Annotated in this window: 54 protein-coding genes (1 of these 54 running past the window's edge); 35 read left to right on the top strand and 19 right to left on the bottom strand. The window is 72.6% G+C overall.

What is annotated here, in order from left to right; all coding sequences use genetic code 11:
• From BMY88_RS03240 to BMY88_RS03230, 3 genes are all read left to right on the top strand, one after another.
• A protein-coding gene (locus tag BMY88_RS03240; protein ID WP_091940169.1) for an ArsR/SmtB family transcription factor crosses the window boundary here: on the top strand, positions 1 to 216 show its 3' portion. 123 nt of this gene lie to the left of the window's left edge; only the last 216 of its 339 coding nucleotides appear in the window; its start codon lies beyond the left edge, outside the window; it ends in the stop codon at positions 214 to 216.
• A gap of 1 nt (position 217) precedes the next feature.
• Entirely contained in the window at positions 218 to 2,668 is a 2,451-nt protein-coding gene (locus BMY88_RS03235; protein WP_091940167.1) for a CaiB/BaiF CoA-transferase family protein, read from the top strand.
• A 222-nt stretch (positions 2,669 to 2,890) separates the two neighbouring features.
• Positions 2,891 to 4,126 carry an ABC transporter substrate-binding protein gene (locus BMY88_RS03230; RefSeq protein ID WP_091940165.1) on the top strand — a complete coding sequence of 412 codons (1,236 nt, stop codon included), beginning with the start codon at positions 2,891 to 2,893 and terminating at the stop codon, positions 4,124 to 4,126.
• A gap of 52 nt (positions 4,127 to 4,178) precedes the next feature.
• Here BMY88_RS03230 and BMY88_RS03225 read toward each other — a convergent pair whose 3' ends face one another.
• On the bottom strand, positions 4,179 to 4,715 hold the full coding sequence (locus tag BMY88_RS03225) for a TetR/AcrR family transcriptional regulator (RefSeq protein WP_170860941.1): 537 nt from the start codon (positions 4,713 to 4,715) through the stop codon (positions 4,179 to 4,181).
• A 273-nt stretch (positions 4,716 to 4,988) separates the two neighbouring features.
• On the opposite strand from BMY88_RS03225, the gene BMY88_RS03220 reads away from it, so the two are divergent.
• The 3 genes from BMY88_RS03220 to BMY88_RS03210 all read left to right on the top strand — a co-directional run bounded on the left by BMY88_RS03220 (position 4,989) and on the right by BMY88_RS03210 (position 8,408).
• Positions 4,989 to 6,014 carry a dihydrodipicolinate synthase family protein gene (locus tag BMY88_RS03220; protein WP_091940161.1) on the top strand — a complete coding sequence of 342 codons (1,026 nt, stop codon included), beginning with the start codon at positions 4,989 to 4,991 and terminating at the stop codon, positions 6,012 to 6,014.
• 9 nt (positions 6,015 to 6,023) lie between these two features.
• Complete coding sequence (locus BMY88_RS03215; protein WP_091940158.1) at positions 6,024 to 6,815, top strand: SDR family NAD(P)-dependent oxidoreductase; 792 nt, start codon at positions 6,024 to 6,026, stop codon at positions 6,813 to 6,815.
• Positions 6,816 to 6,914: 99 nt separating this feature from the next.
• Positions 6,915 to 8,408 (top strand): CoA-acylating methylmalonate-semialdehyde dehydrogenase, encoded by a 1,494-nt coding sequence (locus BMY88_RS03210; RefSeq protein WP_091940156.1) that lies wholly within the window; start codon positions 6,915 to 6,917, stop codon positions 8,406 to 8,408.
• A gap of 21 nt (positions 8,409 to 8,429) precedes the next feature.
• Here BMY88_RS03210 and BMY88_RS03205 read toward each other — a convergent pair whose 3' ends face one another.
• On the bottom strand, positions 8,430 to 8,738 hold the full coding sequence (locus BMY88_RS03205; RefSeq protein WP_091940154.1) for a DUF1330 domain-containing protein: 309 nt from the start codon (positions 8,736 to 8,738) through the stop codon (positions 8,430 to 8,432).
• 22 nt (positions 8,739 to 8,760) lie between these two features.
• Complete coding sequence (locus BMY88_RS03200) at positions 8,761 to 8,997, bottom strand: (2Fe-2S)-binding protein (protein WP_091940152.1); 237 nt, start codon at positions 8,995 to 8,997, stop codon at positions 8,761 to 8,763.
• Between the two features lie 280 nt (positions 8,998 to 9,277).
• On the opposite strand from BMY88_RS03200, the gene BMY88_RS03195 reads away from it, so the two are divergent.
• Positions 9,278 to 10,036, top strand: coding sequence for a FadR/GntR family transcriptional regulator (locus BMY88_RS03195; RefSeq protein WP_091940150.1), 759 nt, complete (start codon positions 9,278 to 9,280; stop codon positions 10,034 to 10,036).
• Between the two features lie 66 nt (positions 10,037 to 10,102).
• On the opposite strand, the gene BMY88_RS03190 is transcribed toward BMY88_RS03195, so the two are convergent.
• From BMY88_RS03190 to BMY88_RS03180, 3 genes are read right to left on the bottom strand one after another with little or no spacing between them, the layout of a single operon-like run.
• Positions 10,103 to 10,891 carry a crotonase/enoyl-CoA hydratase family protein gene (locus BMY88_RS03190; RefSeq protein WP_091940148.1) on the bottom strand — a complete coding sequence of 263 codons (789 nt, stop codon included), beginning with the start codon at positions 10,889 to 10,891 and terminating at the stop codon, positions 10,103 to 10,105.
• Positions 10,888 to 11,652 (bottom strand): SDR family NAD(P)-dependent oxidoreductase, encoded by a 765-nt coding sequence (locus BMY88_RS03185; RefSeq protein WP_091940146.1) that lies wholly within the window; start codon positions 11,650 to 11,652, stop codon positions 10,888 to 10,890. The genes BMY88_RS03190 and BMY88_RS03185 overlap by 4 nt, the downstream gene beginning before the upstream one ends.
• Before the next feature lie 2 nt (positions 11,653 to 11,654).
• Complete coding sequence (locus BMY88_RS03180; RefSeq protein ID WP_091940144.1) at positions 11,655 to 12,848, bottom strand: thiolase family protein; 1,194 nt, start codon at positions 12,846 to 12,848, stop codon at positions 11,655 to 11,657.
• A gap of 164 nt (positions 12,849 to 13,012) precedes the next feature.
• Between BMY88_RS03180 and BMY88_RS03175 the strand changes: the two genes are divergently transcribed.
• Genes BMY88_RS03175 through BMY88_RS03165 form a run of 3 tightly spaced genes read left to right on the top strand, consistent with a single transcriptional unit; the run spans position 13,013 to position 16,099 of the window.
• Positions 13,013 to 14,143, top strand: a complete 1,131-nt coding sequence (locus BMY88_RS03175) for an acyl-CoA dehydrogenase family protein (protein ID WP_091940142.1) — start codon at positions 13,013 to 13,015, stop codon at positions 14,141 to 14,143.
• Between the two features lie 28 nt (positions 14,144 to 14,171).
• Positions 14,172 to 15,221: an LLM class flavin-dependent oxidoreductase gene (locus BMY88_RS03170; RefSeq protein ID WP_091940140.1), complete on the top strand. Its 1,050-nt coding sequence runs from the start codon at positions 14,172 to 14,174 to the stop codon at positions 15,219 to 15,221.
• 50 nt (positions 15,222 to 15,271) lie between these two features.
• On the top strand, positions 15,272 to 16,099 hold the full coding sequence (locus BMY88_RS03165; RefSeq protein ID WP_091940138.1) for a mycofactocin-coupled SDR family oxidoreductase: 828 nt from the start codon (positions 15,272 to 15,274) through the stop codon (positions 16,097 to 16,099).
• A gap of 78 nt (positions 16,100 to 16,177) precedes the next feature.
• Here BMY88_RS03165 and BMY88_RS03160 read toward each other — a convergent pair whose 3' ends face one another.
• A complete protein-coding gene (locus BMY88_RS03160; protein ID WP_091940136.1) occupies positions 16,178 to 17,848 on the bottom strand; it encodes a flavin-containing monooxygenase in 1,671 nt (556 codons plus the stop codon).
• Positions 17,849 to 17,915: 67 nt separating this feature from the next.
• On the bottom strand, positions 17,916 to 18,857 hold the full coding sequence (locus BMY88_RS03155; protein ID WP_091940133.1) for an alpha/beta hydrolase: 942 nt from the start codon (positions 18,855 to 18,857) through the stop codon (positions 17,916 to 17,918).
• Between the two features lie 244 nt (positions 18,858 to 19,101).
• Here BMY88_RS03155 and BMY88_RS03150 point away from each other — a divergent pair, with 244 nt between their 5' ends.
• The 18 genes from BMY88_RS03150 to BMY88_RS03065 all read left to right on the top strand — a co-directional run bounded on the left by BMY88_RS03150 (position 19,102) and on the right by BMY88_RS03065 (position 37,521).
• Complete coding sequence (locus BMY88_RS03150; protein ID WP_091940131.1) at positions 19,102 to 20,223, top strand: NDMA-dependent alcohol dehydrogenase; 1,122 nt, start codon at positions 19,102 to 19,104, stop codon at positions 20,221 to 20,223.
• Between the two features lie 8 nt (positions 20,224 to 20,231).
• Positions 20,232 to 20,675: a nuclear transport factor 2 family protein gene (locus BMY88_RS03145; RefSeq protein WP_091940129.1), complete on the top strand. Its 444-nt coding sequence runs from the start codon at positions 20,232 to 20,234 to the stop codon at positions 20,673 to 20,675.
• Between the two features lie 30 nt (positions 20,676 to 20,705).
• The gene (locus BMY88_RS03140) at positions 20,706 to 22,175 is read left to right on the top strand and encodes an aldehyde dehydrogenase (protein ID WP_091940127.1); all 1,470 of its coding nucleotides are present in this window, start codon (positions 20,706 to 20,708) and stop codon (positions 22,173 to 22,175) included.
• Positions 22,176 to 22,411: 236 nt separating this feature from the next.
• Positions 22,412 to 23,620 (top strand): ABC transporter substrate-binding protein, encoded by a 1,209-nt coding sequence (locus tag BMY88_RS03135; protein WP_091940125.1) that lies wholly within the window; start codon positions 22,412 to 22,414, stop codon positions 23,618 to 23,620.
• A 68-nt stretch (positions 23,621 to 23,688) separates the two neighbouring features.
• Positions 23,689 to 24,579: a branched-chain amino acid ABC transporter permease gene (locus BMY88_RS03130; protein WP_091940123.1), complete on the top strand. Its 891-nt coding sequence runs from the start codon at positions 23,689 to 23,691 to the stop codon at positions 24,577 to 24,579.
• Positions 24,576 to 25,532: a branched-chain amino acid ABC transporter permease gene (locus BMY88_RS03125; protein WP_091940121.1), complete on the top strand. Its 957-nt coding sequence runs from the start codon at positions 24,576 to 24,578 to the stop codon at positions 25,530 to 25,532. Before BMY88_RS03130 ends, BMY88_RS03125 begins: the two co-directional genes overlap by 4 nt.
• The gene (locus BMY88_RS03120) at positions 25,529 to 26,335 is read left to right on the top strand and encodes an ABC transporter ATP-binding protein (RefSeq protein WP_091940119.1); all 807 of its coding nucleotides are present in this window, start codon (positions 25,529 to 25,531) and stop codon (positions 26,333 to 26,335) included. Before BMY88_RS03125 ends, BMY88_RS03120 begins: the two co-directional genes overlap by 4 nt.
• Positions 26,319 to 27,035 (top strand): ABC transporter ATP-binding protein, encoded by a 717-nt coding sequence (locus BMY88_RS03115; protein WP_091940117.1) that lies wholly within the window; start codon positions 26,319 to 26,321, stop codon positions 27,033 to 27,035. The genes BMY88_RS03120 and BMY88_RS03115 overlap by 17 nt, the downstream gene beginning before the upstream one ends.
• Before the next feature lie 209 nt (positions 27,036 to 27,244).
• Positions 27,245 to 28,897 carry an AMP-binding protein gene (locus BMY88_RS03110; RefSeq protein ID WP_091940115.1) on the top strand — a complete coding sequence of 551 codons (1,653 nt, stop codon included), beginning with the start codon at positions 27,245 to 27,247 and terminating at the stop codon, positions 28,895 to 28,897.
• A gap of 10 nt (positions 28,898 to 28,907) precedes the next feature.
• Entirely contained in the window at positions 28,908 to 30,074 is a 1,167-nt protein-coding gene (locus BMY88_RS03105; protein ID WP_091940113.1) for an acyl-CoA dehydrogenase family protein, read from the top strand.
• Positions 30,075 to 30,089: 15 nt separating this feature from the next.
• Positions 30,090 to 31,046, top strand: a complete 957-nt coding sequence (locus BMY88_RS03100; RefSeq protein WP_091940111.1) for an HpcH/HpaI aldolase/citrate lyase family protein — start codon at positions 30,090 to 30,092, stop codon at positions 31,044 to 31,046.
• Positions 31,047 to 31,048: 2 nt separating this feature from the next.
• Positions 31,049 to 31,591 carry a MaoC family dehydratase gene (locus tag BMY88_RS03095; RefSeq protein ID WP_091940109.1) on the top strand — a complete coding sequence of 181 codons (543 nt, stop codon included), beginning with the start codon at positions 31,049 to 31,051 and terminating at the stop codon, positions 31,589 to 31,591.
• Positions 31,592 to 31,593: 2 nt separating this feature from the next.
• On the top strand, positions 31,594 to 33,060 hold the full coding sequence (locus tag BMY88_RS03090; RefSeq protein WP_091940107.1) for an aldehyde dehydrogenase family protein: 1,467 nt from the start codon (positions 31,594 to 31,596) through the stop codon (positions 33,058 to 33,060).
• 56 nt (positions 33,061 to 33,116) lie between these two features.
• Positions 33,117 to 34,346 (top strand): CaiB/BaiF CoA transferase family protein, encoded by a 1,230-nt coding sequence (locus tag BMY88_RS03085; RefSeq protein WP_091940809.1) that lies wholly within the window; start codon positions 33,117 to 33,119, stop codon positions 34,344 to 34,346.
• On the top strand, positions 34,343 to 35,128 hold the full coding sequence (locus BMY88_RS03080) for an SDR family NAD(P)-dependent oxidoreductase (protein ID WP_091940105.1): 786 nt from the start codon (positions 34,343 to 34,345) through the stop codon (positions 35,126 to 35,128). Before BMY88_RS03085 ends, BMY88_RS03080 begins: the two co-directional genes overlap by 4 nt.
• A 16-nt stretch (positions 35,129 to 35,144) precedes the next feature.
• The gene (locus BMY88_RS03075) at positions 35,145 to 35,990 is read left to right on the top strand and encodes an amidohydrolase family protein (RefSeq protein ID WP_211435464.1); all 846 of its coding nucleotides are present in this window, start codon (positions 35,145 to 35,147) and stop codon (positions 35,988 to 35,990) included.
• Positions 35,987 to 36,769, top strand: coding sequence for an enoyl-CoA hydratase/isomerase family protein (locus BMY88_RS03070; RefSeq protein WP_091940101.1), 783 nt, complete (start codon positions 35,987 to 35,989; stop codon positions 36,767 to 36,769). Before BMY88_RS03075 ends, BMY88_RS03070 begins: the two co-directional genes overlap by 4 nt.
• On the top strand, positions 36,766 to 37,521 hold the full coding sequence (locus tag BMY88_RS03065) for an enoyl-CoA hydratase/isomerase family protein (protein WP_091940099.1): 756 nt from the start codon (positions 36,766 to 36,768) through the stop codon (positions 37,519 to 37,521). The genes BMY88_RS03070 and BMY88_RS03065 overlap by 4 nt, the downstream gene beginning before the upstream one ends.
• Before the next feature lie 68 nt (positions 37,522 to 37,589).
• Here the strand turns inward: BMY88_RS03065 and BMY88_RS03060 are convergent, their stop codons facing one another.
• The 5 genes from BMY88_RS03060 to BMY88_RS03040 are packed head-to-tail and all read right to left on the bottom strand — an operon-like array spanning position 37,590 to position 41,048.
• Positions 37,590 to 38,186 (bottom strand): nuclear transport factor 2 family protein, encoded by a 597-nt coding sequence (locus BMY88_RS03060; RefSeq protein WP_211435463.1) that lies wholly within the window; start codon positions 38,184 to 38,186, stop codon positions 37,590 to 37,592.
• Positions 38,183 to 38,605 (bottom strand): acyl-CoA thioesterase, encoded by a 423-nt coding sequence (locus tag BMY88_RS03055; RefSeq protein ID WP_091940097.1) that lies wholly within the window; start codon positions 38,603 to 38,605, stop codon positions 38,183 to 38,185. The genes BMY88_RS03060 and BMY88_RS03055 overlap by 4 nt, the downstream gene beginning before the upstream one ends.
• On the bottom strand, positions 38,602 to 39,015 hold the full coding sequence (locus tag BMY88_RS03050; RefSeq protein WP_091940095.1) for a MaoC family dehydratase: 414 nt from the start codon (positions 39,013 to 39,015) through the stop codon (positions 38,602 to 38,604). The genes BMY88_RS03055 and BMY88_RS03050 overlap by 4 nt, the downstream gene beginning before the upstream one ends.
• Positions 39,012 to 39,494, bottom strand: a complete 483-nt coding sequence (locus BMY88_RS03045) for a hypothetical protein (RefSeq protein ID WP_091940093.1) — start codon at positions 39,492 to 39,494, stop codon at positions 39,012 to 39,014. The genes BMY88_RS03050 and BMY88_RS03045 overlap by 4 nt, the downstream gene beginning before the upstream one ends.
• Entirely contained in the window at positions 39,495 to 41,048 is a 1,554-nt protein-coding gene (locus BMY88_RS03040; RefSeq protein ID WP_091940091.1) for an AMP-binding protein, read from the bottom strand. It abuts the gene before it with no gap.
• 333 nt (positions 41,049 to 41,381) lie between these two features.
• On the opposite strand from BMY88_RS03040, the gene BMY88_RS03035 reads away from it, so the two are divergent.
• The 4 genes from BMY88_RS03035 to BMY88_RS03020 all read left to right on the top strand — a co-directional run bounded on the left by BMY88_RS03035 (position 41,382) and on the right by BMY88_RS03020 (position 46,087).
• Entirely contained in the window at positions 41,382 to 42,557 is a 1,176-nt protein-coding gene (locus BMY88_RS03035) for a sugar ABC transporter substrate-binding protein (RefSeq protein WP_139220385.1), read from the top strand.
• A 221-nt stretch (positions 42,558 to 42,778) separates the two neighbouring features.
• Positions 42,779 to 43,690, top strand: a complete 912-nt coding sequence (locus tag BMY88_RS03030) for an ABC transporter permease (protein ID WP_170860940.1) — start codon at positions 42,779 to 42,781, stop codon at positions 43,688 to 43,690.
• The gene (locus tag BMY88_RS03025; RefSeq protein ID WP_091940085.1) at positions 43,687 to 45,222 is read left to right on the top strand and encodes a sugar ABC transporter ATP-binding protein; all 1,536 of its coding nucleotides are present in this window, start codon (positions 43,687 to 43,689) and stop codon (positions 45,220 to 45,222) included. The genes BMY88_RS03030 and BMY88_RS03025 overlap by 4 nt, the downstream gene beginning before the upstream one ends.
• A gap of 40 nt (positions 45,223 to 45,262) precedes the next feature.
• Positions 45,263 to 46,087 carry a mycofactocin-coupled SDR family oxidoreductase gene (locus BMY88_RS03020; RefSeq protein WP_091940083.1) on the top strand — a complete coding sequence of 275 codons (825 nt, stop codon included), beginning with the start codon at positions 45,263 to 45,265 and terminating at the stop codon, positions 46,085 to 46,087.
• 58 nt (positions 46,088 to 46,145) lie between these two features.
• Here the strand turns inward: BMY88_RS03020 and BMY88_RS03015 are convergent, their stop codons facing one another.
• The 5 genes from BMY88_RS03015 to BMY88_RS02995 form a co-directional block, all read right to left on the bottom strand.
• Complete coding sequence (locus BMY88_RS03015) at positions 46,146 to 46,556, bottom strand: nuclear transport factor 2 family protein (RefSeq protein ID WP_091940081.1); 411 nt, start codon at positions 46,554 to 46,556, stop codon at positions 46,146 to 46,148.
• 142 nt (positions 46,557 to 46,698) lie between these two features.
• Positions 46,699 to 47,964 carry a cytochrome P450 gene (locus tag BMY88_RS03010; RefSeq protein WP_091940078.1) on the bottom strand — a complete coding sequence of 422 codons (1,266 nt, stop codon included), beginning with the start codon at positions 47,962 to 47,964 and terminating at the stop codon, positions 46,699 to 46,701.
• A 134-nt stretch (positions 47,965 to 48,098) separates the two neighbouring features.
• Positions 48,099 to 48,938 carry a mycofactocin-coupled SDR family oxidoreductase gene (locus tag BMY88_RS03005; RefSeq protein WP_091940076.1) on the bottom strand — a complete coding sequence of 280 codons (840 nt, stop codon included), beginning with the start codon at positions 48,936 to 48,938 and terminating at the stop codon, positions 48,099 to 48,101.
• A gap of 98 nt (positions 48,939 to 49,036) precedes the next feature.
• Positions 49,037 to 49,858, bottom strand: coding sequence for a mycofactocin-coupled SDR family oxidoreductase (locus BMY88_RS03000; RefSeq protein WP_091940074.1), 822 nt, complete (start codon positions 49,856 to 49,858; stop codon positions 49,037 to 49,039).
• A gap of 2 nt (positions 49,859 to 49,860) precedes the next feature.
• On the bottom strand, positions 49,861 to 51,138 hold the full coding sequence (locus BMY88_RS02995) for a cytochrome P450 (RefSeq protein ID WP_091940072.1): 1,278 nt from the start codon (positions 51,136 to 51,138) through the stop codon (positions 49,861 to 49,863).
• A gap of 108 nt (positions 51,139 to 51,246) precedes the next feature.
• On the opposite strand from BMY88_RS02995, the gene BMY88_RS02990 reads away from it, so the two are divergent.
• A complete protein-coding gene (locus BMY88_RS02990) occupies positions 51,247 to 51,441 on the top strand; it encodes a ferredoxin (protein ID WP_091940070.1) in 195 nt (64 codons plus the stop codon).
• Here BMY88_RS02990 and BMY88_RS02985 read toward each other — a convergent pair.
• Positions 51,431 to 52,705: an MFS transporter gene (locus BMY88_RS02985; protein WP_091940068.1), complete on the bottom strand. Its 1,275-nt coding sequence runs from the start codon at positions 52,703 to 52,705 to the stop codon at positions 51,431 to 51,433. The two genes, BMY88_RS02990 and BMY88_RS02985, sit on opposite strands and share 11 nt — an antisense overlap.
• A gap of 85 nt (positions 52,706 to 52,790) precedes the next feature.
• Between BMY88_RS02985 and BMY88_RS02980 the strand changes: the two genes are divergently transcribed.
• Together BMY88_RS02980 and BMY88_RS02975 are read left to right on the top strand one after the other, a co-directional pair.
• The gene (locus tag BMY88_RS02980) at positions 52,791 to 54,707 is read left to right on the top strand and encodes a 2-oxoacid:acceptor oxidoreductase subunit alpha (protein WP_091940066.1); all 1,917 of its coding nucleotides are present in this window, start codon (positions 52,791 to 52,793) and stop codon (positions 54,705 to 54,707) included.
• Positions 54,704 to 55,816, top strand: coding sequence for a 2-oxoacid:ferredoxin oxidoreductase subunit beta (locus BMY88_RS02975; RefSeq protein WP_091940064.1), 1,113 nt, complete (start codon positions 54,704 to 54,706; stop codon positions 55,814 to 55,816). Before BMY88_RS02980 ends, BMY88_RS02975 begins: the two co-directional genes overlap by 4 nt.
• Positions 55,817 to 55,931: the final 115 nt, after the last annotated feature.

Genomic DNA, 55,931 nt, shown 5'->3' with positions numbered 1-55,931 from the left:
CTGTGCCGGCGCGGCGAGACGCGGCGCAGCGAGCTCGAGCGGGTCCTGGGGGTGTCCAAGACGATGCTGACCTACCACGTCCGGGCGCTGGTCCAGGCCGGCCTGATCGAGGCCTCCGGCAGCGCCCGCCGCCTCACCTACGCCGTCCGCGAGGACGCGATCGCACAGCTACGCGGATGGCTGGGCGATCCGCGCTCGGCCGGTCAGGAGGAGTGACGTGCGGCAGGCACTGAGTGACATCGCGGTCGTCCAGCTGGGCAGCGGCGTCGCCGCCGACTGGTGCGGCAAGGTCTTCGCCGACCTCGGCGCCGACGTCGTCAAGGTCGAGCCGCCCGGCGGTGACCCGCGGCGCGCGCAGCGGGGCGCCTTCGCGAACCTGAACACGAACAAGCGCAGCGTGGTCCTGGAGCCCACCCCCGCGGCGGCGGGCGAGTTGCTGGAGCTGCTCGGGTCGGCCGACCTCGTCGTGGAGGCGCCCGGCTCGGGTGGGCTGGCCGACCGGGGGCTGGACCGCGGTGAGGTGCAGGCGTCCCGCCCGGCGCTGTCGGTCGTCGCCATCACCGGATTCGGGGCGACCGGGCCCTACGCCGGCTACGCCTGGAGCGACCTGGTCGCGCAGACGTTCGCGGGCACGCTGGTCCAGGACCGGCGCGGCCACGTGCGGCTGCCCATGTCGGTCACCCAGTGCGCCGTCGGGCACACGGCCGCCTTCAGCGGGCTGGCGGCGGTGCTGCGCAGCCGCGCGACCGGGGCGGGCGCCTTCGTCGACTGCGCCGCGTCGGAGGCCCTCGCCACCAACCCCACGCGGATCGGCCGCTACCTGGGCTGGGAGTACGGCGAGCGCAAGCCCCTCGAGGAGATGGTGGCCGACAGCAGCTCCACGGTCCTGCCGGTCGGGCCGCACCCCTGCGCGGACGGGTTCGTCGCCATGATGATGATCCCGCCGCAGCTCCCGGAGATGCTGGCGGTGCTGGACAGCGACGAGCTCCGCGAGTTCTTCGCGCGGCCGGACGCCTTCGTCCGCCCCGAGGCCAAGGAGGTCCTCGACGGCGCCCTGTACCCCTGGCTGCTGACGCACACCCGTCAGGAGATCACCGACGCGGCGCAGGCGGCGGGCTGGCCGGTGACCCCGGTCCACGTGCCGGAGGAGGTGCTCGCCGCCGACCACCTGCACCAGCGGGGCTTCTGGCAGCACGCCGACGACCCGGAGCTCGGTCCGGTCCTGCTGCCGGGGGCGCCCTACCGCTTCACGGAGGGCGGCTGGCGGCTGCGCCGGCCGGCGCCGCGGGTCGGTCAGGCCGACCCGCCGGGCCCGGTGGTCGAGGAGCGGGTCCCGCCCCGCCCCACCCCGCCGGTCGCCGCGGCCGAGGTGGACGTGCCGCCGCTGCGCGGCCTGCGCGTGCTGGACCTGACGACGGTCTGGTCGGGCCCGCTGCTCACGATGCACCTGGCCGACCTCGGGGCCGAGGTGATCCGGGTGGAGAGCCCCCGGGTGTTCCCGCCGACCACCCGCGGCTACCTGCCGCGGCCCAACCAGCAGATGCTGCTCAGCACCATCCTCGGCGGCTACGGCCCCGTGGCGCCGGAGCGGCCCGACCGGCCATACAACCGGCACTCCCTCTACAACTCGATCAACCGCGGCAAGCGGTCGTGCACCCTCGACCTGCGCGGGCCCGAGCAGAAGGAGCTCTTCTTGCGGTTGATCGCGCGCTCGGACGTCTTCGTGGAGAACCTCAAGTCCTCGACGCTGCACCAGCTCGGGATCCACGAGACGGAGCTGCTCGCCGCCAACCCCCGGCTGATCGTGCTGCGCATCCCCCCGGCCGGGCTGAGCGGGGACTGGGCGCACTACACCGGCTTCGGCGGCCAGTTCGACGGCCTCACCGGCTTCGCCTCGCTGTGCGGCCACCGCGGGACCGAGCTGTACGAGACGCCGACGACCCAGCACATGGACAGCGTCACCGGCCCCGCGGGCGTGTTCGCGCTGCTGGCCGCGCTGCACTACCGGGCAGCGACCGGCCGGGGACAGGTCCTGGAGCTGGCGCAGAGCGAGAACGTGCTGGCCCAGCTCGGCGACGTCTTCGTCGACCTCCAGCTGGGTCACCAGCCGCAGCGGCACGGCAACCGGGACCCGAACCTGGCGCCGCAGGGCGTGTACCGCTGCGCCGACGGGCGTCCGCTCGCGGTCACCGTGACCGACGACCGGGCCTGGGCGGCGCTGACGGCGGTGATCGGGCGGCCCGACCTCGCCGCCGACGCGGCCCTTTCCGACGTCGCGGGGCGCACCGCCGACCACGACCGGCTGGACGAGGCGATCGCCGTGTGGGCCGCGACGACCCCGGCGACGGCGGCGTTCACCGCGCTGCAGACGTCGGGGGTCGCGGCCGCGCCGCTGCTCACCGAGGCGGAGCTGGCGGCCGATCCGCAGGTGCTGGCGCGCGAGTTCATCCGCCCGCTGGACAGCACCGACGTCGGCCGGTTCGACCACCTGGCCCACGCCTACCGGGGGATCCCGCTGGCCTGGGAGCGGGGGGCGCCCGTGCTGGGGGAGGACAACGAGTACGTGTTCCGGGAGCTCCTGGAACTCGGCGCGGAGGACTACCGGCGGCTGGTGGACCAGGGGGTCGTCACCGAGGACTACCTGGACCGCGACGGTCGCCCGTACTGACCTGCCGGCGCGGTCCCGTCTCCCCGCGGAAGGTCACGGTTGGAGAACGCGCAGCGCTGTATCGCTAGAACGCTCTTACAAATTCTCGTGATCGACGTCACAATCACGGCGCATGCGGGCCGGTCCGCCGGATCGGCCGAGGTGTGCGGCAGGCGGTCAACCCGTCGAGTCGTACCACCGCCCCACGATGACGAAGGAGTCGTCTTGCGAACCAGGAACGCAGTGGCCACGGCAGCCGCCTGCATGCTCGTGCTCGGGATGTCGGCATGCGGATCGGACGACGAGGAGGGCGGCGGCTCGGGCGGGGGTGGCGGCAGCGGCGGTGGCGGAGGGGGCAACACCCTCACCGTCGGCCTGCTGACCTCCTACAGCGGACCGGCTGCCGTGTCCAAGGGCGGGAAGTCCGAGGTCAGCTTCCAGGCGCGGGTCGACGCCTACCGGGCCGACGGCGGCGAGTGCGCCGACACGGAGTTCGAGATCGTCACGGGCGACGACACGTCGACGCCGCAGGGGGCGCTCACGGCGTTCCAGCAGCTGGCCACGCAGGAGGAGCCCTACGTCATCCTCGACGACAGCCAGCTCTTCTTCGCCGCCGCCGGCTACGCGACGACGCAGGCCGCCGACATCCCGGTCCTCGGGGTGGCGACCGACGGCGCGCCCGAGTGGCAGGCCACCGACAACAACATGTTCCCGGTCTTCCCCGTGCCCCTCCCCGGCACCGTCTTCACGACCGCCGGTGACTTCTTCGCCAGCCAGGGGGCCACGAAGATCGCCGGCATCGCGTTCGCCACGCCCAGCTCGCAGCAGAGCCTCGAGGACGTGCTGGCCTCCGCCGAGGCCGCGGGCATCGAGCGCGGCTACGTCAACAACAGCATGCCGCTGGGCAGCGAGGACGTCAGCGCGATCGTGCTGGGGATCATGGACTCCGGCGCGGACGCGGTGTACCTGCCCATCAACTCCAACAGCATCGTGGCGATCGCCCAGGGCCTCCAGCAGGCCGACTACCCGATGAAGGCCATCCTCGCGGCGACCGGGTACGGCGCGTCCCTGCTGGAGTCCCCGCCGGCCGTGGCCGCATCGCAGGGGGTCTTCTACACGTCGGCGATCGCGCCGGTCGAGCTGGACACCGAAGCCAGCCAGAACTTCCGCACGGCGCTCGAGGGCGCCGGCATCGAGGGCGGGATCCCCGACCTGGACCACTCGCTGGGCTGGGCCCTCGCTGACCTGCTCCTGCACGGGCTGGAGCTGGCCGGCTGCGACGCCACGCAGCAGGAGTTCATGGACGCGCTGCGCGACGACGACACCTGGGACAACGGCGGCCTCTTCCCGCAGCCGTTCGACTTCGGTGACCGGAGCTCGCTGGGGCAGGAGTGCGGCTACTACCTGCAGCTCCAGGGTGAGGAGTTCATCCCGGTCGAGGACGCCTCGCCGCTGTGCGGCGAGCGCATCGACTCCTGACACCGGCGTCGCCCGGGAGCAGCGGCTCGACCGCCTCCCGGGCGACGCCCCGTCACGCCGACGGTGCCGCGAACGCCCCGCGGACGACGTCGAGGAAGTCGGTCAGCGACGTGGTGCCGGACCGGCCGGCGATCTCGGGGTCGACGTGGATGTGCGCGGAGATCAGGCCGCCGACGTACCGGGCGAGGTCGGCGGCGTCCCCGGCCCGGACGGTGCCGTCGGCCTGCCCCCGCCGGATCGCCCCGGCGTAGTGGTCGAGCATCGCGCCGGTCGCCTCCCGGTGGGACGTCGACGACGGGGCCGCGAGCCGGGTGCGGGCGTGGTCGGGGAAGGCCCGCATGTCCCGGATGGCCGTGGCGGCCATCGCCAGCACCGTGTCCAGGCCGGTGCCCCGCGCGGCGGCGCACTCGGCGAGGTGTTCGACCAGCAGGCGGGCGGGGCGCTCCAGGACGGCGGCGTACACGGCGTCCTTGTTCGGGAAGAGGTTGTAGATCGAGCCCACCGAGTGCCCGCTGTCCGCCGCGATGCGATCGAGGCTCGCGCCCTCGAACCCCGCAGCGGCGAAGAGCGCCTCCGCCGCGTCGAGCACCTCGCGGCGGCGTGTCTCCAGTTGCCGCGCCCGGCGTAGATCCCGTGGGGTCGGCGGTCCTGCGGGCCCGCCCGCCACCGCCGTGGGCGTGTCGACCGGGTCAGGGGCAGGGGCGGCCGTCACCTGCCCAGTGTGACAGCGGAGCCATCGATGTGAACTGCGTTCATCGTTCGAGTGTCGTTCACATCACTGCTAGCGTCCAGTAGTGGCCGCGGTGGCTCCTCCTCCCCGGCTCGCACGCGTCGCACTCACCACGTCCGCAGGGAGACCGCAGTGCCATCAGCACGGGAAGCACGCGACTGGGCCCGCTCCGGAGGACTCCGGGGGATCGGGGACTCGCTCTACACGCCGTTCAGCGGCATCGACGGCGACGAGATCGACTACGACGCCTACCGGGCCCTGGTCCGGTACTGCGTGGGCGACCTGAAGCACCCGATGCTGTGGCTGACCAGCGGCATCGCCGAGTGGTGGTCGCTGACCATCGACGAGCGCAAGAGGCTCACCGAGATCGCGATCGAGGAGGCCCGGGCGATCGACCCGACCGTGGTCATCCAGGCGTGCACCGCGGCCAACAGCGCCAAGGACGCCGTCGAGCTCACCCTGCACGCGCAGGAGGCCGGGGCCGACATCGCCTACATCCAGACCCCGCCGATGGAGCTGCACGGCGGCGAGGGCGTGCTGCGGTTCTTCCAGTACGTGGCCGACCGGACCGACATCGCGCTGGGGCTGTTCAACTCGCCGTCGTCGAACTACGTGATGACGCCGCAGGAGGTCGCCCGCATCGCCGAGGCGGTCCCCGCCGTCTGCGCGACCAAGGAGGGCGCCTTCCGCCCCTACGCGAGCAAGGCGCTGCACGCCCTGGCGCCCGACCTCGTCATCTGGGAGTGCGACCTCATCGTCTACCGGGCCGGCTGGCTGCAGGAGGGCATCGTCACCGGCGCCCAGCTGGGCACCTGCGGCTACCTCTACGAGACACCGGACGACAAGCGGTACACGGCGTACTTCCAGCTCATCGAGGCCGGCGACATCCCCGCCGCCGCCGCGCACGCCAAGGCCTCGGGCATCGACCGCTTCTCCGAGGACATGGGCACCTGGTTCACCAAGTACCCGGGCCGACCCGACTACTTCACCCACTGGGGCGCGGCGTTCCGGTACGCGGCGTCGGTGATGGGCCTGCCGATGGGCGACTACGCCGAGTCCCGGCCGCCCCAGTGGATCCTGCCCGAGGAGGCGAAGGCCCAGCTCCGCAGGGCCGTCGAGAACGCCGGCTACGCCCGCGCCCTCGCGCCGACGGCCTGAGGGGCCGGCGTGGACCTGCTCGTCAGGGACAAGGCGTACGTCGTCGTCGGCGGGACGGCGGGGATGGGCTTCGCGGCCGCCCGCCAGCTCGCCGAGGACGGCGCCGCGCTGGCCGTCGTCGGCCGGACCCGGGAGCGGGCCGACGCCGCGGTCGCCGCGCTGACCGAGGCCGGGGCCCGCGAGGCGGTGGCGGTGATCGCCGACGTGCACGAGTCGGGGGCCGCGGCGGCCGCGGTCGACACCGCGGCGCAGCGGCTGGGCCGGCTCGACGGCATCGCCGTCACCACCGGCCTGCTGGGCCACGAGGGCATCGAGGTCGACGACGCCCGGTGGGCGGAGTTCTTCAACGACGTCCTGCTCGGCACCGTGCGCAGCGTCCAGGCGGCGCTGCCGCACCTCGCGCGGCAGGGCGGCACGGTCGTGACCACCGCGGCGTACAGCATACGGGCGCCCGAGCTCGTCCGGCTGCCCTACGCCTCGCTGAAGGCGGGCGTCGCCGCGTTCACCAAGGGCATCGCGAAGGCCTACGGCAAGGACGGCATCCGGGCCAACTGCATCGCGCCGGGCGCCATCGAGACCGACGGTCTGGCGCGGATGCGGCAGGTGCTGGCCGAGCAGCGGGGGCTCCCGCCGGAGGGGCTGCTCGAGCAGGTGATGGTCGAGGAGTGGCACCTCGACGTCGCCCTGCGGCGACCGGGCAGGCCCCAGGAGGTCGGCGAGCTGATCGCCTTCCTGCTGTCCCCCCGCGCCGGCTACGTCACCGGTGCTCTGGTGAACATCGACGGCGGCACGAACTTCTGAGCCGCCACCCCCGGGTGCACGGGCCCGGGGGAGGGCCGCGCCGAGCGCCCGAGCCGCTAGCGTGCGAAGCGCCGCACCACCGAGACCCCGAGGACTGTCATGCCCGGAACCATCCCGCACTGGATCGACGGCGCCCTCCGCGAGGGGGCCTCCGGCCGCACCGCGCCGGTGACCGACCCCGCCACCGGAGAGGTGACCGGTTCGGTCGACCTCGCCTCGGTCGCCGAGGTCGACGCCGCGGTGGCCGCGGCGACCGCGGCCTACCCGGCCTGGCGGGACATGTCGCTGACCAAGCGGTCGACCGTGCTGTTCGCGTTCCGCGAGCTGCTCAACGCCCGCAAGGGCGAGCTCGCGGAGATCATCACCGCCGAGCACGGGAAGGTGCTGTCCGACGCCCTGGGCGAGGTGAGCCGCGGCCAGGAGGTCGTCGAGTTCGCCTGCGGGGTGCCGCACCTGGTCAAGGGCGGCTTCACCGAGAACGCCTCGACCGGCGTCGACGTGCACTCGGTCCGCCAGCCCCTCGGGCCGGTCGCGGTGATCAGCCCGTTCAACTTCCCCGCGATGGTCCCGATGTGGTTCTTCCCCATCGCGATCGCCACCGGCAACACCGTCGTCCTCAAGCCCAGCGAGAAGGACCCCTCGGCGGCGCTGTGGATCGCCGACCTGTGGAAGGCCGCCGGGCTGCCCGACGGTGTCTTCAACGTGGTGCAGGGCGACAAGGTCGCCGTGGACCGGCTGCTCGAGCACCCGGACATCAAGGCGGTGTCCTTCGTCGGGTCGACGCCGATCGCCCGCTACGTGTACGAGAACGGCACCCGCGCCGGCAAGCGGGTGCAGGCCCTGGGCGGGGCGAAGAACCACATGGTGGTGCTGCCCGACGCCGACCTGAACCTGGCCGCCGACGCCGCGATCAACGCCGGCTTCGGCTCGGCGGGGGAGCGGTGCATGGCGATCAGCGCGCTGGTGGCCGTCGGCGGGATCGGCGACGACCTGGTCGCGCGCATCGCCGAGCGGGCCCGCACGCTGCGGACCGGCGACGGTCGGCGCGGCTGCGACATGGGACCCCTGGTCACGAAGGAGCACCGGGACAAGGTCGCCTCCTACGTCGACGCCGGGGAGTCCGCCGGGGCGAAGGTCGTCGTCGACGGGCGGGAGGTCCGTCCGGACGGCGCGGCGGACGGCTTCTGGCTCGGGCCCACGCTGCTGGACAACGTGTCGACCGGGATGAGCGTCTACACCGACGAGATCTTCGGGCCGGTGCTGGCCGTGCTGCGGGTCGACACCTACGAGCAGGCGCTGGAGCTGATCAACAGCAACGAGTACGGCAACGGCACCGCGATCTTCACCAACGACGGCGGCGCGGCCCGGCGGTTCCAGAACGAGGTGGAGGTCGGGATGATCGGCATCAACGTGCCGGTGCCCGTGCCGATGGCCTACTACTCCTTCGGCGGCTGGAAGGCCTCGCTGTTCGGCGACAGCCACGCCCACGGCACCGAGGGCATCTCCTTCTTCACCCGGGGCAAGGTCGTCACCTCCCGCTGGCTGGACCCCAGCCACGGCGGGCTGGACCTCGGCTTCCCCCAGAACGCCTGACGTCCCGCGGGTTCCCGCCGGTCAGCCCTCGGGCGCCGGCGGGAACTCGCGGGCGACGGTCTGCTCGCCGAGGAAGAAGGTCGGGTAGATCTCCAGGGTCATCGAGTCCAGGAACCGCGGGATGTCGAGGTCCGGGGACCGCAGGAAGGCCTTGGCGTGCTCGACGCTCGGGAACTCGAACACGTTCATGACCTCGCGGCCGTCGTCGGTGGCCCGGTAGAGCCACTGCCGGGTGACGCCGAGCCGACCGAACTTCTCGGCCGACCCGTCGAGCTGGGTCGTGTACTCGTCGTAGTCCGCGACCGGGAAGATCGTCACCAGGTAGACCATCGCGCCGCTCCTCGCTCGGTGTTCATCCATCGGGTGCCCCCGGGCCCGGTGCCCGGTCGGCCGTCGTCGCACCCGCCAGGCGGCCGCGTAGCCGCGGGCCGTGCCGCTCCTCCAGCAGCGCACGGACGTGCACGGCGCAGCGCCCGCAGTCGGTGCCGGCGCCGCACGCATCGGCCACCTCGCGGACGGTCCGCGCGCCCTCGGCGATGACCTGCCGCACCGTCGTGCTGCTCACCGCCCGGCAGATGCAGATGTACATCGGCGGCCCCGTCCCGGCTCGAGGCCGACCCCGCTGTCGCCCCGGTGTCATCCAAGCGCCTCGGCCGCCCGGATGGCGTCCGGGCGGACGGCGGACTCGTTCCGAGGGCGCATCCGGTCCGCTGGTCCGCGGCGGGGGCACGGTGGTGAACGCGGGGGTCGCGAGGGGCCGCCGCACGCGGGCCCGCGCGCCGTAGCGGAACGAAAGGGTCTCACCCGTCGGGGGTGAGCCGCATTGCTTGTTCTCCAAAACCATGCGCAGAGCTACTAGTCTCGAACGCATGTCGACACCAGGCCGAGCGCGCGAGGCCGGCGCCTCCCCCCGGCCCATCAAGCGGGGGGCCAAGGTCGCCGAGGCCCTGGCGCAGGAGATCGTGCACGAGATCGTCTCACGGAAGCTGCCTCCGGGGACGCTGCTGTCCTCCGAGGCTCAGATGCTCGAGGACTACGGCGTCGGGCGGGGCTCGCTGCGCGAGGCCCTGCGGATCCTCGAGGTGCACGGTCTCATCACGATGAAGCCGGGCCGCAACGGCGGGCCCATGGTCATCGAGGTCGGCTCGCGGGACTACGGCCGGATGTCCAGCCTGTTCTTCCACATCGGCGGGGTCACCTTCCGCCAGCTCGTCGAGGCCCGGCTGTCGCTGGAACCGATGATGGCCCGGCTCGCGGCCGAGCGCCGCGGCCAGGAGCTGGTCGGCACCATCGTCGACCCCGAGACCGCCCACGTCGACGACGACGCCGCCTACTTCGACGCGACCAAGGACTTCCACCTGACCGTCGCGGCCATGTCGGGCAACCCGGTGCTCAACCTGATCAGCGCGTCGCTCGAGGGCATCTTCCGCGACCAGGTCAACGGCCTGCTCTCCCCGGCGGACGACCGCCGGCACGTGCTCGAGGTGCACACCGCGATCGCCGACGCCATCTCCTCCGGCGACGCGGATGCCGCGGAGAAGCTGATGCGCGAGCACATGCAGGAGTACGCCGACTGGGTCGAGCAGCGGCATCCGCAGCTGGTCGACGCGATCATCGACTGGCGCTGATCCCCCCGCGGCCCCCACGCGGGGGCCCGCCGCGAGCCCGCGAGCGGTGGGGGGCGAGGGGGGCGGTCATCTGCCCTGCCACCTCGGCTCGCGCTTCTCGGTGAACGCCCGGGCACCCTCCTGGGCGTCGGCCGAGGAGCGGATCGGCTCGTAGATCTCCCACTGCCGGGCGAACGCCTCCGCGGCCGGCCAGCCCGGGCCCTCGGCGAGGATCCGCTTGGTGCCCTGCACCGCGAGCGGCCCGTTGCCGGCGATCTGCTGCGCCAGCTCCAGCGCCGCGGCCAGTGCCCGGCCCGGTGGGACGAGCCGGTTGACCAGCCCGGCGGCGTGCGCGTCGGCGGCGCTCACCCGGTCGCCGGTCAGCGCCCACTCGGTGGCCTTGGGCAGCCCGGCCTTCACCGGCAGCCGCAGCAGCCCGCCGCCGCCGGCCAGGAGCCCGCGCTTGACCTCCGGCAGCCCGAAGAACGCGTCCTCGGCCGCGACGATCAGGTCGCACGCCAGGGCGATCTCGAAGCCGCCGGCCAGGGCCGGGCCCTCGACCGCCGCGATCAGCGGGGTCGTCGGCGGGCGCTCGACCAGCCCGGCGAAGCCGCGCCCCGGCACCTCCGGCTTCTCCCCGGCGAGGAACGCCTTCAGGTCCATGCCGGCGCTGAACACGCCCCCTGTGCCGGTGATGACCCCGACGAAGAGGCCGGGATCGGTGTCCAGCCGGTCCATCGCGGCGCCGATGAGCTGCGCCGCGGCGGTGTTGATCGAGTTCTTGGCCCGCGGGCGGTTGATCGTGACGACGAGGACGGCGCCCTGCTGCTCGACCAGCACCTCGGGCTCGGCGGCGGTGGTGTCGGGCGCGCTCACTTGGGCTGCATCCGGATCGCGCCGTCGAGCCGGATCGTCTCGCCGTTGAGCATCGGGTTGTCGATGATCGCCATCGCCATCCGGGCGAACTCGTCGGGTCGGCCGAGCCGCCGCGGGTGCGGGGTCATCTCGCCGAGGGAGTCGCGGACGGTCTGGGGCAGCCGGGCGAGGATCGGGGTGTCGAAGGTGCCCGGGGCGATGGTGGCGACGCGGATGAGCTTGCTGGCCAGGTCGCGGGCGGCCACGAGCGTGAGCCCGACGATGCCGGCCTTGGCCGACGCGTAGGGCAGCTGGCCGATCTGGCCCTCCCACGCGGCGACGGACGAGGTGAGCACGCAGACGCCGCGCTCGCCGTCGACCGGCTCGTGCTTCGCCATCCGCGCGGCGGCCTGGCTGAGCACGTTGAAGGTGCCGATGAGGTTGATCCGCACGATCTGCTCATAGAACGCGAGGTCGCCGGGGTTGCCCTCCTTGTCGACGACGCGCATGGCGCCACCGCGGCCGGCGCAGTGCACCAGCGTGCGCAGCGGGGCGAGCTCGTCGGCGGCGGCGACCGCGGCGGCGACGGCCTCGGGGTCGGTGACGTCGGCGGCGACGAAGCGGGTCCGCCCGCCGAGCTCCTCCGCGACGGCGGCGCCGGCGGAGGTGGGCAGGTCGACGAGCACCGTCGGCACGCCCTTCTCGACCAGGCGGCGGGCGGTGGCGAGGGCGAGCCCGGAGGCCCCTCCGGTGACGACGGCCGAACCTGCGGTGACGTCCATGCTCAGTTCCTCCCTGCGCTCAGGTTCTCGATCACCAGTGCGTTGGCCATGCCGCCGGCCTCGCACATCGTCTGCAGCCCGTAGCGCTGCCCGGTGTCCTCGAGGTACCCGAGCAGCGTGGTGGCCAGCCGGGCACCGGAGGCGCCGAGCGGGTGGCCGAGGGCGATGGCCCCGCCCCGGGGATTGAGCCGCTCGGCGGGGATGCCGAACTCCGCCTGGAACGCCAGCGGCACGGAGGCGAAGGCCTCGTTGACCTCGAAGGCGGCGATGTCGTCGATCGACAGACCCGAGCGCTGCAGCAGCTTGCGGGTCGCCGGGATCGGGCCGGTCAGCATCATCAGCGGGTCGTCGCCGGTGACGGCGGTCGCGACGATGCGGGCGCGCGGGGTCAGGCCGAGCGCGGCGGCCCGCTCCTCGCTCATCACCAGCAGCGCCGCGGCGCCGTCGGTGAGCTGGGAGGAGTTGCCCGCGGTGACCTTCCACTCGAGGTCGGGGAAGCGGGGCGCGTGCGGGCTGGAGGCGAAGGCCGGCTTCAGCGCGCCGAGCTTCTCGACCGTCGAGCCCGGGCGGATGGTCTCGTCCGCGCGGACCTCGCCGTCCGGGGTGGTGATCGCGACGATCTCCCGGTCGAACGCGCCGGAGGCGGCGGCCGCGGCGGCCCGCTCGTGCGAGGCGACGGCGAAGGCGTCGAGCTGCTCCCGGGACATGCGCCACTTCTGCGCGACCAGTTCCGCGGAGACGCCCTGCGGCACCAGGCCGGGGGAGTACCGCTGCGTCACGAGCGGGCCGTGGGGGTCGGCGTCGCCGCGCGCGGAACCCATCGGCACCCGGCTCATCGACTCCACGCCCGCCGCGACGGCGATGTCGTAGGCGCCCGCGAGCACGCCCTGGACGGCGAAGTCCAGCGCCTGCTGCCCCGAGCCGCACTTGCGCTCGATGGTCACCGACGGCACCGACTCGGGCCAGCCGGCGGCGAGCACCGCCTGGCGGCCGGGGGTCGCCGACTGCTCGCCGTTCTGCCCCACGCAGCCGACGAGCACGTCGTCGACCGTGGCGGGGTCCAGGGAGTTGCGCTCCGCGAGGGCGTTCAGCACCTGGGCCAGCAGGTCGACCGGGTGCAGTCCGGACAGGGCGCCGCCGAGCTTTCCGCGCCCCATGGGACTGCGGACGGCGTCGACGATGACGGCGGGAGGCATGGGCACGTCCTCTCAGGGGTCCCGATCTCTCGGGGACCGGGCAGGGCGTTGACAGCTTAACCATGAATACCAATAACATGGAATGCGTCGGTGGACGCTCGAGGCGGGCCCTGCCGACCGATCCTCGCAGCGGAGCAGGGGTCGTCGCCGAGGGAGGGACCGCGATGTCGTTCGACCTGCCGGAACACCATCAGCAGCTGCGCGAGCGGGCCCGGGCGGTCGCCGACTCGGTGCGTGACCAGGCGGGCGAGGCCGACGCGGCCACCGACGTCCACCCGGGCATGCGCGACGCTCTGCGGGCCAGCGGCCTGGCGGCGCTGACGGTGCCGGCCGCGCACGGCGGCGAGTCCGAGAAGGTCGACTCCCTGGCCGTCACCGTCGTCCGGGAGGCGTTCGGCGGTGTGTCGGCGCACCTGGACTCGCTGTTCGCGATGCAGGGCATCGGCAGCTACGCGCTCGCCGTCGGCGCAGCCGAGCGGATCCAGGCCGAGTGGCTGCCGCGCGTGGTGTCGCTGGACGCCATCGCCGCGCTCGGCCTGACCGAGCCCGAGGTCGGCTCCGACCTCAAGGCCATCACCACCACCGTGGTCGAGAAGGACGGCGAACTGGTCCTGAGCGGCCGTAAGTCGTTCATCACCAACGCCGGCGCCGCGCACTTCTACAGCGTCCTCGCCAAGGAGGACGACGGCTTCTCGCTGGTCTTCGTCCCCGCCGACACCCCCGGCGTGCGGGTCGAGTCCGGCCCCGACCTGATCGCGCCGCACATCATCGGCGAGGTGCACTTCGACGACGTCCGGGTGCCGCTGGACTCCCGCGTCGGGCTGCCCGGCCAGGCCTTCCCGATGGTGCTGCAGACGCTGGCCACCTTCCGGGTCTCGGTCGCCGGGTCCGCGGTCGGCCTGGCGCAGGCCGCGCTCGACGAGGCCGTCCGGCACACCACCGGCCGCGAGCAGTTCGGCAGCACGCTGGCCCGGCTGGGCCCGATGCCGCAGATGCTGGGCACCTGCTGGATGGAGATCGAGCAGGCCCGGCTGCTCACCTACGCCGCCGCCAGCCGCGCGGCCGCCGACCCCATGGGTGCCCTGCACTGGTCGTCGATGGCGAAGGTCGCCGCCACCGAGACCGCCGGTCGCGTGGTCGACCGCTGCGTCCAGATGATGGGCCGCTTCGGCGTCGTCACCGGCTCGACGATCGAGCGGCTGTACCGCAACGCGCGGCCGATGCGCATCTACGAGGGCGGCAACGAGGTCCTGCTCGGCCAGCTGGCCAAGACCCTCACCCGCCCCGCTCGCTGACCCGCCCCCACCAGAGAAGAGGCCCGCCATGGTCGCCGTCGGCATGCTGCTCTCCGACGTCCCGTCGTCCGTCAGTCCCGCCCAGCAGTTCGACGACGTGCGGCGCATCGTCGAGGCCGCCCAGCGCAACGGGATGACGTACATCGCCATCGGCCAGCACTTCCTCTACGGGGAGCTGCGCTGGCTGCAGCCGGTGCCGCTGCTGGCCCGCCTCGCCGCCGACTGCGACCGGAGCACGCGGCTGGCCACCCAGATCATGATCGCGCCGCTGTACCACCCGGTGATGCTCGCCGAGGAGCTCGCGACGCTGGACGTCGTCACCGAGGGCCGGCTGGTCTTCGGCGCGGGCATCGGCTACCGGCCCGAGGAGTTCGACTACCTCGGGATCCCGTTCAAGGAGCGCGCCGCGCGCACCGACGAGATCCTCGAGCTGCTGGTCAAGCTCTGGACGCAGGACGAGGTCACCCACCACGGCCGGTTCTGGCAGCTCGAGGGCGTCCGGCCCCACCTCAAGCCCGTCCAGTCGCCGCACCCGCCGATCTGGGTCGGCGCCCAGAGCGTCGCCGGCGCCCGCCGCGCCGGCCGCCTCGGGGACGCCTTCCCGGTGACCCCGGAGGCCACCTACGACGAGATCGAGGAGCGCTTCGCCGCGGTCCGGGAGGGCTTCGCCGCGCGCGGCAAGCCGTTCGGCCCGCAGCCGGTGCGCCGCAACGTGCTGGTCGCCGACAGCCGGGACGAGGCGATCGTCGAGTACGCCCGCGTGGCCAAGGGCAAGTACCTCAGCTACGCCGAGAAGGGCATGGGCAAGGCCGGCAGCGCGAGCGACCTCGACGCGGACTTCGTGCGGACGGTCGGCGAGCACGCGGTGCTCGGCACGGACGCCGAGGTCATCGCCTCGCTCACCGAGTTGTGCACCCGCTTCCCGGTGGACCCCCTGCTGCTGCGCCCGCAGTGGCCGTCGATGAGCGCCGCCGAGACGATCGCCGCCATCGAGCGGCTGGGCAAGGAGGTCGTCCCGGCCATCCGCGCCCTGCCGACGCCGCAGCCGGAGATCCTGCCCGCGCCCACGGGCGCCTGACGCACGCCCCGGCCTCCGGCCGGGATCCAGAGACACACACAGGAGGAGTCATGGGTCGGTTCGACGGCAAGGTCGCGTTCGTCACCGGGGGTGCCCGCGGTCAGGGCCGGTCGCACGCGGTGCGGCTGGCGGCGGAGGGGGCCGACGTCGTCGTCGTCGACGTGGCCCGGCAGTTCGAGTCGGTGCAGTACGCGATGTCCACCCCGGAGGACCTCGCGGAGACCGAGAAGCTGGTGCGCGGGCACGGCCGCGAGTTCCTCGGGATCATCGCCGACGTCCGGGAGGACGGCGAGGTCGACGAGGCCGTGAAGCAGGCCGAGGAGCGGTTCGGGCACATCGACCTGGTGTGCGCCAACGCCGGGATCCTGCCCTCGACCGGCCCGCACGCCCAGCGGATGAGCGCGTGGCACGACACGATCGCCACCAACCTCAGCGGCGTCTTCTACACGCTGCGCGCGGTGACGCCCGGTCTGGTGCAGCGGGGCAACGGCGGGGCCATCGTCCTCACCGGGTCGACGTCGAGCTTCCGCGGCGTGGCCTACAAGCTCGACATGCTCAACCCGGGGCACATGGCCTACGGGGCGGCGAAGTCCGGCGTCCTCGCCCTCATGCGCAACTACGCGATGGCGCTGGGCCCGCACGGCATCCGGGTCAACACCATCATCCCGGCGGGCGTGCAGACCCCGATGATCCAGAACGAGTTCTTCACCAAGGACCTGCAGGCCGACGCCCCTCCCGGCTGGATGGCCAACGTCATGGAGCGCGGGCCGGTGGAGCCCGGCGACATCTCCGACGCCGTCCTGTTCCTCCTGTCCGACGAGGCCAAGTACGTCACGGGCACCGCGCTGCCCGTCGACATGGGCACGCTGCTCATCTGAGCTCCCGCGGTTCGCCCGGGTTCTCCGGCGACGAGGGCCACCCCGCCCGGCAGGGGGCCCTCGTCGCCGGCCGCGGGGTCAGCGGGCGGCGGCCGGCTGCCGCGCCGCGGAGCGCACGAAGCCCTCGTAGCCGCAGGCCGCGACGTCGGTGCACCGCTGCCGGTAGGGGCCGACGCCGCCGATGTAGGGCATGAACACCCGCGGCTTGCCCGGCACGTTGTCGCCCATGTACCAGGAGTTGGCCGTCGGGTAGAGCGTCGTGTGCCCGACCTCGTCGACGTGCCGGGTCCACGCGTCCTCGGCCTCGACGGTCGCCTCGATGGTGGTCAGTCCGCAGGCCCGCAGGTCGCCGATCGCGTCGCCGACCCATTCCACGTGCTGCTCGATCGACGTCATCATGTTCGACAGCACCGAGGGGCTGCCGGGCCCGGTGATCGTGAACAGGTTGGGGAAGCCGGCGACCTGGAGGCCGAGGTAGGTCCGCGGCCCGGCGGCCCACTTCTCGCGCAGCAGGACGCCGTCCCTCCCGCGGATGTCGACGGCGGTGAGCGCGCCGGTCATCGCGTCGAAGCCGGTGGCGAAGACGAGCGCGTCGAACTCGAAGTCCTCGGCCGCCGTCCGCAGGCCCGTCGGGGTGATCTCGACGATCGGGTCCCGGCGCACGTCGACGAGCCGGACGTGCGGCAGGTTGAACGTCTCGTAGTAGTTCGTCCCGAGGCAGGGGCGCTTGGTCCCGAACGGGTGGTCGGTCGGCTGCAGCATCGCCGCGACCTCCGGGTCGTCCACGATCTCGGCGATGCGGTCGCGGACGTACTGCGCGGCGGTGTCGTTCGCCTCGCGGCTGGTGATCATGTCGGTGTAGCTGGTCAGCATGTCGACGAGGTTGTTGTCCTCGTCGTACCAGATCTGCTCGAACCGGGACTCCCGCTCCTCCGGCGACGCCTCGAGGGCGGACTTCTGCGGCGCCGGGACCGCGATCCCGAAGGCGGACTGCCGGGCGGCCTCGCGCACCTCCCCGTACCGCGCCTTCACCGAGCGCTGGTGCTCGGGGTCGATCGGGTGGTTGCGGGCGGGCAGCACGAAGTTCGGGGTCCGCTGGAAGACTGTCAGCTCGGTGGCCTGCTCGGCGATCAGCGGGATCGCCTGGACGCCGGAGGAGCCGGTGCCGACCACGCCGACCCGCCGGCCGGAGAAGTCCACGCCCTCCCGGGGCCAGTGGCCGGTGTGGTACCAGCGGCCGCGGAACGTCTCCAGCCCGGGGACCTCGGGGACCTTGGCGGCGGACAGGCAGCCGGTGGCCATGACGAGGAACTGGGCGGTGACCTGGTCGCCGCGGTCGGTGCGCACGTGCCAGCGGTCGGTGCTGTCGTCCCACGACGCCTCGGTGACCCGGGTCTCCAGCCGGATGTCGCGGTACAGGTCGAACCGGTCGGCCACGTGCTCGAGGTAGCGGAGCAGCTCCTCCTGGGGCGGGTACTTCTCGGTCCACACCCAGTCCTGCTCCAGGTCGGGGTCGAAGGAGTAGCTGTAGTCCATGCTCTTCACGTCGACGCGGGCGCCGGGGTACCGGTTCCAGTACCAGGTGCCCCCGACCCCGTCGCCGGCCTCGAACACCCGGACGGTCAGGCCCTGGCGGCGCAGCCGGTGCAGCAGGTAGAGCCCCGACAGGCCGGCCCCGACGACGACGGCGTCGACGTCCCTGCTGTTCGTGTCCGTGGCCGCCGGCGGCCGGGATGCGGTCTGGCTCATCTGCCTCGTTCCCCCCTCGGAGTGCCCGGTCGCGGCGACGCCCGCCGCGGCCGGGGTCGTGCCCGGATCACGCGGGTCGGGCGGTCAGCTCCCGATCGACCGCGGCGGCGACGTGGTCGATCCCCGCGGCGCTGCCCGGCAGGACGTTGACCATGGTGAAGAAGCCGTGCATCTGGCCCTCGAAGACCCGCGCCTGCACCGGCACGCCGGCCCGGGCCAGCGCGTCGGCGTACGCCTGGCCCTCCTGGCGCAGCACGTCGTGCTCGGCCAGGAGCACGACCGCGGGCGGCAGCCCGCCGAGGTCCGCCGCCCTTGCGGGGCAGGCGTCCGGGAGCCGCCGCTGGTCGGGGTCGGGCGCGTAGAGGTCCCAGAACCACACCATCGAGTCGCGGCTGAGCAGGAGCTGGTTGGCCGGGTCGCGGTAGCTGGCGTTGTCCAGGTCGCAGTCGGTCACCGGATAGGCGAGGACCTGCAGGGCGATCGCCGGGCCACCCGCCGCGCGGGCCCGCTGCGTGAGGATCGCGGCCAGGTTCCCCCCGGCGCTGTCGCCGGCGACGACGAGCGGAACGCGGGCACCGGCCAGCTGCTCCCGGTGCTCGTCGACCCACCGCAAAGCCGTCCACGAGTCGTCCACCGCGGCCGGGAAGGGATGCTCCGGCGCCAGCCGGTAGTCGACCATGACGACGGCGCAGCGGGTCCGCTCGGCCAGCGTCCGGCCGAGGGTCTCGAACTCGTCCAGCGCGCCGATCACCCAGCCGCCGCCGTGCAGGTAGACGACGACGCCGCGCACCTCGCCCCGGGGCACGAGCAGGCGCAGCGGGACGTCCGGACCGTCCGGCGAGGGGGCCGCGACGTCCTCCACCCGCGCCATCTCCGGGCCGGGGCCGTACAGCTCGCCCAGGGCGGCGGTCAGGCCGCGGGCCTCCTGCGGGGTCATCTCGTGCAGCGGCTTGGTGCCGCTCTCGGCCAGCTGGGTGAGCAGCGCCGTCGTCGCGTCGTCGAGTGCCAAGGGGTTCGCCCTCCGCCGGGAGCCCGCCGGTGGCCCGCCGGGAAGTGTGAGCCAGACCACAAAAAAGTAGGCGGACGATGCGCTCGGATGCAAGCCGACACAAAAACTGCGAAACATGCGCAGAGACCCTGGCGGGTCGCGCGGGGCTGTGCCTACCGTCACAGCACGCCGGCCGGGACGACGACGTCCCGCCGGACCGCACCCGCCGGCCTGGACCGGCGGGGTTCGACGCGAGGGAGCACGCGTGAAGACCGTCGGAGCAGTGCTGTGGGAGCCGGGGACCCGCTCGGGATGGAGCGTCGAGGAGATCGAGCTCGACCCGCCCAAGAGCCGTGAGGTGCTGGTCAAGCTGGCCTCGTCGGGCATCTGCCACAGCGATGACCACGTCGACACCGGCGACATCCCGCTGGGCTGGGGGCCGATCCTCGGCGGGCACGAGGGCGCGGGCGTGGTCGTCGAGGTCGGGCCGGACGTGACCGACGTCGAGGTCGGCGACCACGTCGTCCTGTCCTTCCTGCCCTCGTGCGGCAAGTGCCGCATGTGCGCCGCGGGGGTCTCCCAGATGTGCGTGATGGGCGGCGGGGTCCTCGGGGGCTTCGCGCCGGACGGCACCCACCGCATCCACGCCCGCGGCCAGGGTGTGGGCCCGTTCAGCTACCTGGGGACGTTCGCGCCGTACGTCGTCGCCCCGCTCGACAGCGTCGTGAAGATCGACGCGGACATGCCGCTGATGCCGGCCTCGCTGATCGGCTGCGGCGTGCCCACCGGCTGGGGGTCGGCGGTGTACGCGGCGGAGATCGAGCTGAACGACACGGTCGTCGTCCTCGGGGTCGGCGGCGTCGGCATGAACGCCGTCCAGGGGGCGCGGCACCGCGGGGCCAAGAACATCGTCGTGGTCGACCCGGTGGCCTCCAAGCGCGACGTCGCCAAGGACTTCGGCGCCACCCATGCGGTGGCCGACTTCGCCGCGGCGATGGAGCTGATCGCGCAGATGACCGACGGCCAGGGTGCCGACCGCGTCCTCATCACGGTCGGCGTCGCGGGTCCGGAGATCGTCGAGCAGGCCAACCAGCTCACCCGTCGCGGCGGGGTCATCGTGCTCACCTCGGCGGCGCCCGTGCTGCAGCGGCAGGTGGAGTTCGACCTGTTCACCTTCGCGATGTCGGGCAAGCGGCTGCAGGGCACCCTCTACGGCTCCACCCGGTCCCGGCTCGACGTCCCGCTGCTGACCGACCTCTACAAGCGGGGCGAGCTCAAGCTCGACGAGCTGATCACGAAGACCTACAAGCTCGAGGACATCAACGAGGCCTTCGCCGATATGCGCGCGGGCAAGAACATCCGCGGCGTCATCGTCTACGACGACTGAGGCCGGCGATGACCACCACGACCGACTCGCGCACCGCGGACCTGCTCGACATCCAGCGGGCCACGCACGTCTACGCCCGCGGGCTGGACCGCTTCGACCCCGCCGAGGCGCTGTCGGCCTTCACCGACGACGCCGTCTGGGACGCCTCGCCCGTCGGCCTCGAGCGCCTGGAGGGGCGCGCGGCGATCCTCGCGTTCTTCGAGCGCGACGCCGCGGCCATCGCCGACCAGTTCCACGTCATCACCAACCACGTCGTGGACCTCGACGACGACGGGGCGACCGCCCGCGGCACCAACTACGTGTTCTCCGAGGGGCACACGAAGACCGGCGCGGCGTTCCGGGCGATCGCGCTCAACGAGGACGTCTACCGGCGGACCGCGGACGGGTGGCGCATCGCCTCCCGCCGCATCTCCGCCCTCACCCCGCCCGAGATGGACGGGTTCGATGCCTGAACCCGCGGACCCGTGTCTGAGAGGACCAGCATGAGCAACGCCGTGCAGGAGCGAGCCGACAGCGGCGTGCGCTCGTTCGACAAGCTCTTCGTCGGTGGCCGGTGGGTACCCCCGGCCACCGACGAGGTGATCGAGGTGGTGTCACCGATCACCGAGGAGGTCGTCGCGACCGTCCCGGCCGCCGGTCCGGCCGACATGGACGCCGCCGTGGCCGCCGCCCGGCGCGCCTTCGACGAGGGGCCCTGGCCCCGGATGGCCCCGGCGGAGCGGGCGGCCGCGCTGCGCCGCGTCGCCGAGGAGGTCGGCCGGCGCATCCCGGAGATGGAGGCGTCCTTCACCGCCGAGATCGGTGCCCCGGAGATGATCAGCAAGGCGTTCCACGCCAACGCCACGGCCATCTGGGACGACGCCGCCACCCTCGCCGGCACGATCGTGCTGGAGGAGCAGCGGGCGCTGCCCGACGGCGCCATCGCCACCGTCGTCCGCGAGCCGGTCGGCGTCGCCGCGGTGATCATCCCGTGGAACGGGCCGGTCGCGACCGCCTCGCTGAAGATCGCTCCCGCGCTCGCGGCGGGCTGCACCGTCGTCCTCAAGCCGGCGCCCGAGGGGCCGGTGTCGGTGCTGGTGCTGGCCGAGGCGCTGGAGGCCGCCGGGCTGCCCGAGGGCGTGGTCAGCGTGCTGCCGGGCGGGCGCGAGGTGGGCGAGCACCTGGTCCGCCACCCCGACGTCGACAAGGTGTCCTTCACCGGGTCCACGGTCGCCGGGCGACGCGTCATGCAGCTGTGCGGCGAGCGCATCGCGCGGGTGACGCTGGAACTCGGCGGCAAGTCCGCGGCCATCGTGCTGCCCGACGCCGACGTGGCCGCGGTGGCCCAGACGGTCACGTTCGCCAACATCGGCAACTCCGGCCAGGTCTGCGCCGCGCTCACCAGGCTGGTGGTCCCGCGGGACCGGCAGGAGGAGGTTGTCGAGGCCGTCCGGGGCGTCATGGAGTCCGTGCGGGTGGGCGACCCCCGGGAGGAGGGCGTGCTGGTCGGCCCGCTGGCCGCCGAGCGGCAGCGCGAGCGGGTCGAGGGCTACATCCGCACCGGGATCGAGGAGGGCGCGCGGCTGGTCACCGGCGGCGGCCGCCCCGAGGGGCTGGACCGCGGCTGGTACGTCCAGCCGACCCTGTTCGCCGACGTGGACAACTCGATGCGCATCGCCCAGGAGGAGATCTTCGGTCCGGTGCTCGTGGTCATCCCCTACGACACGGTCGACGACGCCGTGCGGATCGCCAACGACAGCCCCTACGGGCTCTCCGGCGCGGTCTTCACCGCGGATCCGGCGCTGGGGGAGTCCGTGGCCCGCCGGGTGCGCACCGGCCAGATCTACGTCAACGACTGGGGGATGTGCGTGACCCAGCCCTTCGGCGGGTTCAAGCAATCCGGGCTCGGCCGCGAGGGCGGCCTGGAGGGCATCGGCGCGTTCCTCGAGACCAAGGTGATCCAGGGCATCTGATCCACCCCGCCCGTGTCGACGACGGCTCCGGACCCCGCCACCCGGCGGGGCCGGAGCCGTCGTGCGTCCGGGCGCCGCCGGCCGACCCCCGCCGGCCGACCCCCGGCGGTCGCGCCGGGGTGTTCCCGTACCGCGCGACCGGCGGCCACGCCGGTGCGCGAAGACCCTTGTCCGAATCTGTGAGCACAGTTACAGTCGTCAAACCCTGCACATGATTGCAAGACTTTGGAGAGTCGATGAACACACATGTCCCGACCGGCCGGCGCAAGGCCCTCGGCGGGGCCGGTGCCCTGCTGCTGGCAGTGGGCCTGGCGGCATGCAGCTCTCCCGGCGACGGCGGCTCCGGCGGGGGCTCCGGCGGCGGCGGCGGGGACGGCGGCGAGGGCCTGCCGGACACGATCAAGATCATGAACATCCGCGCGCTGACCGGTCCGGTCTCCTTCGCCGGCCTCGCCGCGCAGCAGGGGATCGACCTCGCGCTGGCGGAGATCGAGGAGGACGGCCTCCTCGGCGACAGCACGATCGAGCTCGACACCCGGGACAGCGCCGCCAGCGCGCAGGAGGCGGCGAGCTTCGCCGGCCAGGCCGCGGCCGACCCGTCCTTCTCCGCGATCATCGGCCCCGAGGCCAGCGCCCAGGCGACCGCCGTCTCGCCGATCGCCGACCAGGCCGGGATCCCGGTCGTCTACGTCCAGGCGGGCAGCGAGGGCGTCCTGACCGGGGACTTCACCTTCCGGATGACCCCGCCGGCCGAGTCCTACTTCGACATCGTCGGGGACTACCTGGAGCAGCAGGGCGTCACCACGGCCGCGGTCGTGATCAACACCGGCAACCCGACGCTGGTCCAGCTGGGCGAGGACACGATCCCCGCGATGGGTGAGGACCACGGCTTCGAGGTCATCAGCTCCTCCGGCGTGGAGACCACCGCCCAGGACTTCACCAACCAGGCGTCGTCGATCGCCGGCGACGCCCCCGACGCCGCCTTCCTCATGGTGCAGGGCCCGCAGGCTCCCGTGGCCATCACGCAGCTGCGGCAGGCCGGCTTCGAGGGCGAGATCATCGGCATGAGCGCCATGGGCGCCGGCAACCTCTCCTCCGCGGGGCAGACCGCCGAGGGCGCCGTGTGGCCGGCCAACTTCAACGCCGGCCAGCCCGACGAGAGCTCGCAGACCTTCGTCGAGGCGTTCCGGGCGGAGTACGACGAGGACCCGACGAACTACTCGGCCGAGGCCTACGACGCCATGTGGTTCCTGGCCCGCGCGATCGCCGAGGCCGACAGCGCCGACCGGGGTGCGGTGCAGCAGGCGATGACCGACCTGGCCGGCGAGGGCTTCGAGGGCGCCCAGGGGTCGGTCACCTTCGAGGGCAACGACGCCCGTGTCGACGGCGTGCTCGTCCGCTGGGACGGCGCCGCCGAGGTCCCGTTCGAGCTGGGCGAGAACTGACCCAGGTCGGACGCCGGTGCCGGCCGGACCCCCCGGCCGGCACCGGTCCCACCGCTAGGAGCTGACACATGGCGCAGGACGTCCTCAACGCCCTCACACTGGGCTCGCTCTACCTGTTGTTCGCGCTGGGCATGAGCCTGGCCTGGGGCACGATCGGCATCCTGAACTTCGCCCACGGGTCGATCTTCATGTTCGCCGCGTTCACCGCCCACCTCGTGTCCGAGGAGGTGGCGCTGCCGATGCCGGCGATGATCGGCCTCGGCGTGCTGATCGGGGCCGCGATGTCGGTCCTGATCCAGGTGCTGGCGTTCGAGCCGATCCAGCGGCGGGCCAGGGACCACCGCAAGGCCGAGCTGCAGATCATCGTCGGCGGTATCGGCATCGCGATCATCCCGCTGGCGATCGCCCAGCGGATCACCAAGAGCGTGCCGTTCGGCTACTCCGGCGGCACCTTCCGGGTGACCACCTACGACCTCGGCTTCGTCCGGGTGTCGAACATCCAGCTGGTGATCCTCGTGGCCGCACTCGGCCTGGCGGGGCTCATCGGCTGGTGGCTGCGGGCCGCCCGGCCGGGCCTGGCGCTGCGGGCGATCGGCGTCGACTCCGAGGTCGCCACGATGATGGGCGTCGACCGCCGCCGCCTGGCGCTGCTGACCATGGCGGTCGCCGGCGCCCTCGCGGGCCTGGCCGGCGTGCTGCTCACCTACTACCTGGGGTCGATCGCCCCCGAGTCCGGCGACGCGTTCCTGCTGAAGGCGTTCGCCGCGATCATCCTCGGCGGGGTCGGCAGCATCGCCGGCGTCGTGGTCGGCGCCATGGTCCTGGCCGGCGTCGAGACCGTCGTCCTGGTCAACACCGACGGCTCGTGGACCCCCGCGATCGCCTTCGCGCTCATCTTCCTCATGCTGCTCGTCCGGCCGAACGGGCTCTTCGGCCGTCAGGAGGTCCGCCGCACGTGAACACCTGGTGGCTGTCCAACCAGATCCTCATCCAGTCCACGTTCATCAGCCTGCTGCTGGCGTTGTCGATCCAGGTGCCGCTGCGGGCCGGGGTCTTCTCCTTCGCCGGCATCGGCAGCTACGCGATCGGCGCCTACACCGCGGCGATCCTCACCATCCGTGCCCAGGTCGCGCCGGTCGTGGCCATCGGCGCGGGCGTGCTGCTCGCCGCGGTCGTCGGCTACCTGCTGGCGCTGCTGGTCGCCCGGCTCTCCGGGCTCTACCTCGGCATGGCCACGATCTCCTTCACGCTGTTCCTCGGCGTGCTGGCCACGAACGGCGGCGACCTCACCGGCGGCGCGACCGGCCTGTTCGGCGCCCTCAGCACGCTGACCACCGAGCACGTCATCGCGATCACGGTCGTCGTGCTGGTGCTGCTGGCCGCCTCCGAACGCGGGTCGTTCGGGCGCAGGGTCGACGCCGTGCGGGAGGACCCCCAGCTCGCGGTGTCCCTGGGTGTCGACGTCGTCCGGGTGCGGCGGCGGGTGTTCGTCGTCAGCGGCGCGCTGGGCGCGTGCGCCGGCGGCATGAACACGCTGCTGCGGACGACGGTCTCGCCGGAGACGGTCGGCTTCCACCTGGTCGTGACCGCGCTGACGATCATCATCGTCGGCGGGGCGATGTCCTGGGCCGGCGCCGCCATCGGGGCGGTCATCTTCACCTGGCTGCCGTCGATCCTGCAGTTCGTCGGGGAGTGGCAGCTGCTGGTCTACGGGATCGTCGTCGCGATCGCGGCGGTCTACGTGCCGGGCGGCCTGCTCGGGCTGCTGCAGGAGGGCTGGCGCCGGATGCGGCGGCGCGGCCGGCGGCTGCCGGCCGAGGGGGCCGTGGCGCAGACCCAGGCCGCCGCGGCGGTGGACCCCGAGAAGGAACTCGCCGCCCTCGCGGCCCCGACGACGGAGGTCCGACCGTGACCACGACCGAGCACCCCGGCGCGACGGCGGCGCCGCCCGTCGGGACGACGGTGCTGCAGACCGTCGACGTGGCGGTGCACTACGGCGGCATCAAGGCCGTGGACGGCATCGACCTGACCCTGGAGTCCGGTCGGATCCTCGGCATCCTCGGGCCCAACGGGTCGGGCAAGAGCACGCTGCTCGGGGCGATCACCCGGCTGGTCCCGCTGACGCGGGGGCGGGTGCTGCTCGACGGCGGCGACTACTCGCGCACACCGGCGTCCCGGCTGGCCCACCGCGGCATCGCCCGCACGTTCCAGACCGTGCGGCTGCTGCCCGACCTCACCGTCCTGGAGAACGTCCAGCTGGGCGCCGACCTGCGCCTGGACCGGGCCTCGCGGTGGCGGGAGCTGGTCCGGCGCGCGGTGTCGGCGCCGGTCGCCGAGGCCATCGAGCGCACCGGCGTCGGCGACGTCCTGGACCTGCGGCCGGGGGAGCTGTCCTACGGGACGGCCCGCCGGGTGGAGATCGCCCGGGCGCTGGCCGGCCGGCCGCGGGTCCTCATGCTCGACGAGCCCACCGCCGGCATGAACCAGCCCGAGCGGATCGAGGTCGCCGCGCTGCTGCGGCGGCTGCGCGACGAGGGGCTGACCCAGCTCCTCGTCGAGCACGACGTGCAGATGATGGTCGACACCTGTGACCGGTTGCTGGCGATGAACCAGGGGCGGCACGTCGCCGAGGGGGCCCCGGGCGACGTGGTGCGCGATCCCACCGTGCAGGAGGCCTACCTGGGGAAGAGGTGGAACCGTGCTGCAGATCAGTGACCTGCACGTGCGCTACGCGACCGCCGAGGCGGTCCGGGGCGTGTCGATGTCGGCGACGCCCGGGCGGGTGACCCTGGTGCTCGGCGCCAACGGCGCCGGCAAGTCGAGCACCCTGCGCGCCGCGGCAGGGCTGGTGCGGTCGCACGCCGGGCGGGTGGAGCTCGACGGCCAGGACGTGACCAACCGCAAACCGCACGAGATCGTGCGGCGCGGGATGGTGCTCGTCCCGGAGGGGCGGCGGGTGTTCGCCCCGCTCACCGTCGAGGAGAACCTCGTCCTCGGCGGGTACTCGGCCAAGCGGCAGGCGGCCGACGCGGTGCTGAAGGAGGTCTTCGGGATGTTCCCGATCCTCGAGCAGCGCCGGGCGGGCCAGGCCGGCCTCCTGTCCGGGGGCGAGCAGCAGATGCTGGCCTTCGGGCGGGCGCTGATGTCCTCACCGCGGGCGATGATGCTCGACGAGCCCTCGATGGGCCTGGCGCCCACCATGGTCGAGTCGGTGCTCGGCGCGGTCCGCCGGATGGCCGAGTCGGGGATCGCGGTGCTGCTCGTGGAGCAGAACCCGGACCTCGGGCTGGAGATCGCCGACGACGTGGTCGCCATGGCCCGGGGCGAGGTCGTGTTCACCGGGCCGGCCGAGCAGGCCCGGTCCAACGCCTCGGTCCTGCGCGCGTTCCTGGGCGAGGCCGCGCTCGTCGAGTGACCTGACCGGGCAGAAGCGCGGAGTTGCGCGGGTGCAGAAGTGCGGAGTTGCGCGGGTGCAGAAGCGCGGAGTTGCGCGGAGGGGGGCGGTCGACCGGGAGTCGGCCGCCCCGCCTGCGTCCGGGGCGATCCCGGGCCGGGGCCTCTGGAAAACCAACCCTAATCATGATTAGCTATTGCGGTACGGACGACGACGTCGGCAGGGGAGTCATGCGGACCTATACGGACCTGGTGCCCGCCTTCGCGGACCAGGGGGACTGGACGCTCGCGACGGTGCTGCGCCATCACGCGCAGCGGCGACCGGAGGCCACCTTCCTGGATCTGCCCGAGGAGGACCTGACCTTCACCTACGCCGAGTCGCTGGCCCAGGCGGAGTCGGTCGCCGACCGGCTGGCCGAGGCGGGCGCGCAGGGCGGTGACCGGGTGCTGGTCATGGCGGCCAACTCCTCGCAGTTCCTGCGCACCTGGCTGGGCACCGGCATCGGCGGCACCATCGAGGTGCCGATCAACACCGCCTACGAGGGCGTCTTCCTCGAGCACCAGATGACCGTCGCCGCCCCGCGCTGGGCGGTCATCGACGACGTGCAGGCGGCGAAGTTCCTCGCGGTGGCCGAGCCGGCGAAGGTGATCGAGAAGTTCTGGGTGATCGACAGCGGCAGCCGGGACGAGGCGATCGCGACCCTGACCGGCGCCGGCTGGCAGGCCGCGCCGTGGGAGGAGCTCGCCCGCGGCGCGCGCCCCGGCGCCGAGTTCCCCACCCCGCCGCCGCACGCGCAGGCGTCGATCTTCTTCACGTCCGGCACGACCGGCCCCTCCAAGGGCGTGGCCATGCCGCACGCGCAGATGTACTTCTTCGGCCAGGAGGTCGTCAGCCTCCAGCGGCTGACCGCCGACGACGTGTACCTCACCTGCACGCCCCTGTTCCACGGCAACGCGCAGTTCATGGCGGCGTACCCGGCGCTCATCGCCGGCGCCCGGCTGGTCTGCCGGCCGAAGTTCAGCGCCAGCCGCTGGGTGGAGCACCTGCGGGTCTCCGGGGTCACGGCGACCAACCTCATCGGCGTGATGATGGACTTCATCTGGAAGCAGCCGGCCAAGGCCGACGACGCCGACAACGGGCTCCGCACCGTCTTCGCCGCCCCCACCGCCAGCTCCATCGTCGAGGAGTTCAAGCAGCGGTACGGCATCGAGGCCTTCACCGAGGTCTTCGGGCTCACCGAGACCAGCGCGCCGATCCTGTCGCCCTACGGCGAGGACCGCCCCGCCGGCGCCGCCGGCCTCCAGGCCACCGACTGGTTCGACGTCCGGCTGGTCGATCCCGAGACCGACCGCGAGGTCCCGGTCGGCGAGGTCGGCGAGCTCGTCGTCCGCCCGAAGCACCCGTGGACCTGCTCGATGGGCTACTTCGGCATGCCGGACAAGACCGCCGAGGCGTGGCGCAACCTGTGGTTCCACACCGGCGACGCGCTGAAGAAGGACGCCGACGGCTGGTTCTACTTCGTCGACCGGTACAAGGACGCGCTCCGCCGCCGCGGGGAGAACATCAGCTCCTACGAGGTCGAGCAGGGGATCCTCTCGCACCCCGCCGTCCTCGAGGTCGCCGTCATCGGCGTCCCCGCCGACTCCGAGGCCGGGGAGGACGAGGTCATGGCCTACGTCGTCGCCAGTGCCCCGGTCGAGGCCGCCGACCTGTGGCAGTGGTGCGAGGGGCGGGTGCCCAACTTCGCGATCCCGCGGTTCATCCGCCTCGTCGACGCGATCCCGAAGACGCCCTCGGAGAAGGTGCAGAAGGTGCAGCTGCGCGAGCAGGGCATCACCCCCGACACCGCCGACCGGCTGGCCACCGCGGCCGCCACCCGCTGAGGACGCCACCATGGACTACACCGAGGACGCCGTCCACCGGGACATTCGCGAGGCCGTGCGGGCCATGTGCCGGGACTTCCCCGACGAGTACTGGATGGAGCACGACACCTCGCACGAGTTCCCCTGGGAGTTCTACGCGGCGGTGCAGAAGGCCGGCTGGCTCGGCCTGACCATCCCCGAGGAGTACGGCGGCGGCGGTCTCGGCGTCACCGAGGCGGCCATCGTCGAGCAGGAGATCGCCGCCTCCGGCGCCGGCATGGGCGGCTGCAGCGCCGTCCACATCGGGATCTTCGGCTACCACCCGATCATCGAGCACGGCTCGGAGGAGCTGAAGCGGCGTTTCCTGCCGCAGGCGGCCAGCGGTGAGCTGCACGTGTCCTTCGCCGTCACCGAGCCCGACGCCGGCACCGACACCACCAACATCTCCACCTTCGCCCGCAAGGTCGACGGCGGGTACCTCGTCACCGGCAAGAAGGTGTGGATCACCAAGGCGCAGGAGTCGCAGCGGATGCTCCTGCTGTGCCGCACCGAGCCGCGCGAGGCCGGCGCGAGGCGGACGGCGGGCATGACGCTGCTGTTCGCCCCGATCGACCGCGAGAAGGTGCAGATCCGGCCGATCCCCAAGATGGGCCGCAACGCCGTCGACACCAACGAGCTGTTCATCGACGAGCTCTTCGTCCCCGACTCCGACGTCGTGGGCGAACCGGGCAACGGCTTCCGCACGATCCTCGGCGGGCTGAACGCCGAGCGGGTCATCAGCGCCAACGCGGCGCTGGGCATCGGGAAGGCGGCCCTGCGCCGCGGCACCGAGTACGCCAAGCAGCGCGAGGTCTTCGGCCGCCCGATCGGGATGAACCAGGGCATCAGCTTCCAGCTGGCCGAGGCACAGATCCGGCTCGATGCCGCCGAGCAGGTCGTGCAGAAGGCCGCCTGGCTGGTCGACCGCGGGCTGCCCTGCGGCCGGGAGGCCAACGCCGCCAAGTTCCTCTGCGCCGAGGCCGGCTTCTACGCCGCCGACGTCGCGCTGCAGGTGCACGGCGGGTTCGGCTACGGCAAGGAGTTCCACGTCGAGCGGTACTTCCGCGAGGCGCGGCTGATGCGGATCGCCCCGATCAGCCAGGAGATGGTCCTCAACTACACCGCCGAGCACGTCCTCGGCCTGCCGCGCAGCTACTGACGGGGGAAAGCACCGATGGTCCCGTACCGCTCGATCCTGTTCGTCCCCGGCCACAAGCCCGCGTGGATCGACAAGGCGCTGGCCGCCGGCGCCGACTGCATCGTCCTCGACCTCGAGGACTCCGTCCCCGCCGACCTCAAGGCCGGCGCCCGGGCGACGGTCGCCGGGTCCATCGCCGCCGTGCGCGCGAAGGACACCCGGGTCGGCCTGTTCGTCCGGGTCAACCCCCTGGACACCCGCCTGACCGGGGGCGACCTGGAGGCCGTCGTCGTGCCGGGCCTGACCGGCGTCTTCGCCCCGAAGATCAGCGTGGCCACCGACGTGCTGCGCTACGACGCCCTGCTCGACCACTTCGAGGAGCGCAACGGCGTCTCCGGCCTGGAGTACATCGTGCCGGTCGAGATGATCGGGGCGATCCAGAACGCCCGGGAGATCGCCCAGGCCTCGCCGCGGGTCGGCGCCATGATCGGGCCCACCGCCGAGCACGCCGACATCGCCCGCGCCGTCGGCTACCGGTGGACGCCGGAGGGCGAGGAGACGCTGTACCTGCGCAGCCGGATCCTGCTGGCCTGCCGGGAGGCGGGGATCCATCCGCTGACCGGCCTGTGGGAGCGGCTGGACGACCTCGCCGGCCTGAAGGCCTTCGCCGAGAAGGGCCGCCAGCTCGGCTTCCGCGGGATGATCGCCATCCACCCCTCGCACGTCGCCACCGTCAACGGGGCGTTCTCCCCGACGGCCGACGAGATCGAGTTCCACGAGGGCCTGGTCGCGGCCTACGAGCAGGCCGCAGCGGCCGGCCACGGCGCCGTCCGCTACCGGGGCGTGCACATCGACAAGGCGCACGCCGACACCGCGGCCGAATGGCTGGAGCACGCGCGGGCGACGCCGGGTGCCGCGGACGACTCCGCGGCGTGCGACCGGCCGTCCCCGGCCGACCGGCTCGGCATCGACGCACCGGAAGGGGGGCACTGACCATGCGCGGCCTGTACTTCGAGGAGTTCGAGGTGGGGCGGGTCTACCGGCACCCGTTCACCCGCACCGTCACCGAGTCCGACAACGTGCTGTTCACGTCGCTGACGATGAACACCCAGCCGCTGCACCTGGACCACGAGTTCGCCAAGGGCACCATCCACGGGCGGCCGCTGTTCAACAGCCTGTTCACCCTGGCGCTCGTCGGCGGCTTCCACGTGCTGGAACTGACGTTCGGCACGACACTGGGCAACCTGGGCTATGACTCGGTGAAGTTCCCGCACCCGGTCTTCCACGGGGACACCCTCCGCGGGGAGACCACGATCCTGGACAAGCGGGAGAGCAGGAGCCGCACCGACAGCGGCATCGTCTGGTTCGAGCACCGGGGCTACAACCAGCACGACGAGCTGATCATGGTCTGCACCCGCGTCGGCCTGATGGCCAAGTCACCCGAGCACGGCGGCAGCAACCCCGTCGTCCCGGGCAACCAGACCGGCGAGCCGGCGGCCCCGGCCGCCCCCGCGCCCGCCGCGAACGAGGAGCAGTGAGCATGAGCGACACCGACCTGCGGAACTGGGTCCCCACCACGCGGGACCTGCTGATCGACGGCCGGCTCGTGCCGGGCGAGGGCCCCACCATCGAGGGCCTCAACCCGGCCACGGGGCAGGTGCACGCCACCGTCGCCACGGCGAGCATCGAGCAGGTCGACCAGGCCGTCGCCGCCGCCCGGAAGGCCTTCCCGGCCTGGGCCGCCGCCTCCCCGCAGGAGCGCAGCGCCGCCATCCACCGGCTGGCCGACACCTTCGAGAAGCACACCGAGCGGCTGACCGCCTCGATCGTCAACGAGGTCGGCACGCCGGCCGCGTTCGCCGAGGTCATGCAGGTCAAGCTCGGCATCGCCCACCTGCGCTGGCAGGCCGAGGCGGCGCTGGTCGACCGCACCGTGCAGCTGGGGGAGTGGCACGACCCCGTGCTGAGCTACTCCGAGGTGGCCTACCGGCCGGCCGGGGTCGTGGCCTGCATCACCGGCTACAACTATCCGATCAACCTCGCCGTCTTCAAGTTCGGCGCCGCCCTGGCCGCCGGCTGCACGTCGGTGCTGCTGCCCTCGCCGCGCACCCCGCTGACCACGCTGTGGATGGGCGAGCTGTTCGAGGAGGCCGGCATCCCGGCCGGCGTCCTCAACGTCGTCATCGGCGACGGCCCCTCGGTCGGCCAGCACCTCACCACGCACCCGTGGGTCGACCGGGTGTCGTTCACCGGCTCCGACGCCGTCGGCGCGGCGATCATGGAGCAGGCCGCCCGCGGCCTGAAGGGCGTCACGCTGGAGCTCGGCGGGAAGTCGCCCAACATCCTGCTGCCCGGCATCGACGCCGCCGCGCTGGCCAAGGACATCCACCTGCGGTGGGCCCGCAACGGCGGACAGGGCTGCGCGGCCCTCGCCCGGATGCTGGTGCACGAGAGCCTGGTCGACGACTTCCTCGGCGCATCGAAGGAGGCGTTCACCGCGCTCAAGGTCGGCGACCCGTGGGACCGCAGCGTCAACATCGGCCCGATGATCCGCGAGGACCACCGCGCGCGGGTCCAGGGCTTCATCGACAACGGCCTGGCCGACGGCGGCCACATCGCGCTGTCGCTGGACAGCCCGGTGCCCGACCAGGGCTACTTCATCAACCCCGTCGTCTTCACCGGCCTCTCCCACGACAACCGGCTGGTGCAGAACGAGGTGTTCGGCCCCGTCGGCGTCGTCGTCCCCTTCTCGACCGAGGAGGAGGCCGTCCGGCTGGCCAACGACACCGCCTACGGTCTGGCGGCCAACATCTACACGCCCGACGTCGAGCACGGCCGCGCCCTGGCCGCCCAGCTGCGGTCGGGCACCGTCTGGGTCAACGGCGGCGGCAACATGCGCCCCGACGCGCCCTTCGGCGGCTTCGGCCTCTCCGGCGTGGGCCGCGAGATCGGCGAGTGGGGCATCCGCGAGTACCTCGAGCCCCAGCACGTGCAGTGGCGGCCGTGACCTCGCCCGCCCCGACCACCGACCATCCGAACGACCCGACCACCCGAGGGGGAGCCATGACCGGCAGCACACAGGGGGCCCCGCCGCTGGCGGGGGTCACGGTCCTGGAACTGGGCACGATGTACGCCGCGCCGACCGCCGGGCGCATGCTGCGCGATTTCGGCGCGCGCGTGGTCAAGGTGGAGGACCCGAACTCCGGCGACTTCGCCCGCCAGTGGACGCCGCAGCACGAGGGGCTGTCCATCGGCTTCGCGCGGCTGAACTCCGGCAAGGAGTCCATCGGCATCGACCTGCGCCGCACAGAGGGCCGCGACCTGGTCCGCCGGCTCGCCGCGAAGGTCGACGTCGTCGTCGAGTCCTTCCGGCCGGGCCGGCTGGAGGACTGGGGCCTGGGCTACGAGGTCCTGTCGGCGGACAACCCCGGCCTGGTGCTGACCCGCGTCTCCGGCTTCGGCCAGACCGGGCCCTACCGGGAGCGCCCCGGCTTCGGCACCGTCGCCGAGACCGCCAGCGGCTACGCCTTCATCAACGGCTGGCCCGAGACCCCGCCGACCTCGCCGCCGTTCGGCTTCGCCGACTCGATCGCCGGGCTGTCGGCCGCCTTCGGGACGACGACCGCGCTGTTCAACCGCACCCGCACCGGCCGCGGCGACGTCGTGGACGTGGCGCTGTACGAGCCGCTGATGTTCATCCTCGGCGACCTGATCGTGAACTACACCGCGAGCGGGTTCATCCAGCAGCGGGTGGGCAACGGGTCGGGCTCGGCCTCCCCGCGCGGCATCTACCAGGCCGGCGACGGGCAGTGGCTGTCGATCGCGGCGTCGAACCAGACGATCGCGCTGCGGCTGTTCGACGCCATGGGCCGCGCCGACCTCAAGGCCGACGAGCGCTACGCGACCAACGTGGCCCGCATGGCCAACAACGACGCGCTGCAGGAGATCGTCGCGGCGTGGGTCGCCGAGCGGCCCCGCGCCGAGGTGCTCGCCGACCTCGACGAGCACGAGGTCGTGGCGGCCGCCGTCAACGACGCGAAGGACATCGTCGAGGACCCGCACTTCCGCGAGCGCACGCTGGTCGACCTGGCCGGCACCGTGCTCGGCAAGGCGCTGGTGCCGGGCCCGGTGCTGCACATGGGCAGCTACGCCGGCCCCGTCTACGACGGCGTCCCCTCGATCGGGGAGCACACCGAGTCGGCGCTGACCGACCTGCTCGCCCTCCCGCGCGCGGAGCTCGAGGCCCTGGCCGGGGCGGCGGTCGTCGGCCCGACGCCGGTCCCGGCGGCGTGACCGGCGCCGGGGACGCCCCGTCGAACCGGCCGGGTCCTGCCGTCGACCTCTCGGGCAAGGTCGCCGTCGTCACCGGCGGCAGCCGGGGCCTGGGCCGGGAGATGGTGTTCGGCCTCGCGGCCGCCGGCGCGGACGTCGTCGTCGCCAGCCGCGACCTCGCCAGCTGCGAGAAGACCGCCGCCGAGGTGCGCGAGCAGACCGGGCGCCGCGCGCTGCCGCTGGCGGCGCACGTCGGCCGGTGGGACGCGCTCGACGAGTTCGTCGACACCGTCTACGGCGAGCTCGGCCGGGTCGACGTCCTGGTGAACAACGCCGGGATGTCGCCGGTCTACGACAGCGTCGCCGACGTCAGCGAGACGCTGTTCGACAAGGTGCTCGGGGTCAACCTCAAGGGCCCGTTCCGGCTCGCGGCGCTGGTCGGCACCCGGATGGCCGCCGGTGAAGGCGGCTCGATCATCAACATCAGCAGCACCGGCGCCGTCCGCCCGCGGGCCGACATCGTGCCCTACGCCGCGGCCAAGGCCGGCCTGAACGCCGTCACCGTCGGGCTGGCCCACGCCTTCGGGCCGTCGGTCCGGGTGAACGGCATCATGTGCGGCACCTTCTTCACCGACGTGAGCGCGGCGTGGGACATGGAGGCGTTCGCGAAGCGGTCGGCGACGTTCGCCATGAAGCGCGGCGGCGAGCCGCACGAGATCGTCGGGGCGGCGCTGTACCTGGCGAGCGACTGGTCCTCCTTCACCACCGGCGCGGTGCTCACCGTCGACGGTGGCCAGCCCTGATCGGAGCCCCTTCAGTGTGGATCGGACGAGCACAGTGATCATCGACGTGCACTGCCACGCCTGGCCCGACGCGCTCGCCGAGCGCGCGCTCGGCCCCCGCGTGCCCCAGCTCCCGCGGGTGGGGGACGGCAAGATCTCCACCCTGCCCGGCGTGCTGGCCGCCTCCGGCGTCGACCGCGGCGTGCTGCTCGGCATCGCCGACACCGCCAAGTACGTCGACGGGACCAACCGCTTCGTCGGCCGCAGCCGCGGCGGGTCCCTGTTCGGCTTCGGCACCATCCATCCCGACCTCCCGGTCGAGGAGAACCTGGCCAGCCTGCGCCGCAACGACATCCGCGGCGTCAAGCTCCACTCGCTGTTCCAGGGCTTCGCCTACTCCGACCCGCGGGTCTGGGACATCCTCGAGGGCTTGGCCGCCGACGGGATCGCGGTCATCGCCCACGTCGGCGCGGGCGGTGACCGGGAGAGCAACGAGCGCGCGACCCCCGGGATGATCCGCGACATCGTCCGGCAGTTCCCGGACCTGAAGATGATCGCCTGCCACTTCGGCGGCTACCACAAGCTGGACGAGGCCGAGGCAGACCTGCTCGGGGAGAACGTCCACCTCGAGACCTCCTGGCCGCCCACGCTGGCGACGCTGGCACCCGAGCGGGTCCGCGAGATCATCTCCAAGCACGGCGCCGACCGGATCGTGTTCGGCTCGGACTGGCCCATGGCCGACCCGGCGAAGGAGATCGCGGCGGTCAAGGCGCTCGGGCTGTCCGACGAGGCGACCGAGGGCATCCTCGGCGGCAACTTCGCCCGCCTCATGGGCATCGACCCCGACGTGCCGGCCCCCGGCCCGGTGGAGCAGGCGCCGTGAGCGACGCCCCCGGATCGGACGTCCTGGTCGACCAGCGCGGCGACGCCACCTGGATCACGCTGAACCGGCCCGACCGGCGCAACGCCTACGACCCGGTCATGGCCGAGGCCGTCGTCGAGGCGCTGGAGGGCAGCACCCGCAGCCGGGCCGTCGTGATCACCGGGGTGCCCGGGAGCTTCTGCGCCGGCGGGGCACTGACCGGCCTCGCGGAACCGGACGTGACCGCGATGCGCGGGCTGTACCGCGGGTCGCTGCGCATGTTCGACGCCATCCGCACCCACCCCCGCCCGGTGATCGCCGCGGTCAACGGGCCGGCCGCCGGCGGCGGCAACGAGCTCGTCATCGCCTGCGACCTGGCCGTCGCCGCCGAGTCGGCCACCTTCGGGCAGACCGGCCCGCGGGTCGGCAGCGCCCCGGTCACCGGGGCCACCAACGTGCTCGGCGTGCAGATCGGCGAGAAGCGGGCCAAGGAGATGGCCTTCCTGTGCCGGCGCTACTCCGCCGCGCAGGCGCTCGAGCTCGGCCTGGTCAACCGGGTCGTGCCCGACGACCAGCTGGTGGCCGCCGTCGACGAGCTCGTCGAGGAAATCTCCCGGCTCTCGCCGCGATACCTCGAGATCGCCAAGGTGAGCTCGAACGTCTGGTGGAACGCCGCCCGCGACTCCTTCACCACCGGCCTCGGCATGTTGGTGCAGGCGATCGGCAGCCCGGACATGGCCGAGGGGGCGCAGGCGTTCCTCGACAAGCGCCGCCCGCAGTTCCCGCCGCCGGACGCGTGACCCCCCGGATCCGCCGCAGCGAACCGGCGCCGGGCGTGGCGCTGCTGACCATCGACCGGCCCGAGAAGCTCAACGCGATGGACGAGCAGTTCTTCGCCGAACTCACCGCGGTGATGCGCGCGCTCGGCCAGGACGACGGGGTGCGCGCCGCCGTCCTCACGGGGGAGGGGCGCGCCTTCTCCGCCGGCGGCGACGTCGCCACCTTCCTGGAGCTCGACGGCGACGTGGCGCGGGTCCGCCCGCACCTGCGCCGGGTGGTCGACGCGTTCACGGCGGTGGAGCACTGCGCCGTGCCGGTGGTCGCGGCGGTCAACGGCCTCGCCTTCGGCGGCGGCACGGAACTCGTGCTGGCCTGCGACGTCGTCCTCGCGGCGGAGTCGGCGCGGTTCGCCCTCAAGGAGCCGACGATGGGACTCATGCCCACGTACGGCATCGTCCGCGGGCCGCAGGTGCTGGGCCGCAACGCGACCCGGCTGCTGGCGTTCACCGGGCGGGAGATCGACGCCGCCCGCGCCGAGCGCCTGGGGCTGGTGCAGGAGGTGCACCCCGACGGGGAGCTGCTCGCCGCCGCGGTCGCCCTCGCCGCCGAGATGGCCGCGCACTCCCCGCTGGCGGTCCAGGTGGCGAAGGCCTTCCTGAACCGGGACTCCCGGGCCGGCGTCGCCGAGTCCACGGAGGCGACGGCGCTGCTGTTCGCGTCCGAGGAGCACCGGGCGGCGGCGCGGGCGTTCGGCGCCCGCCGGGCGCTCTGACCTCGCCCGGCCGGGCGGACCGGGGGCGCGCGGCGGCACGGCCGCGGCGCGACGCCGCCGCCGGGCGGTCAGCGGTAGGTGTCCCAGGTGGGGGCCGTCTCCGGGTAGTCCCCGGCCTCCGGCTCCGTGCGCGGCCAGCGGATCCGGTCGACGCCGCCGAAGCTGTCGGCCATCCGGTCGGCGGGCACCGCGTACATGAAGGTGATCGAGCGCCGCGCGAACAGCCAGCGGTGGTCCACGCAGCGGTAGGAGTCCTCGTACCGGTAGGACGCGAGGACCAGCGTGCTGCGGGTCGCCAGCTCCGCGTGCCCGTGCGACCAGCCGGAGGCCGTGCCGTCGCCGTGCAGCTGGACGATCCCGGGATGGGCGGTGTGCAGCATCGTCCGGTAGGTGTCGAAGCTGGCCACGTACGCCGCCCGGATCTCCGCGGGACCGGTCGCCGCCACGCCCCGGCGCTCGAAGACGCCGTCCCGGGTGTACATCGCCACCAGCGCGTCGATCGCGTGGTCGTCGACGGCCCGCGCGTAGAGGGCGCCGAGGTCGCGGATGGCCTGCAGGTCGGCCTGCTCGCGCACCGCCCGCGCCAGCGCCGCCCAGTTCTGCTCGGCCGGCGCCGGCACGACGGTGGTGAGTGCGGCGGTGACCGCCGGCAGGTCGAGGGTCACCCTGCCGCCCCCTCCGCGGCGGGCAGCGTGCGCAGCACCGCCATGAGCACCTCGGGAATCGTCGCCTTGCCGCCCTCGAGGGTGCGGCAGACGAACGTCATCGTCCCGTGGGTGACCACCTCGCCGGCGCGGACGAAGTCGAAGCCGACCGTGTAGGACGACGACCCGACCCGGTCGAGCACGAGGCGGACGTCGAGCTCGTCGAACACCCGGACCATCGCCTTGTAGGTGCACTCCGAGTGCACGCCCACGGTCGTGAAGCCGTGCTGCTCGGCCAGCTCGCCCGACCGCAGACCGTGGGAGTACAGCCAGGTGCTGTAGGCGCGCTCCATCCACGGGTAGTAGATGGCGAAGTAGGCGATGCCGACGGTGTCGCAGTCGCCGTAGGACAGCTGGAAGGACAGCTGCGAGTCGCTCATGCCAGCACCACCGTCGCCGTCCCGGAGACGACCGGGTCCCCGCCCACGACCTCGAGCACGACGTCGCAGTCGGCCAGCCGGACGCCGTCGGACTCGCGCAGCGCGGTGACCGTGCCCCGCACCCGCAGGTGGTGGCCGGCCAGCACGTTGCCGAGGAACCGCACCCGCAGCCGCGTCAGCCGGTCGGCGCCGCCGGCCCAGTCGGTGACCGCGTTCATCACGTAGCCCATGTTCAGCGGCCCCTGGTTGATCGGCCGATCGCCCATGCCGAGCGCCTGCAGCGTCTCCACGTCCCAGTGGATCGGGGTGGGGTCGCTCAGCAGCGCGGCCATCGTCTTCATCTTCTCGGCGCTGACCGAGGGCACCTCGTACCCGGGCAGCTCGGTGCCGACCTCGACGGCGGCTGTCATGCGTCCCTCCGGGGGAAGACGATCGAGTTCCAGCAGGTGGCGACGTGGACGCCGGGGGCCGGTCCGTCGGTGGGCACCTCGTGCAGGTCCATCGAGTACCCGACGACGTCGAAGGTTCCGGTGCGCCGGCCCACCTTGCGCTGGGCGGAGACGATGCCGCCGCTCACCCGGTAGGAGGCGCCCACCCGCAGCGGCCGGTGCAGCGTGGTCTCGTGCTCGCCGAACACGGGCCCGTCGGCGGCGGTGGCGCCGAACCAGGAGAAGAGCTCGTCCCAGGTGATGCCCATGGCGCCGGTCGCCGCCATCCACGCGAACAGCGGATGGGCGACCGGTGCCTCCCCGCCGTCGCCGATCAGCGACGGCGGGGGAGCGAGCACGGTGTCGGCCAGGAGCCAGGCCCGCCAGGGCGTGACGGTGTACGTCCCACCCGGGAAGGCCCGGCCCACCTGCCCGTCGAGGTCGGCCTCGGCGAAGCCCACTCAGACGCCCCGGTCGCGCTCGGCCCAGTACGGGTCGCGCAGGTTGCGCTTGAGGATCTTGCCCGTGGGCGCCTTGGGCAGCTCACCGACGAAGTCCACCGAGCGCGGCTTCTGGTAGCTGGCCAGGTGCTTCTTGGCCTCCTCGATGATCTCCTGCTCCGTGGCCTCGGTGCCCGGCTTGAGGACGACGACGGCCTTGACCGTCTCGCCCCACTCGTCGTCGGGAACGCCGAAGACGGCGCACTCGAGGACGGAGGGGTGCTGGTTGATGGCCTCCTCGACCTGCACCGAGTAGATGTTCTCGCCCCCGGAGATGATCATGTCCTTGGCGCGGTCGACGATGAAGATGTACCGGTCGGCGTCCCAGGTCGCCATGTCCCCGGTCCACATCCAGCCGTCGTGGATGGTCTGCGCGGTCAGCTCCGGCTGGTTGAGGTAGCCGATCATGTTCTGCTCGCCGCGGACGACGATCTGCCCGGCCGTCTTCCCGTCCTGCGGAACGTCGCGGCCGTGGTCGTCGACGACGCGGATCTGCGCGGTGAAGCCCTCGCGGCCGCAGGAGCGCAGGCGCTCCGGGTGGATGCCGTTGACCGCGTTGATGTGGTCCTCCTGCGACAGGAAGGTCATCCCGGCGCCCTCGGTCTGCCCGTAGCCCTGGATCATCGTGCACGGGAAGTTGTCCATCGCCGCACGCACGACCGACGAGGGCATGGGGCCGCCGCCGTACTGGAAGTTGCGCAGGCTGGAGAGGTCGTAGCTCGCGAAGTTCGGCACGGCCATCATCCAGTTGATCATCGTGGTGATCCCGAGGAAGGCCGAGACCTTCTCCTCCTGGATGACCTCGAGCGCCTGCTTGGCCTCGAAGTTGACCAGGACCAGCGGGCAGCCGTGCCGGTTGTAGTTCATCGCCAGCACGATCGGGATGTGGTACATCTGCCCGGTCAGCATGTAGACGTCGCTGGGCACGATCCGCTCGGCCACCGTCTGCGCCAGCATCATCGCCCCCGCGCTGCGGTGGGTGTGCATGGCGCCCTTGCTCTTCCCGGTCGTCCCGCCGGTGTAGAGGATGAAGAACGGGTCGTCGTCACCGATCGTCGAGATCCACAGCGGCTCCTCGTCGCTCGCGGCCTCGACGAACCGGGCGAACGTGCCGTCGCTCTTCTCGCCGAACTGGAGCCAGTGGGCGACGTCGACGTCCCGCTGGAGCTGCTCGATCGCCTCGCCGAACTCGTCCTGGCTGATGATCACCTTGGGTGACGCGTCGCGGACGATGGTCGCGAGCTCCTCGCCGGCCAGGCGCCAGTTGAGGGGCTGCAGGACGAGGCCGGCCCGGCCCGCGGCGAAGTAGAGCGCCATGAACTCGGCGCAGTTGCGGGAGAGGACGCCGAACCGGTCACCCTTCTCCAGGCCGAGGCCGCGCAGGCCGTTGGCCAGGCGTCGGACGAGCCCGTCGAACTCGGCGTAGGTCAGGCGCCGGTTGTTCGGCACGTCGATGACGGCCTCGTTCCGCGGGGTCAGCGCGGCCCACTTGGCCGGGATCAGTCCCTGGTTCATGTGACCCTCTCTCGTCTCGATGTCATGGCCCGCCCGAGGACATGTGACTGGGCGAACCATATGCATGTTTCGAGCGGAATACCAGTCATCGAGAGATGCCGATCACATTCCTGTACGCACCGGTACCCGATCACGGTGCTGTCTCGGTGGAGTCGGTCTATTGACTTGCGCCCATGAACCATGACATCAATGCGCATCGTTATCCGCGTCACATCGACGCTGCACTCCGTCGGCCCGCGTGCCGCGTCCCCTGCGGGCGCCGTCCGCCGGCCGGCGTGGCTCCACCGCACCACGACTGCATCGACGCACTCGTCCGAATCGGAGACCACGCTCATGAGATCGCGATCCTTCGTCGCCGGCGCCGCCGTGGCGGCCCTGCTGCTGACCGCCGCCTGCTCCGACTCGGACGACGGGGGGTCCGACGGCGGTGGGGGAGGCGGTGGCTCCTCCGGAGGCCGGCTGGGCGACCTGCCGGTCGTGGAGCTCACGTCCGAGATCGAGGACGCCGCCACGGCCGCGGCGGAGGCGGCGGGCGAGCCGGTCGAGCTGCCCGTCCGGACGATCGGCTACATCTCCTACGGCGAGGCCATCCCGATCTCCGCGCGCCTGACACAGGGTGTGCAGAACGCCGCGAACGCGCTCGGGTGGGAGCTCGAGGTCTGCGACGGCCAGTCGACGCCGCAGGGGCAGCTCACCTGCGCCACGAACTTCGTCAACACCGGCGTGGACGCGATCCTGACCAACGGGATGCCGCAGTCGTCCATCGCGCCGGCGCTCACCCAGGCCGAGTCGGCCGGCATCCCGGTGATCAACATCGGCGGCTACATCGGCCAGGAGGACCTGTTCGACGGCTCCATCTACCCGGACGAGGCCGAGTTCGGGGAGGTGCTGGGCGACTGGCTGGTCGAGGAGCTGCCCGACGGCGGAGAGATCGCCACGCAGACGTTCCAGGCCGACTTCGTCATCCAGCGGCTCGAGGGACTCGACCGGTCGCTGGAGGGCAGCGACGTGACGATCGGGGACACGTTCGACGCCGACGCCGCCAACCTGATCCCCGGCGCGCAGCAGTCGGTCTCGTCGTCGTACAACGGCAACCCTGACATCCAGGCCTACTACCTGACCTTCTCCGGTTCCGAGATCGGTGCCGCGCAGGCCATGCAGGTGCTCCGGCCGGGTGCCCAGTTCCCGGAGCGGCCGATGATCCTGACCTTCTACGCCAACCTGCCGACCATCGACCTCATCCGGGCCGGTCAGGTCGACGCCGCGGCGGAGAACACCCACGAGTGGATCGCCTGGGTGGCCATGGACCAGCTGGCCGAGTTCTTCGGGCGGGAGACGCCCATCTCGACGGAGCCGCGGCCGGACTACGGCGACGGCCTGGAGTTCTGGCAGCCGTTCGTGGTCGACGCCGAGAACCTGCCGGCCGAGGGCGAGCTCGCCCCGCCGCCGGTGGACTTCGAGGGCTTCTTCACCACGAAGTGGTCCACGGAGTTCAGCAACCTCTCGTAGTTCCTCCCCCGGGGCGCGGCCGGCCGGCCGCGCCCCGGGGCCGTCTCGTAGGAGCAGCAGTGGCGACAGGACAGACCGACGCTCCCGCCGGGGGAGACCCCGGACTCGTGGGCGCGGGCACCGCGGCGAGGCCGGCCACCGGGCCGAAGGGGGCGAGCGGAGGTGCCCGCCCGCCGGGCCGCCGGGGGCCGGACTGGGTCCAGCTCGTGGCCCGCGGAGGTGTGCTGGTCGCGCTCCTGCTCGTCATCGTGGCGTTCGGCATCGCCCGCCCCGACAGCTTCCTGACCACCAACAACCTCAACGCGATCCTGCAGCAGGCCGCGGCCCCGGCGATCCTCGCCATCGGGCTCACGGTCCCCCTCGCCCTGGGGGAGTTCGACCTCTCGATCGGCGCCATGGTCGGCCTCGGCGGGGCGTCGGCCCTGGCCCTCATCACCCTCCACGGGGTGGCCTGGCCCGTCGCGGTGCTCCTCGCGCTCGGCATCGGTCTCCTGGTCGGCCTCGTCAACGGCGTCTTCATCGCCTATCTCGGCGCCTCGTCGTTCGTCCAGACCCTCGCCATGGGCGTGATCCTGCTCGGGGTCGAGTACCTGTTCACCAACCAGCAGACGCTGTTCAGCGGCGTTCCGCAGGGCTACAAGGACCTCGGGCAGAGCGACGCGATCCTCGGCGTGAACATCCAGATCTGGCTGGCCCTGCTGGTCGCCGTCCTCATGTACCTCTTCCTGGAGCAGACCGAGACGGGCCGGCGCATCTACGCCGTCGGGGGCAACCCCGACGCGGCCCGGTTCGCCGGCGTCTCGGTGAAGCGCCTGCGCGTGCTCGGTTTCGTCATCGTCGCCGTCGCGGCGGTGATCACCGGGATCCTGCTGACCGCCCAGGGCGGGTCCTCGCAGCCCAACGCCGGCGTGCCGTACCTGCTGCCGGCCTACGCGGCGGCGTTCCTCGGCTCGGCGACGTTCCGGCCCGGCACGTTCAACGTCCCCGGCACCGTGGTCGCGGTCCTGTTCCTCGGGGTCATCACGACCGGCCTGCAGATGCTCCAGATCGAGACCGCCTGGATCAACATCATCCAGGGCGTCGTCCTCATCGCGGCCATGCTGATCAGCCGGCTGGAGAGGAAGCACCGGTGACCGCGCCGGTCCTGGAGGTCCGGGGACTGCGCAAGACCTATCCCGGCGTGCTGGCCGTCGACGACGCCTCGTTCGCCGTGGCGCCGGGGGAGATCCTCGGCCTGGTCGGCAAGAACGGCGCCGGGAAGAGCACGGTCATCAAGATGGTGGCGGGCCTGGTCGCCCCCGACGCCGGGGAGATCCTGGTCGACGGCGAGCCCAAGGCGCTCGCGTCCTCGCACGCGGCCTCGGTGCTCGGCATCTCCGTGGTGCACCAGGAGCTGGCGCTGGTGCCGCGCAGCAGCGTCGCCGAGAACGTCTTCCTCGGCCTGCCCTATCCGCGCCGGGCGGGGCTGTTCGTCGACTGGCCGGAGCTGCACCGCCGCACCCGCGAGGTGCTCGCCCGGCTGGGCCTGACGGTGGACCCGCGGGAGTCCGTGGACGGGCTCAGCGTGGCCCAGCAGCGGATGGTGATGATCGCCCGCTGCCTGGCGTGGGAGGCCCGGGTCGTCGTCCTCGACGAGCCGACCGCCTCGCTGACCGACGACGAGATCAGCCACCTGCTCGAGGTGCTCCGGCAGCTGGCCGCCGACCGGGTGGCGATCGTCTACGTGTCGCACCGGCTCGAGGAGGTGCTCGGGGCGACCGACCGGGTGGTGGTCATGCGCGACGGCTCGGTCGTGGCCGATCTGGTGACGGCGACGCTGACCAAGCAGGCACTCGTCGCCGGCATCACCGGCGAGGCGAAGGCCTCCGAGAGCCAGACCGTGCACGTCGACCGTGCCGGCCGGCCCCCGGGGGCGGAGCTGCTGCGCGTCACCGGCCTGACCCGGGCCCCCGCGCTGCACGGGGTGGACCTGTCGCTGCGCGAGGGTGAGGTGCTCGGCCTGGCCGGCCTGGTCGGGGCGGGGCGCACCGAGCTCGCGCGGGTCCTGTTCGGCGTCGACACCCCCGACAGCGGGACGATCACCGTGCGCGGCAAGGACGTCGTGCTGCGTTCGCCGCGCGCGGCCATGCGGGAGCGCATCGCGCTGCTGCCCGAGGACCGCCGGCACCAGGGCAACGACACCGCCCAGAGCATCCGGAAGAACACGTCCCTCCCCACCCTCCGCCAGCACCGTGCCGTGCGCTGGCTGCCCCGGCCCAGCGCGGCCAAGGAGCGGGCGGCCAGCGAGGAGATGGTCGGGCGGCTCGGCATCAAGGCGCGCAGCACCGAGGTCGCCGTCGGCACGCTGTCGGGGGGCAACCAGCAGAAGGTCGTCCTGGCCAAGTGGCTGGTGCACGGGGCCGACGTCTTCGTCTTCGACGAGCCGACGGCGGGCATCGACGTGGAGGGCAAGGCCGACGTCTACGGGATCGTCGGCGAGCTCGCCGACGCCGGAAAGGCCGTCCTGTTCATCTCCTCCGACCTGCCCGAGCTCGCCGCGGTGTCCGACCGGGTGGTCGTCCTGCGCGAGGGGCGGGTGGTGGCGGAGCTGACCGGGGAGCAGGTCAGCGAGCCGGAGATCCTCGGGCACTGCTACGGCGGAGCGGACGCCGCGACGTCCGCCTGACCCGGCCGCACCCGCGGCCGGACGACGAAGGGGAGACCACGTGCACCAGCGGTTCCAGGGGAAGGTCGCATTCGTGACGGGCGCGGCGCGCGGGCAGGGGCGCAACCACGCGCTGCGGCTGGCCCGCGAGGGGGCGGACCTGCTGCTCGCCGACGCGTGCGCCGACGTCGCCACCGTGGGCTATGCCCTGGCGACGGAGGCGGACCTCGCGGAGACCGTGCGGCTGATCGAGGCGGAGGACCGCCGGGCGGTCGCCGGCCGCGTCGACGTCCGCGACGGCGCGGCGCTGCGGGAGCTGGTGGACCGCGGGGTCGCCGAGCTCGGCCGGCTCGACGTCGTCGTGGCCAACGCCGGGGTCGGCGGCAGCGCGCCGATGGCGGAGATGTCCGACGAGACCTGGCAGGACATGATCGACATCAACCTGACCGGCGTCTTCAAGACGATCCGGGCCGCCCTGCCGCACCTGACCTCGGGGGCGTCGATCGTCCTCACCGGGTCGATCGCGGCGGCCAAGGGGCTGCCCAACAACACCCACTACACGGCGGCCAAGCACGGCCTCATGGGCATCATGCGGGCGCTGGCCAACGAGGTGGCGCCGCAGGGCATCCGGGTGAACTGCGTCAACCCGACGAACGTCGACACGCCGTTGCTGTTCAACGACGCGATCTACCGGCTCTTCCGGCCGGACCTGGAGGCCCCCGGCCGGGAGGACGTCGTCGAGATCATGCGGGGCATGCACGCGCTGGACACCGGCTGGGTGGAGCCGGACGACGTCAGCAACGCCGTGCTCTTCCTGGCCTCGGAGGAGGCCCGCTACATCACCGGGATCGCCCTGCCCGTCGACGCGGGAGCGCTCAACCGCTGAGCCGCGGGCGCCCCCGGAACCGCGTCGGGACGCGGTTCCGGGGGCGCCGGCGGGTGGATCAGTAGGGCAGGTCGAGCTCGATGTGGCGCTTGGTGAAGCGCCAGGCGCCGTCGGCCTCCTTGACGAGCTCGTCCTGGTACAGCGCCGTGGAGAGCAGCACGGCCTTGCCGTCCTGGATCGAGATCAGCGTCAGGTAGGACTCGACCGACGCGGAGTCCGCGGTCTCCTTGCGGACCGCCAGGTTCGTCGTGACGTGCCGGCGCTGGTCGGACTGGCTGGCGAGGCTGTCGGTCATGAGCTTCATGACCGCCTCCTTGCCCTCGAAGGGGCCGATGAGGTCCCCGCCGCCGATGCGCATGGTGAGCACCGCGCTGTCGGCGAACGTGTCCGCCATCTCCGCCATGTCGTTCTGGTCGTAGGCGATGGAGTAGCGGTTGAGGACGTTCTCGAGATCTCCGCGAGCGGACATGGGCTGGCGACTCCTGCTCAACTGGCCGACGACGGCGCCGGCGACGGTGTGATCGGGCTTACCCTATGCATGGTTAGCCTCTTTGGCCAGGGCTCGGGTCGGCGAGGTCACGGCCGCGCCGACCCGGGCCCCGGTGGGTGGTTCAGGAGGCTGCGGGGACGTCGAACTCGACGAGCAGGCTCTCCACGCTGCGCGTGTAGAGGCCGACCTCCTTCGGCGTGAAACCCTCCTGGTAGCGGAGGTTCGGCAGCCGGTCCAGGACGAGGTTCAGGGCGACCGTCATCTCCTCGCGAGCCAGCAGCGAGCCCACGCAGAAGTGCCGGCCGAGGATGAACTGGACGTGGTTCGCGCCGCCGCTGAAGGCCCGGGAGACGTCGAGGTCGGGGCGGTGGATGTCGAAGGTGTCCGGGTTCGCGAAGTGCCGCTCGTCGCGGTTGGCCGACGCCAGCATGAGGATGCAGGTCTGCCCCGTCGGGATCGTGGTGCCCTCGATCTCCACCGGCTCCTCGGTCTGGCGCATGATCATGTGCACCGGGCCCGTGTAGCGCAACGTCTCGGCGATCACCGCGTCGGTCAGGCCGCGGTCGGCGCGCACGGCCTCCAGCTGCTCCGGGTTGTCGAGCAGGTTGCGCACCATGCTGGCGATCGCCTTGTCCGTCGTCTCGCCGCCGGCCACCAGGAGCAGGCTCACGAACGCCTTGATCTCCTCGTCGGACATCTGCTCGCCGTCGACCTCGGCGCGGCACAGGCGGGAGAGCAGGTCGTCACCGTCGCCGGTCCGCCGCTCCCGGATGATCGGGAGCATGTACTCGCGCAGCTCCTCGCGGGTCTGGTCCGCCGCGGCCGTGATGGCCGGGTCGCCGGCGAGGTTGTTCAGGTGCGCGATGACCGCGTGGTACCAGCGGTGGAACCGCTCGTGGTCGCTCTTGGGCAGGCCCAGCATGTCGACCATCACGTTGATCGGGAACCAGGTGGTGAACTCGGCGACGAGGTCAACCCGGCCGCGGCCGGAGAAGTTCTCCACGAGGTCGTCGGCGGCCCGGCGCACGGCCTGCTGGACCAGCTCGGCGGCGTTCTGCGTGATGATGGGCAGGAATGCCTCGAGGCCCTTGCCGCGGAAGAACGGGTTGAGCAGCTGCCGGTGGGTGGCGTGCTCCTTGCCCTCCATCTGCAGGATGGTGCGGCCGTGGACCGGCTCGAGCTGCCAGTCGTAGTTCTTGCTCGAGAAGGCGGGGTTGCGGAAGGCGTCGGCGACGTCGGCGTAGCGGCTGATCAGCCAGCTCTGGGTGGCCTCGTGGTGGACCGCCGGGTAGTGGTCCCGCAGGATCTTGTGCGACGGGTACGGGTCGGCGATGTACTCCGGCGAGAGGATGTCCGGGGCCTGAGGGGCGATGGTCGACTGGCTCATCGAGGGTGCTCCTGAGATAGACGCGGCGCTGCATAAACAGGCTCACCATATGCATGGAGTGACCGGAGCCACAACAGCAAACGGGGCGCCGCCGCGGGATTTCGCGTCGGCGCCCCGTTCCCGGGCGGGACCTGCTACTTGACGTACGCGCCGGCGTCGACCGGGAGCGTCACGCCGGTGACGTAACGCGCCTCGTCGCTGGCCAGCCACAGCACGGCGTTGCTGATGTCGGTGCTCTCGATCCACGGCACCGGCAGGGTGTTGAGCGACATGAAGCCCGGCATCGCCTTCTCCTGGGAGGGCTCGGGGTCGCCGGGGGAGAACATCGCATAGGTGCCGGGGTTCTGGATCATGATCGTGTCGACGTTCGTCGGGTGGATCGTGTTGACCCGGATGCGGTGCGGCCCGAGCTCGTTGGCCAGGGTGCGCATCAGGCCGACGATGCCGTGCTTGGCCGACACGTAGTGGGCCACGTGCTGGATGCCCTTGAGGCCGCCGATGGAGCTGGTGAACATGATCGAGCCGCCGCGGTCGGCCTCGATCATCGCGGGGATGGCGACCTTGGCGGTGTGGAAGACGCCCGTCAGGTTGACGTCGATCATGTCCTTCCACTGCTCGCCGGAGAGCTCCCACGCCTTGCCGTAGGTGGCGATTCCGGCGTTGGCCACGACGGTGTCGACCTGGCCCAGCTGGGCCAGCCCCTCGTCGAAGGCGCTCTGCAGGCCGGCGAGGTCGCGGACGTCGGCCTTGCGGGCCACGATCCGGCGGTCGAGGGCCTCGACCTGGCGCACGGTCTCCGCGAGCTCGTCCTCGGTGGCCAGCGGGTAGTAGGGCGTGACCGTGTCGATGTCGGCGCAGATGTCGACGGCGATGATGTCGGCGCCCTCCTGGGCCAGCCGCAGCGCGTGGCTGCGGCCCTGGCCGCGAGCGGCGCCGGTGATGAAGGCGACCTTGCCCTCCATGCGTCCTGCCATGGTCCTCACTCCTCTTCTCCGGTTGCCCGGTGGTCCCCGGCCCGCGTCGGTGCGGGCCGGTCAGGTGGTGCGGTGGTGCGGCGGGGCGCCGGCGGTCCTCACCGCGCGGCGAAGCCGGCGTCGACGGGCAGCGTCACGCCGGTGAGGGCGCGGCCGCTGTCGCCCAGGAGGTAGACGACGGCGGCGCAGACGTCGGCGACGTCGACCATCGGGAGGGGGAGCAGGTTTCCCTGCCGGTCCGCGGTCGCCGGTGCCGAGCGCAGGTGGGCCTGCATGACCTCGTTGGTGATCATCGGGGTCGGGACGCCGGTCGGGTGCACGGTGTTGACCCGGATCGAGTGCGGTGCCAGCCAGTGCGCGAACGAGCGCATGAGGCCGACCAGGCCGTGCTTGCTCGCCGCGTAGCCGGTGATGCCCGCGGTCCCGTCACCGCCGGTGCCCTTGAGCCCCTGGGTGGAGCTGACGAGCACCACCGCGCCGCCACGGCCCGCCTCGATCATCGAGGGGGCGGCGGCCTTCACGGTGTTCCAGGCGCCGGTCAGGTTGACGGCCAGGACGTCGGCGAACGTCTCGCCCTCGTCGCCGCCGCCCATGAGCGGGGCGATGCCGGCGTTGGCCACGACCGACCGGATCGGCCCGAGCGTCGCCACCGCCTCGGCGACCACGGCGTCCAGCGCGGCGCGGTCGCGCACGTCGGCCCGCCGGGCCAGCACCCGGCGCCCGGTGGCCTGGACCAGCCGGGCGGTCTCGGCGAGGTCCTCCGGTGTGGCCAGCGGGTAGGCCACCGTCGGGATGCCGGCGCAGATGTCGACGGCGACGACGTCCGCGCCCTCCTCGGCCAGCCGTACGGCGTGGGCGCGGCCCTGACCGCGACCGGCCCCGGTGACGAGGGCGACGGTGCCCTCGATCCCCGCGGTCACGGTCAGCTGCGGGCGGAGGTGGCGGACACCCCGGCGGGCACGGCGCCCGGCGGCAGCAGGCGCGTGCCGGGGGTGAACGTGGCGGGGATGCGCTGCCACCCCTTGTTCACGCCCTGCCGCGGGTACCGCTTGAGGTGGGCGAGGTCGACGGTGTAGTCGGGCATCCGCTCGAGCACCTGCTTGAGCATCTCCTTGGCCATCCGCTTGCCGAAGTGCGAGCCGGCGCAGCGGTGCACGCCGACGCCGAAAGCCACGTGCCGGTTCGGCCAGCGGTGGATGTCGATGTCGTCCGGCTCGTCGAACTGGGACGGGTCGCGGTTGGCCGAGGACCAGGCGAGCAGCGCGCGGTCGCCCACGGAGAGGTGGCTGCCGTGGAAGTCGACCTCCTTGACCACGGTGCGCGCCAGCGCCTGGGTGGGGGAGAAGTAGCGGAGGAACTCCTCGATGGCGCGGTCGAGGAGCGACGGGTCGTCGATCAGCTCCTGGCGGACGTCGGGGTGCTCGTAGAGCCACACCAGCGTCTGGCTGACCAGCGAGGCCGTGGTCCCCACGCCGCCGCTGACCAGCAGCTCGACCATCGAGAACACCTCGTCCTCGGTGAGCGGGCGGCCGTCGACCTCCTGCTGCACGAGGTAGCTGATGGCGTCGTCGCGTGGCTCGGCCCGGCGGGTGGCGATCGCCTGCCGCATCTGCTCGGTGCCATAGGGGAGGTCCACCTCGACGGCCTGCTTGTACAGCGGGCTGTCGGTCGGCTCGGCCAGCGTGGCCTGGTGGGAGCGGGCGTAGATCTGCCAGTCCTCCACGGGCAGGCCCAGCCAGTCGATCGTGCAGATCGCCGGGACGCCGATGACCTGTGCCAGGTCGGCCTCACCGCTCTCGATCAGCTCGTCGATGAACCAGGTCGTCCACTTGACGATCATCGGCTCGATCTTCGCGACCGCCGCGGGGGACGCGATCGGGTTGACCACCTTGCGGAAGGAGCGGAACTCCGGCGGGTCGAGCTCGATCGGGATGTGGAAGTGCATCGGGGTCTTGGGGATGACCACGGACAGGCCGGGCCCGCCGTACTGCTCCAGGCGCTTGGAGGAGAAGACGTCGTCGTCGCGCGCCGCCTCGAAGACCGAGTCGTAGTCCGACAGCACCCAGAAGCCGCCGTGGTTCTCGGTCCACGCCACCGGGGTCGTCTCGCGCAGGCGGCGGTAGCTGCCGACGGTGTCGTCGGCGTGCGCGTCGGAGTGGTGGTCGAAGTCGATGACCGGGCTGCGTCCGTCGGTGCTCATCTGTGGTCCTCGTCTCTGTCCTACGGCTCACTCGTGATAATGCTTATCCTAGTTTGTGCCTGTCAATGTCGGTGCGCTGCCCGTGCCGGCCATCCCGAGGGGGAAGCGATGCGAGTCTCGGTCGACCTGGACGTCTGTCAGGGCCACGGCGTCTGCCACATGAGTGCGCCCGCCGTCTTCGAGCTGGATCCCGACGATGCGCACTCGATCGTGCAGCTGGATCCGGTACCCGCGGAGTACGAGGCCGATGCCCGGATCGCGGCGGACGCCTGCCCGGAGCGGGCCATCACCGTCATCCCCTGATCGAGCCCGCGGGCGCGGGTGCGGCGCCCCCGGCGGGGGCCCACGGATGGGCTCCCGGCTCGGCGGCGGGCGGCCGCACCCAGCGCTGCACGACCAGGAAGCACAGCCCGCACGCGGTCATCGCGCCGACCGTGAGGGCCCACGACGCGTCGTAGGAGCCGGTCAGGTCCGCGGCCGCGCCGAAGGCCAGCGGTGACACCAGCGCGCCCAGGTAGTAGCCGCTGGACATGACCGCCGTCGCCCGCCCGACGGCGTGCGGCGCGCGGTCGATGGCCACGCCGTGGGCGAAGCCCGAGCCGACCAGGTCGGCCAGGATCGCGACCACCGCGCCGACGACGAGCACCGCCAGGAGCGTGTGCGAGCCGGCCCAGACCAGCGCGGTGCCGACGACGGCGGTGCCGGCGACCCCGGCCGCGGTGAGCGCCCGCCGACCGGGCCCGGCCCGGTCGGCCCGCCGCGCGGCCAGCACCATCACCACCGCGCCCAGGGCCGTGCCGGTCGCCGAGACGGCTCCGGCCGCCGGTCGGGAAACCCCGGCGTCGACCAGCGTGATCACCAGCCAGGAGAACAGCGGCTGGGAGCCCAGCACGTAGAAGAACGACGCCAGCACGACCCAGCCGAACCGGGCCGGCAGTCGGCCGACGACCGGGGCGGGTGCACCGGCGACGCGCCGGACGCGGGCGCGGGGCAGCAGGAGGGCGCCGGCCACCGTGTTGAGCGCCAGCAGGCCGGCGAGGACCAGCGCCACGCCCTCCCAGCCGATGACGCCGGCCAGCGGGAGGCCGGCGAGCGCCAGCACGGTGGCGCCCAGCGGGATGCCCGCCGTCTTCACCGCCACGGCGGTGCCGGCCTCCGCCGGCCGGGAGACCGAGGTGACGGCGATGCTGGTCCCCGCGTTGGCGAAGGCGTAGCCGGCGCCGGCGAGAGCGCTGGCCGCGGCGAGGGTGCCGAAGCCCGGCCACAGTGCGGCGGCGACGAGCGCGACGGCGACCAGGGCCTGGTCGCCGACGATGCTCAGCCGAGGTCCGAGCGGGTCGACGAACCGGGAGGCGACCATCGAGGTCACTCCCGTCGCGCCGTAGAAGAGGCCGACCAGCAGGCCCAGCTGGGCGCCCGACAGGTCCAGGCTGCTGCGGACGTCGGGGCCGAGGTAGCCGACGAGGAAGGCCGGCGTGCACCCCAGGCCCATCGCGGCGGTGCACACCACGAGGACGGCGAGCCGGCTGCTGTCGGGGCGCGTCGCGGCCCCGCGGGTTCCCCTCATCGCTGGTAATGCTTATCCTAGTTTTTGCCCCAGCGAAACACCGGCCGGCGACGCGCGCCGCCGTCCCCACACCTGCGGAGGCATCATGCCGACGACCGACGACCGCGTCGACGACAGGACGGTCCGCCCGGGCGCGGGCCCGCACCGGGTGGTGATCCGCTTCGCCGGTGACTCCGGCGACGGGATGCAGCTCACCGGTGACCGGTTCACCGCCGAGGCCGCCGCGTTCGGCAACGACCTGGCGACCTTTCCGAGCTTCCCCGCCGAGATCCGCGCGCCGCACGGCACGCTCGCCGGGGTCTCCAGCTTCCAGCTGCACTTCGCCGACCACGACATCCTGACCCCGGGCGACCGGCCCGACGTGCTCGTGGCGATGAACCCGGCCGCGCTCAAGGCCAACGTGGGCGACCTGCCCGCCGGCGGGGTGCTGATCGTGGACACCGACGAGTTCACCCCGCGGAACCTGACCAAGGTCGGCTACGACGGCGATCCGTTGGAGGACGACTCGCTCGCCTCCTACACCGTGCACCGGGTCGCCATGACCGCGCTGACGACCGCCGCGCTGGCTCCGCTGGGCATCGGCAAGAAGGACGCCGAGCGCAGCAAGAACATGTTCGCCCTGGGCCTGCTGTCGTGGATGTACTCGCGACCGACCGAGGGCACCGAGCGGTGGCTGCGCGAGAAGTTCGCCAAGCGCCCGGAGATCGCCGAGGCCAACGTCGTGGCCTTCCGCACCGGGCACGCCTACGGGGAGACGACCGAATCCTTCGCGGGTCCGGTCGCGGTCGCGCCGGCGGTGCTGCCCGACGGCACCTACCGGCAGGTCACCGGCAACACCGCGCTGGCGTACGGGATCGTGGCCGCGGGGCAGCGGTTCGGGCTGCCGGTGTTCCTCGGCAGCTACCCGATCACTCCCGCGTCGGACATCCTCCACGAGCTGGCGAGGCTCAAGCGCTTCGGCGTGACGACCTTCCAGGCCGAGGACGAGATCGCGGGCATCGGCTCCGCCATCGGCGCGGCCTACGGCGGCGCGCTCGGCGTGACCACCACCTCCGGTCCCGGCATCTCGCTCAAGAGCGAGGCGCTCGGGCTCGCGGTCATGATCGAGCTGCCGCTGCTGGTGATCGACGTCCAGCGCGGGGGCCCTTCCACCGGGCTGCCGACCAAGACCGAGCAGTCGGACCTGCTGCAGGCGCTGTTCGGCCGCAACGGGGAGGCGCCGGTGCCGGTGGTCGCGCCGTCGTCGCCGGCGGACGCGTTCGACGCCGCCCTGGACGCCGTCCGGATCGCCGTCACCTACCGGACGCCGGTGCTGGTGCTCTCCGACGGCGCGATCGCCAACGGCTCCGAGCCGTGGCGGCTGCCGCGGGCCGCCGACCTCGCCCGGACGCCCGTGATCTTCCAGACCGAGCCCAACGGCCCCGACGGGGAGTTCCTGCCCTACGCCCGCGATCCCGCGACCCTCGCCCGGCCGTGGACCGTTCCAGGCACCCCCGGCCTCGAGCACCGGGTCGGCGGCCTGGAGAAGGCCGACGGCACCGGCAACATCTCCTACGAGCCGGACAACCACGAGCGGATGGTCCGGCTGCGCCAGGCCAAGATCGACGGCATCGAGGTCCCGGACCTGGAGGTCGACGACCCGGCGGGCCCCGACGGCGGGACCGCCGACGTGCTCGTGCTCGGCTGGGGGTCGACCTACGGGCCGATCGGCGCGGCCGTCCGCCGCCTGCGCCGGGAGGGCCTCACGGTCGCGCGCGCCCACCTGCGCCACCTCAACCCGCTGCCGGCCAACACCGAAGCGGTGCTCGAGCGCTACCGCACCGTGGTGGTCCCCGAGATGAACCTGGGCCAGCTGGCCTTCCTGCTCCAGGGGCGGTTCGCCCGTCCCGTCACGTCGGTGACCAAGGTCGCCGGGATGCCCTTCGGCGCCGAGGAGCTCCAGGAGCTGCTGCGCCCCCATGTCAGCCCTTCTGCGAGTGACCTGATCGGAGTGCGGCGATGAGCGCGATCGACCTCGGGATGCCGATCCTGGGTGGGCTGGACCTGGTGCCCACCGCCGAGGACGTGCAGAAGGCCAAGGACTTCACCTCCGACCAGGAGGTGCGCTGGTGCCCCGGGTGCGGGGACTACGCGGTCCTGGCCGCCGTCCGCTCGTTCCTCCCGACGCTGTCCATCCGGCGGGAGAACACCGTCTTCGTCTCCGGGATCGGCTGCTCGTCGCGGTTCCCGTACTACCTGGACACCTACGGGATGCACTCGATCCACGGCCGGGCGCCGGCGATCGCGACCGGCCTGGCGGTCTCCCGGCCGGACCTGTCGGTGTTCGTGGTGACCGGGGACGGCGACGCGCTGTCGATCGGCGGCAACCACCTCATCCACGCGCTGCGCCGCAACGTGAACATGACGATCCTGCTGTTCAACAACCGGATCTACGGGCTGACGAAGGGCCAGTACTCGCCGACGTCGGAGATCGGAACGGTCACCAAGTCCACGCCGATGGGCTCGCTGGACCACCCGTTCAACCCCGTGTCCCTGGCCCTGGGTGCCGAGGCCACCTTCGTCGGCCGGGCCATGGACTCCGACCGCAAGGGGCTGACCGCCGTGCTCGAGGCCGCCGCCCGGCACCGCGGGGCGAGCCTGGTGGAGATCTACCAGGACTGCCCGATCTTCAACGACGGCTCCTTCGACGTGCTGCGCCGGCCGGACGACTCCGAGGCGCGGGTCATCCCGCTCGTCGCCGGCCGGCCGATCACCTTCGGCACGGACGGCCGGTGGTGCGTCGTGCGCCGCGGGTTCGGCCTGCAGGTCGCGGTCACCGCCGACGTCGCCCCCGACGACGTGGTGGTCCACGACCCGGCCAACCTGGAGCTGGCGTTCGCGCTGTCCCGGTTGTCCGACCAGGCGCTGGACCACGCGGTCTTCGGCGTGCTCCGCCAGGTGCAGCGCCCCACCTACGACGACCTCGCCCGCGCGCAGGTGCAGCAGGCGGTGGACGGCGGCGGCGGGGAGACCGACGAGGACCTGCTCGGCCTGCTCCACGGAAAGGACACCTGGACCGTCCGCGACGGCTCGGTCCTCCCCGCGGCCGGCGCTGCGGGGGCCGGCGCGTGAGCGGCGATGCGCTGACCCTGGCGCCGGCGCCGCGGTCGGAGGCGGCCGAGCGGGTGCGGGTGGAGGTGCGGGAGTTCCTGGCGGCGGAGGTGGCGGCGGGGTCGTTCGTGCCGCA

This window comes from Trujillonella endophytica (genome assembly GCF_900110555.1).
GTDB classification, from domain to species: domain Bacteria; phylum Actinomycetota; class Actinomycetes; order Mycobacteriales; family Geodermatophilaceae; genus Trujillonella; species Trujillonella endophytica.
The sequence above is the reverse complement of the archived record's forward strand: the minus strand, read 5'-3'. Positions and strand labels throughout refer to the sequence as shown.

What these genes read in the sequence shown, in the direction of transcription:
- BMY88_RS02990 (WP_091940070.1), top strand. Translation starts at nt 51,247, where the DNA reads ATGCGAGTCTCGGTCGACCTGGACGTCTGTCAGGGCCACGGCGTCTGC.
- BMY88_RS03050 (WP_091940095.1), bottom strand. Translation starts at nt 39,015, where the DNA reads ATGACAGCCGCCGTCGAGGTCGGCACCGAGCTGCCCGGGTACGAGGTG.
- BMY88_RS03110 (WP_091940115.1), top strand. Translation starts at nt 27,245, where the DNA reads ATGCGGACCTATACGGACCTGGTGCCCGCCTTCGCGGACCAGGGGGAC.
- BMY88_RS03010 (WP_091940078.1), bottom strand. Translation starts at nt 47,964, where the DNA reads ATGAGCCAGTCGACCATCGCCCCTCAGGCCCCGGACATCCTCTCGCCG.
- BMY88_RS03105 (WP_091940113.1), top strand. Translation starts at nt 28,908, where the DNA reads ATGGACTACACCGAGGACGCCGTCCACCGGGACATTCGCGAGGCCGTG.
- BMY88_RS03160 (WP_091940136.1), bottom strand. Translation starts at nt 17,848, where the DNA reads ATGAGCCAGACCGCATCCCGGCCGCCGGCGGCCACGGACACGAACAGC.
- BMY88_RS03210 (WP_091940156.1), top strand. Translation starts at nt 6,915, where the DNA reads ATGCCCGGAACCATCCCGCACTGGATCGACGGCGCCCTCCGCGAGGGG.
- BMY88_RS03085 (WP_091940809.1), top strand. Translation starts at nt 33,117, where the DNA reads ATGACCGGCAGCACACAGGGGGCCCCGCCGCTGGCGGGGGTCACGGTC.
- BMY88_RS02995 (WP_091940072.1), bottom strand. Translation starts at nt 51,138, where the DNA reads ATGAGCACCGACGGACGCAGCCCGGTCATCGACTTCGACCACCACTCC.
- BMY88_RS03095 (WP_091940109.1), top strand. Translation starts at nt 31,049, where the DNA reads ATGCGCGGCCTGTACTTCGAGGAGTTCGAGGTGGGGCGGGTCTACCGG.
- BMY88_RS03015 (WP_091940081.1), bottom strand. Translation starts at nt 46,556, where the DNA reads ATGTCCGCTCGCGGAGATCTCGAGAACGTCCTCAACCGCTACTCCATC.
- BMY88_RS03195 (WP_091940150.1), top strand. Translation starts at nt 9,278, where the DNA reads ATGTCGACACCAGGCCGAGCGCGCGAGGCCGGCGCCTCCCCCCGGCCC.
- BMY88_RS03130 (WP_091940123.1), top strand. Translation starts at nt 23,689, where the DNA reads ATGGCGCAGGACGTCCTCAACGCCCTCACACTGGGCTCGCTCTACCTG.
- BMY88_RS02985 (WP_091940068.1), bottom strand. Translation starts at nt 52,705, where the DNA reads ATGAGGGGAACCCGCGGGGCCGCGACGCGCCCCGACAGCAGCCGGCTC.
- BMY88_RS03170 (WP_091940140.1), top strand. Translation starts at nt 14,172, where the DNA reads ATGGTCGCCGTCGGCATGCTGCTCTCCGACGTCCCGTCGTCCGTCAGT.
- BMY88_RS03185 (WP_091940146.1), bottom strand. Translation starts at nt 11,652, where the DNA reads ATGGACGTCACCGCAGGTTCGGCCGTCGTCACCGGAGGGGCCTCCGGG.
- BMY88_RS03175 (WP_091940142.1), top strand. Translation starts at nt 13,013, where the DNA reads ATGTCGTTCGACCTGCCGGAACACCATCAGCAGCTGCGCGAGCGGGCC.
- BMY88_RS03055 (WP_091940097.1), bottom strand. Translation starts at nt 38,605, where the DNA reads ATGAGCGACTCGCAGCTGTCCTTCCAGCTGTCCTACGGCGACTGCGAC.
- BMY88_RS03100 (WP_091940111.1), top strand. Translation starts at nt 30,090, where the DNA reads ATGGTCCCGTACCGCTCGATCCTGTTCGTCCCCGGCCACAAGCCCGCG.
- BMY88_RS03090 (WP_091940107.1), top strand. Translation starts at nt 31,594, where the DNA reads ATGAGCGACACCGACCTGCGGAACTGGGTCCCCACCACGCGGGACCTG.
- BMY88_RS03140 (WP_091940127.1), top strand. Translation starts at nt 20,706, where the DNA reads ATGAGCAACGCCGTGCAGGAGCGAGCCGACAGCGGCGTGCGCTCGTTC.
- BMY88_RS03035 (WP_139220385.1), top strand. Translation starts at nt 41,382, where the DNA reads ATGAGATCGCGATCCTTCGTCGCCGGCGCCGCCGTGGCGGCCCTGCTG.
- BMY88_RS03135 (WP_091940125.1), top strand. Translation starts at nt 22,412, where the DNA reads ATGAACACACATGTCCCGACCGGCCGGCGCAAGGCCCTCGGCGGGGCC.
- BMY88_RS03200 (WP_091940152.1), bottom strand. Translation starts at nt 8,997, where the DNA reads ATGTACATCTGCATCTGCCGGGCGGTGAGCAGCACGACGGTGCGGCAG.
- BMY88_RS03040 (WP_091940091.1), bottom strand. Translation starts at nt 41,048, where the DNA reads ATGAACCAGGGACTGATCCCGGCCAAGTGGGCCGCGCTGACCCCGCGG.
- BMY88_RS02980 (WP_091940066.1), top strand. Translation starts at nt 52,791, where the DNA reads ATGCCGACGACCGACGACCGCGTCGACGACAGGACGGTCCGCCCGGGC.
- BMY88_RS03005 (WP_091940076.1), bottom strand. Translation starts at nt 48,938, where the DNA reads ATGGCAGGACGCATGGAGGGCAAGGTCGCCTTCATCACCGGCGCCGCT.
- BMY88_RS03145 (WP_091940129.1), top strand. Translation starts at nt 20,232, where the DNA reads ATGACCACCACGACCGACTCGCGCACCGCGGACCTGCTCGACATCCAG.
- BMY88_RS03205 (WP_091940154.1), bottom strand. Translation starts at nt 8,738, where the DNA reads ATGGTCTACCTGGTGACGATCTTCCCGGTCGCGGACTACGACGAGTAC.
- BMY88_RS03180 (WP_091940144.1), bottom strand. Translation starts at nt 12,848, where the DNA reads ATGCCTCCCGCCGTCATCGTCGACGCCGTCCGCAGTCCCATGGGGCGC.
- BMY88_RS03165 (WP_091940138.1), top strand. Translation starts at nt 15,272, where the DNA reads ATGGGTCGGTTCGACGGCAAGGTCGCGTTCGTCACCGGGGGTGCCCGC.
- BMY88_RS02975 (WP_091940064.1), top strand. Translation starts at nt 54,704, where the DNA reads ATGAGCGCGATCGACCTCGGGATGCCGATCCTGGGTGGGCTGGACCTG.